Source organism: Rhodococcus rhodnii NBRC 100604 (genome assembly GCF_001894925.1).
In the GTDB taxonomy this organism is placed as follows: Bacteria; Actinomycetota; Actinomycetes; order Mycobacteriales; family Mycobacteriaceae; genus Rhodococcus_F; species Rhodococcus_F rhodnii.
Map to the genome: position 1 here is coordinate 115,190 of NZ_BCXD01000011.1, position 56,378 is coordinate 171,567.

General features: G+C 70.3%; 47 protein-coding genes and 2 pseudogenes (1 of these 49 cut by a window edge). 26 read left to right on the top strand and 23 right to left on the bottom strand.

Going from position 1 to position 56,378, the window contains the following annotated elements; all coding sequences use genetic code 11:
* Window positions 1-400, bottom strand: the beginning of a protein-coding gene (locus RR1_RS10215; protein ID WP_040772464.1) for a GIY-YIG nuclease family protein. Its footprint begins 692 nt before the window's first position; only the first 400 of its 1,092 coding nucleotides appear in the window; it begins with the start codon at window positions 398-400; its stop codon lies beyond the left edge, outside the window.
* Between the two features lie 158 nt (window positions 401-558).
* On the opposite strand from RR1_RS10215, the gene RR1_RS10220 reads away from it, so the two are divergent.
* Window positions 559-819, top strand: coding sequence for an ANTAR domain-containing protein (locus RR1_RS10220; protein WP_010837348.1), 261 nt, complete (start codon window positions 559-561; stop codon window positions 817-819).
* Window positions 820-843: 24 nt separating this feature from the next.
* On the opposite strand, the gene RR1_RS10225 is transcribed toward RR1_RS10220, so the two are convergent.
* The 3 genes from RR1_RS10225 to RR1_RS10235 form a co-directional block, all read right to left on the bottom strand.
* Window positions 844-2,796: an FAD-dependent monooxygenase gene (locus RR1_RS10225; RefSeq protein ID WP_010837349.1), complete on the bottom strand. Its 1,953-nt coding sequence runs from the start codon at window positions 2,794-2,796 to the stop codon at window positions 844-846.
* Window positions 2,797-2,822: 26 nt separating this feature from the next.
* A complete protein-coding gene (locus tag RR1_RS10230; RefSeq protein ID WP_040772483.1) occupies window positions 2,823-4,157 on the bottom strand; it encodes an MFS transporter in 1,335 nt (444 codons plus the stop codon).
* A 141-nt stretch (window positions 4,158-4,298) separates the two neighbouring features.
* Window positions 4,299-5,225, bottom strand: coding sequence for a LysR substrate-binding domain-containing protein (locus RR1_RS10235; protein ID WP_010837351.1), 927 nt, complete (start codon window positions 5,223-5,225; stop codon window positions 4,299-4,301).
* Between the two features lie 171 nt (window positions 5,226-5,396).
* On the opposite strand from RR1_RS10235, the gene RR1_RS10240 reads away from it, so the two are divergent.
* Window positions 5,397-6,344, top strand: a complete 948-nt coding sequence (locus tag RR1_RS10240; protein WP_040772465.1) for an aldo/keto reductase — start codon at window positions 5,397-5,399, stop codon at window positions 6,342-6,344.
* 33 nt (window positions 6,345-6,377) lie between these two features.
* Here RR1_RS10240 and RR1_RS10245 read toward each other — a convergent pair whose 3' ends face one another.
* A complete protein-coding gene (locus RR1_RS10245) occupies window positions 6,378-7,610 on the bottom strand; it encodes a hypothetical protein (RefSeq protein ID WP_040772466.1) in 1,233 nt (410 codons plus the stop codon).
* Between the two features lie 129 nt (window positions 7,611-7,739).
* Here RR1_RS10245 and RR1_RS10250 point away from each other — a divergent pair, with 129 nt between their 5' ends.
* The gene (locus tag RR1_RS10250) at window positions 7,740-8,501 is read left to right on the top strand and encodes a deoxyribonuclease IV (protein WP_010837354.1); all 762 of its coding nucleotides are present in this window, start codon (window positions 7,740-7,742) and stop codon (window positions 8,499-8,501) included.
* A gap of 25 nt (window positions 8,502-8,526) precedes the next feature.
* On the opposite strand, the gene RR1_RS10255 is transcribed toward RR1_RS10250, so the two are convergent.
* Complete coding sequence (locus tag RR1_RS10255) at window positions 8,527-10,269, bottom strand: AMP-dependent synthetase/ligase (RefSeq protein WP_040772467.1); 1,743 nt, start codon at window positions 10,267-10,269, stop codon at window positions 8,527-8,529.
* 163 nt (window positions 10,270-10,432) lie between these two features.
* Between RR1_RS10255 and RR1_RS10260 the strand changes: the two genes are divergently transcribed.
* Window positions 10,433-10,966 (top strand): GNAT family N-acetyltransferase, encoded by a 534-nt coding sequence (locus RR1_RS10260; protein ID WP_040772484.1) that lies wholly within the window; start codon window positions 10,433-10,435, stop codon window positions 10,964-10,966.
* Window positions 10,967-11,017: 51 nt separating this feature from the next.
* On the opposite strand, the gene RR1_RS10265 is transcribed toward RR1_RS10260, so the two are convergent.
* From RR1_RS10265 to RR1_RS10290, 5 genes are all read right to left on the bottom strand, one after another.
* The gene (locus RR1_RS10265; protein WP_010837357.1) at window positions 11,018-11,221 is read right to left on the bottom strand and encodes a hypothetical protein; all 204 of its coding nucleotides are present in this window, start codon (window positions 11,219-11,221) and stop codon (window positions 11,018-11,020) included.
* A gap of 195 nt (window positions 11,222-11,416) precedes the next feature.
* A complete protein-coding gene (locus RR1_RS10270) occupies window positions 11,417-12,571 on the bottom strand; it encodes an acyl-CoA dehydrogenase family protein (RefSeq protein WP_010837358.1) in 1,155 nt (384 codons plus the stop codon).
* Window positions 12,572-12,577: 6 nt separating this feature from the next.
* Complete coding sequence (locus RR1_RS10275; RefSeq protein ID WP_040772468.1) at window positions 12,578-13,750, bottom strand: acyl-CoA dehydrogenase family protein; 1,173 nt, start codon at window positions 13,748-13,750, stop codon at window positions 12,578-12,580.
* 242 nt (window positions 13,751-13,992) lie between these two features.
* Window positions 13,993-16,554: an ABC transporter permease gene (locus RR1_RS10285; protein WP_371836785.1), complete on the bottom strand. Its 2,562-nt coding sequence runs from the start codon at window positions 16,552-16,554 to the stop codon at window positions 13,993-13,995.
* A 5-nt stretch (window positions 16,555-16,559) separates the two neighbouring features.
* On the bottom strand, window positions 16,560-17,321 hold the full coding sequence (locus tag RR1_RS10290; protein ID WP_010837361.1) for an ABC transporter ATP-binding protein: 762 nt from the start codon (window positions 17,319-17,321) through the stop codon (window positions 16,560-16,562).
* A 135-nt stretch (window positions 17,322-17,456) separates the two neighbouring features.
* On the opposite strand from RR1_RS10290, the gene RR1_RS10295 reads away from it, so the two are divergent.
* From RR1_RS10295 to RR1_RS10305, 3 genes are all read left to right on the top strand, one after another.
* On the top strand, window positions 17,457-17,864 hold the full coding sequence (locus RR1_RS10295) for a YchJ family protein (RefSeq protein ID WP_040772470.1): 408 nt from the start codon (window positions 17,457-17,459) through the stop codon (window positions 17,862-17,864).
* 97 nt (window positions 17,865-17,961) lie between these two features.
* Window positions 17,962-18,573 carry an AMIN-like domain-containing (lipo)protein gene (locus RR1_RS10300; RefSeq protein ID WP_010837363.1) on the top strand — a complete coding sequence of 204 codons (612 nt, stop codon included), beginning with the start codon at window positions 17,962-17,964 and terminating at the stop codon, window positions 18,571-18,573.
* 117 nt (window positions 18,574-18,690) lie between these two features.
* Window positions 18,691-19,308, top strand: a complete 618-nt coding sequence (locus RR1_RS10305) for a hypothetical protein (protein WP_010837364.1) — start codon at window positions 18,691-18,693, stop codon at window positions 19,306-19,308.
* A gap of 54 nt (window positions 19,309-19,362) precedes the next feature.
* On the opposite strand, the gene RR1_RS10310 is transcribed toward RR1_RS10305, so the two are convergent.
* Window positions 19,363-21,105, bottom strand: a complete 1,743-nt coding sequence (locus RR1_RS10310; RefSeq protein WP_040772471.1) for a DEAD/DEAH box helicase — start codon at window positions 21,103-21,105, stop codon at window positions 19,363-19,365.
* Window positions 21,106-21,294: 189 nt separating this feature from the next.
* Between RR1_RS10310 and RR1_RS10315 the strand changes: the two genes are divergently transcribed.
* The 4 genes from RR1_RS10315 to RR1_RS10330 all read left to right on the top strand — a co-directional run bounded on the left by RR1_RS10315 (window position 21,295) and on the right by RR1_RS10330 (window position 25,406).
* Window positions 21,295-21,897: an HdeD family acid-resistance protein gene (locus RR1_RS10315; protein ID WP_010837366.1), complete on the top strand. Its 603-nt coding sequence runs from the start codon at window positions 21,295-21,297 to the stop codon at window positions 21,895-21,897.
* Between the two features lie 35 nt (window positions 21,898-21,932).
* Entirely contained in the window at window positions 21,933-22,739 is an 807-nt protein-coding gene (locus tag RR1_RS10320) for a carbon-nitrogen hydrolase family protein (protein ID WP_010837367.1), read from the top strand.
* A gap of 62 nt (window positions 22,740-22,801) precedes the next feature.
* Window positions 22,802-23,479 carry a phosphoribosyltransferase gene (locus RR1_RS10325; protein ID WP_010837368.1) on the top strand — a complete coding sequence of 226 codons (678 nt, stop codon included), beginning with the start codon at window positions 22,802-22,804 and terminating at the stop codon, window positions 23,477-23,479.
* 139 nt (window positions 23,480-23,618) lie between these two features.
* Entirely contained in the window at window positions 23,619-25,406 is a 1,788-nt protein-coding gene (locus tag RR1_RS10330) for an AMP-dependent synthetase/ligase (RefSeq protein ID WP_010837369.1), read from the top strand.
* Between the two features lie 78 nt (window positions 25,407-25,484).
* Here RR1_RS10330 and RR1_RS10335 read toward each other — a convergent pair whose 3' ends face one another.
* Complete coding sequence (locus RR1_RS10335) at window positions 25,485-26,690, bottom strand: amino acid deaminase/aldolase (RefSeq protein WP_010837370.1); 1,206 nt, start codon at window positions 26,688-26,690, stop codon at window positions 25,485-25,487.
* Window positions 26,691-26,885: 195 nt separating this feature from the next.
* The gene (locus RR1_RS10340; protein WP_010837372.1) at window positions 26,886-27,398 is read right to left on the bottom strand and encodes a TetR family transcriptional regulator; all 513 of its coding nucleotides are present in this window, start codon (window positions 27,396-27,398) and stop codon (window positions 26,886-26,888) included.
* A gap of 132 nt (window positions 27,399-27,530) precedes the next feature.
* Here RR1_RS10340 and RR1_RS10345 point away from each other — a divergent pair, with 132 nt between their 5' ends.
* Window positions 27,531-28,841: a D-arabinono-1,4-lactone oxidase gene (locus tag RR1_RS10345; protein WP_010837374.1), complete on the top strand. Its 1,311-nt coding sequence runs from the start codon at window positions 27,531-27,533 to the stop codon at window positions 28,839-28,841.
* A 10-nt stretch (window positions 28,842-28,851) separates the two neighbouring features.
* On the opposite strand, the gene RR1_RS10350 is transcribed toward RR1_RS10345, so the two are convergent.
* The 4 genes and pseudogenes from RR1_RS10350 to RR1_RS10365 all read right to left on the bottom strand — a co-directional run bounded on the left by RR1_RS10350 (window position 28,852) and on the right by RR1_RS10365 (window position 32,909).
* Window positions 28,852-29,823: an adenosine deaminase gene (locus RR1_RS10350; RefSeq protein ID WP_010837375.1), complete on the bottom strand. Its 972-nt coding sequence runs from the start codon at window positions 29,821-29,823 to the stop codon at window positions 28,852-28,854.
* A 90-nt stretch (window positions 29,824-29,913) separates the two neighbouring features.
* A complete protein-coding gene (locus RR1_RS10355) occupies window positions 29,914-30,714 on the bottom strand; it encodes an enoyl-CoA hydratase/isomerase family protein (RefSeq protein ID WP_010837376.1) in 801 nt (266 codons plus the stop codon).
* 23 nt (window positions 30,715-30,737) lie between these two features.
* Window positions 30,738-32,205, bottom strand: a pseudogene (locus RR1_RS10360) (MFS transporter).
* Window positions 32,202-32,909 (bottom strand): PadR family transcriptional regulator, encoded by a 708-nt coding sequence (locus RR1_RS10365; RefSeq protein WP_010837379.1) that lies wholly within the window; start codon window positions 32,907-32,909, stop codon window positions 32,202-32,204. The pseudogene RR1_RS10360 and the gene RR1_RS10365 overlap by 4 nt, the downstream one beginning before the upstream one ends.
* A 129-nt stretch (window positions 32,910-33,038) precedes the next feature.
* Between RR1_RS10365 and RR1_RS10370 the strand changes: the two genes are divergently transcribed.
* The 3 genes and pseudogenes from RR1_RS10370 to RR1_RS22880 form a co-directional block, all read left to right on the top strand.
* Window positions 33,039-33,794: a GNAT family N-acetyltransferase gene (locus tag RR1_RS10370; protein WP_010837380.1), complete on the top strand. Its 756-nt coding sequence runs from the start codon at window positions 33,039-33,041 to the stop codon at window positions 33,792-33,794.
* Window positions 33,791-34,843 (top strand): glutathione S-transferase family protein, encoded by a 1,053-nt coding sequence (locus tag RR1_RS10375; RefSeq protein ID WP_010837381.1) that lies wholly within the window; start codon window positions 33,791-33,793, stop codon window positions 34,841-34,843. The genes RR1_RS10370 and RR1_RS10375 overlap by 4 nt, the downstream gene beginning before the upstream one ends.
* A gap of 70 nt (window positions 34,844-34,913) precedes the next feature.
* A pseudogene (locus tag RR1_RS22880) lies at window positions 34,914-35,756 on the top strand (YihY/virulence factor BrkB family protein); the annotation flags it as partial.
* A 15-nt stretch (window positions 35,757-35,771) separates the two neighbouring features.
* Here the strand turns inward: RR1_RS22880 and RR1_RS10385 are convergent.
* The 3 genes from RR1_RS10385 to RR1_RS10395 are packed head-to-tail and all read right to left on the bottom strand — an operon-like array spanning window position 35,772 to window position 38,017.
* On the bottom strand, window positions 35,772-36,734 hold the full coding sequence (locus RR1_RS10385; protein WP_071990713.1) for an arsenic resistance protein: 963 nt from the start codon (window positions 36,732-36,734) through the stop codon (window positions 35,772-35,774).
* Between the two features lie 24 nt (window positions 36,735-36,758).
* Window positions 36,759-37,163 (bottom strand): VOC family protein, encoded by a 405-nt coding sequence (locus tag RR1_RS10390; protein ID WP_010837383.1) that lies wholly within the window; start codon window positions 37,161-37,163, stop codon window positions 36,759-36,761.
* Window positions 37,160-38,017 carry a helix-turn-helix domain-containing protein gene (locus tag RR1_RS10395; protein ID WP_040772475.1) on the bottom strand — a complete coding sequence of 286 codons (858 nt, stop codon included), beginning with the start codon at window positions 38,015-38,017 and terminating at the stop codon, window positions 37,160-37,162. Before RR1_RS10395 ends, RR1_RS10390 begins: the two co-directional genes overlap by 4 nt.
* A 111-nt stretch (window positions 38,018-38,128) precedes the next feature.
* On the opposite strand from RR1_RS10395, the gene RR1_RS10400 reads away from it, so the two are divergent.
* From RR1_RS10400 to RR1_RS10420, 5 genes are all read left to right on the top strand, one after another.
* Window positions 38,129-38,821 carry a hypothetical protein gene (locus tag RR1_RS10400; RefSeq protein WP_010837385.1) on the top strand — a complete coding sequence of 231 codons (693 nt, stop codon included), beginning with the start codon at window positions 38,129-38,131 and terminating at the stop codon, window positions 38,819-38,821.
* Entirely contained in the window at window positions 38,818-39,966 is a 1,149-nt protein-coding gene (locus tag RR1_RS10405; RefSeq protein ID WP_238558948.1) for an ATP-binding cassette domain-containing protein, read from the top strand. The genes RR1_RS10400 and RR1_RS10405 overlap by 4 nt, the downstream gene beginning before the upstream one ends.
* The gene (locus tag RR1_RS10410) at window positions 39,963-40,772 is read left to right on the top strand and encodes a hypothetical protein (protein ID WP_010837387.1); all 810 of its coding nucleotides are present in this window, start codon (window positions 39,963-39,965) and stop codon (window positions 40,770-40,772) included. Before RR1_RS10405 ends, RR1_RS10410 begins: the two co-directional genes overlap by 4 nt.
* Window positions 40,773-40,861: 89 nt before the next feature.
* Window positions 40,862-44,635: an ABC transporter ATP-binding protein gene (locus RR1_RS10415; protein ID WP_010837388.1), complete on the top strand. Its 3,774-nt coding sequence runs from the start codon at window positions 40,862-40,864 to the stop codon at window positions 44,633-44,635.
* A gap of 163 nt (window positions 44,636-44,798) precedes the next feature.
* Window positions 44,799-48,572: a multifunctional oxoglutarate decarboxylase/oxoglutarate dehydrogenase thiamine pyrophosphate-binding subunit/dihydrolipoyllysine-residue succinyltransferase subunit gene (locus tag RR1_RS10420; RefSeq protein ID WP_040772476.1), complete on the top strand. Its 3,774-nt coding sequence runs from the start codon at window positions 44,799-44,801 to the stop codon at window positions 48,570-48,572.
* 76 nt (window positions 48,573-48,648) lie between these two features.
* Here RR1_RS10420 and RR1_RS10425 read toward each other — a convergent pair whose 3' ends face one another.
* Window positions 48,649-49,314 (bottom strand): TetR/AcrR family transcriptional regulator, encoded by a 666-nt coding sequence (locus RR1_RS10425; protein ID WP_010837390.1) that lies wholly within the window; start codon window positions 49,312-49,314, stop codon window positions 48,649-48,651.
* 108 nt (window positions 49,315-49,422) lie between these two features.
* Between RR1_RS10425 and RR1_RS10430 the strand changes: the two genes are divergently transcribed.
* Both RR1_RS10430 and RR1_RS10435 read left to right on the top strand, forming a co-directional pair.
* The gene (locus tag RR1_RS10430; protein ID WP_051111087.1) at window positions 49,423-51,027 is read left to right on the top strand and encodes a flavin-containing monooxygenase; all 1,605 of its coding nucleotides are present in this window, start codon (window positions 49,423-49,425) and stop codon (window positions 51,025-51,027) included.
* Window positions 51,024-51,857, top strand: coding sequence for an SDR family NAD(P)-dependent oxidoreductase (locus RR1_RS10435; protein ID WP_010837392.1), 834 nt, complete (start codon window positions 51,024-51,026; stop codon window positions 51,855-51,857). Before RR1_RS10430 ends, RR1_RS10435 begins: the two co-directional genes overlap by 4 nt.
* Window positions 51,858-51,867: 10 nt before the next feature.
* On the opposite strand, the gene RR1_RS10440 is transcribed toward RR1_RS10435, so the two are convergent.
* Entirely contained in the window at window positions 51,868-52,689 is an 822-nt protein-coding gene (locus RR1_RS10440) for a glycine betaine ABC transporter substrate-binding protein (protein WP_010837393.1), read from the bottom strand.
* A gap of 169 nt (window positions 52,690-52,858) precedes the next feature.
* Here RR1_RS10440 and RR1_RS10445 point away from each other — a divergent pair, with 169 nt between their 5' ends.
* The 4 genes from RR1_RS10445 to RR1_RS10460 all read left to right on the top strand — a co-directional run.
* The gene (locus RR1_RS10445; RefSeq protein ID WP_010837394.1) at window positions 52,859-53,827 is read left to right on the top strand and encodes an ABC transporter substrate-binding protein; all 969 of its coding nucleotides are present in this window, start codon (window positions 52,859-52,861) and stop codon (window positions 53,825-53,827) included.
* A gap of 35 nt (window positions 53,828-53,862) precedes the next feature.
* Window positions 53,863-55,005 (top strand): ABC transporter ATP-binding protein, encoded by a 1,143-nt coding sequence (locus RR1_RS10450; protein ID WP_010837395.1) that lies wholly within the window; start codon window positions 53,863-53,865, stop codon window positions 55,003-55,005.
* 2 nt (window positions 55,006-55,007) lie between these two features.
* The gene (locus RR1_RS10455) at window positions 55,008-55,655 is read left to right on the top strand and encodes an ABC transporter permease (protein ID WP_010837396.1); all 648 of its coding nucleotides are present in this window, start codon (window positions 55,008-55,010) and stop codon (window positions 55,653-55,655) included.
* A partial coding sequence (locus tag RR1_RS10460) for an ABC transporter permease (protein WP_081634108.1) occupies window positions 55,652-56,378 on the top strand: 727 nt, incomplete at its 3' end. The genes RR1_RS10455 and RR1_RS10460, both read left to right, overlap by 4 nt.

Consider the following 56,378-nt stretch of genomic DNA (forward strand, 5'->3'; position numbering starts at 1 on the left):
CGCGGCCGGCGCCGACGTGGAAGACGGTGTCGCTGCGCGGATCGGTGAGCGCGTACACGTAGTTCCCGATCTCGTCGACGACGCGCTCCGGGACGGCGACCGGCGCCGGGGCCGTCTGATAGACCTCGCGCAGCACGAGCCGCAGCGATGCGAGCTTGAGCGCGACCGGCACGCCGCCCTCGACGTCGTCGAACAACGCGGAGGCGGCGGCCTGCACCGAATGGAACGTCCGCCCGACGCCGCGCTGCAGCGCCTTGGTGACGGCGACGAACTGCCCGATGCGCACGAGCGGATCCGCCGAGGCGTCGGGCAGATCGTTGGACGCGAGAAAACTCTGGACCTCGGCCGAATCGAGCCAGCGGTCGGTGATGTCGAGAGGGATCGTCCACACGGTAGCCATAGAGCGACCTTAGGTGACCGAACGACGGTCGACGGAAGACGACCACGCCGCCGTGGCGAGCCCTCACGCCTCGCAGCCACGCCGCACGCTCGCGTACGCTGGAACTCGATCCAGTGTCCTGGATCACAGCCCACGTCCGCTTCGTCCCTGGGGGTCCGATGACCGCACCACCGGCCGATTCGTCCCGTGCCTACTCGTCACGCACCGCACTCGACATCGCGATGGGCATCCTCATCGCGCATCGCGGGTGCACACTCGACGCAGCGCTCGACGAGCTCGCCACGGCCGCACACGCGAGCAAGATCTCGCTCGTGCGCGCGGCACGCGAACTCATCGAGTTCAGCCAGGCCTTCCACCACGAACTGCCCGCCCGCGATCTCGCGGCGGCCGCCGTCGCGTGGCGGCAGCCGGCGAGCTGATCGCCGGCCGCCGTCCACGCCTCGTCAGTCGGCGACGAGCTCGCCCGGGGTCTCCCCGAGCCGGCTCGGTGTCTCGGCGAGCTCGCCCGGCACCGGGTCCGACGCGAGCGCGATCGCCTCGTCGAATTCGCGCCTGCCCACCTGCGAGCCCAGCACGAGGGCGAGCCGCGTGAAGAAGCCCTCGCGATCGTCGGCGTCGACCTGATCGATCGCATCCGACAACCCGAGCCACACGTGCTCGCGATGCACCTCCGCGGGATCGCCGCCCGAGGGAACACCGGCACGTGCCGTCCTGCCCGATCCCGCGTCCACCGAGGCCACGCGGTCGGCGACGGCCACCAGATCGTCACGATCGAGCGTGCGGGTCAGCACGAGACCGTCCGGCCGGATCACGAAGACCTCGCCGCGCCGGGCACCCAGCGCGGACGCCGACCACCCCTGGGCGTCGTCGATCACCGCGAGTCCCTCACGGGGCAGGCACGCGCCGTCCGTGACGACGACCGCCGTGACGGATTCGGGAGCGAGCCGCGCCGCCAGATCTGCGGCCGACGCCACGAGCGCCGACGCCTCGGCATCACTCAGCCCGACACCGACGAGCGAGAACCCGCTGCCGCGTGCGTTGCCGAACGTCGACTCCACGTCACCGTGCGCCGTACGGACGACGACGCGACGATCGTCGACCGGGTCACCCGGCTGCAGGCCCGGCAGCACGTCGTCGAGTTCGACCGTGAGCGGCGAGAAGTGCGCGTGGGTGGCGCTCGACTGCCGCGGGTCGATGAGATGCGAGAACTCGGTGCGCGACGTCGCGAGCGCGAGGACGGCGTCGCGGGTCGCGCGGTAGCCGTCGGTGCCGGGTGACATCACGAGCGTCGACTTGCCGGCGTTCGCGACGTTCTGCTGCCACGACGCGTGCCGCTCGGCGGAGTACGCCGCGAGCAGTGTCGCGTCGGCGTTCCCGTGGACGACGGCCGAGAGCATCCAGACCAGCGTCTCGGCGTCCTCCATGCCCGAGTTGAACCCTCGCACTCCGAAGATCGGGACGAGGTGTGCGGCGTCGCCCGCGAACACGATGCGGCCGTGGACGAACTCGTCGAGCGCGAGCGCGCGAGCCCGGTAGAAGCCGTGCCACTCGAGCGTCCACGGAGTGTCGTCGCCGAGCCACTCGAGGTGACGCGCGATGCGCTCACGAATCCGCGGTTCCTGCGTCTCGAGGTCGGCGTCGTCCGACGGGTCGAGCTGGTAGTCGATGCGCCAGATGTCGCGCGGCTGCTGATGCATGATGATCGTCGATCCGGGATTGCTCGGCGGATCGAACCAGACCATGCGCTCCGCGGGAAGCTCCGACTCCCAATGGATGTCGGCGATGACGTAGCTGCCCGAGTAGCTCGTGCCCTGCATCCGCAGACCCGCGAGCTCCCGCATCCTGCTGCGCCCGCCGTCGGCCGCGACGACCCACTGCGCGCGCAGCCGCCGCGTCCCGAACTCCGTCGTGATCTCGACGGTGACGGAGTCGTCGTCGCGCATGAGGCCGGCGACCTCGGACTTCCAGTGCAGGGTCACGAGCGGATGCGCGAGCAGCTTGTCCGTCATGACCTGCTCGAACTCGGACTGCGAGACGTTGACCATCGGGCCGCGCACGTCGGTGTCTCCGCTGCGCATCGTGAACTCCATGACCTGATGGCGGCGGTAGAAGCTGCGCCCGCCGACCCACGGCAGCACGAGCTCTTCCAGTTCGTCACCGAAGCCGAGCCGCGAGGCGACTTCGAGGCTGTGCCTCGAGATGCAGATCGCGCGGCTGCCGAAGGACACCTGATCGGCCGCCTCGAGGACGGTGACGGGGATGCCGCGGTTCGCGAGGCCGAGCGCCACCGCCATCCCGACGGGGCCCGCCCCGACGACGACGACGGGCAGTGCCGAGTCGGTCACGGAATCGAAGTCGGCGGGCGTGTAGCTGCACGGCTGGTAATAGGTGGACACGTGAGGATCCGCTTTCTTCTCGAATGTCAGGAGGCGCGGCCGGCGTCGGCGCGGCGGGCATCGGTGTTCGTCTCGTGGAGCATGAGGATCGACCCGAGGCTCACGAGCGCGATGAGCACGAAGTAACCCGTGATCGCGTACGTCGTCCCGAACGTGCCGTAGAGGAAGGTCGCCATGAACGGGGCGAGGCCGCCGCCGAGGATCGCGCCGATCTGGTAACCGAGCGATGCGCCGCTGTAGCGGATGTGGGCCGGGAACAGCTCGGCGAACAGAGCCGACTGCGGGCCGGCGCAGCAACCGAGGACGAACGCGAGCACGATCATCGCGGTCTGCATGACGGCGATCGACGCGGTGTCGATCATCGGGAAGAACGCCGCGGACGTCACGAGCAGCGCGACCGACGCGATGATGTAGACGCGACGGCGTCCCCACGTGTCCGACTTGAAGGCCGAGAACGCCATGCCCGCCATCCACACCGGGCACGCGACGATGAGCATCGTCAGCATCGTCGACCGGTCGAAGCCGAGCTCCTCCGTGCCGTAGTTGAGCACGTAGACCATGAAGACGTAGGCGATGCCGTTGGTGGCGATGAACGTGCCGGCCGCGAGCAGCACCGAACGGTAGTTCTTGGTCAGCACCTCGACGATCGGCATCTTCGCGACCTGCTCGTTGCGCTGGACCTGCGTGAACTCCTCGCTCTCGTGGACGCCGAGGCGGATCCACATGGCGACGAAGACGAGGACGGCGCTGAAGAGGAACGGCAGACGCCAGCCCCACGACTGGAAGGCCTCTTCGGGCAGCAGCTGCGTCACGAGCAGGAAGACGAGGTTCGCCGCCAGCACACCTGCGGGAACGCCCATCTGCGGCGCGGCACCGTAGAGGCCGCGCTTGCCGGGGGGCGCGTTCTCGGTGGCGACGAGGACCGCGCCACCCCATTCGCCGCCGACGCCGATGCCCTGCAGGAACCGCAGCGCCACGAGCAGGATGGGCGCGAGCACGCCGATCGCCTCGTAGTTGGGCAGCAGACCGATTCCCACCGTCGCGACGCCCATGAGGACGAGCGACAGCACGAGCATGGACTTCCGGCCGATCTTGTCGCCGAAGTGCCCCATGACGACGCCGCCGATGGGGCGGGCGATGAATCCGACGGCGAACGTCGCGAAGGCCGCGAGTGTGCCCGCGAACGCCGACGCCGACGGGAAGAACTGCGGCCCGATGATGAGCGCGGCGGCAGTGCCGTAGATGAAGAAGTCGTACCACTCGATCGCGGTACCGACGAAGCTCGACGTGACGGCTCGCCTCGCCTGACGCTCGGACACCGCGGGTGCCCCGGTCCCGCTGGTCGCGTCTGCAACTGTCATCGACATCCCTTTCGCAATACTGTGCCGACATTCACGACACAAGATGACGATGACGTGTTCCACCTCACTTGAAAAGCGCGGAAACGTAACCTTGTTGAGCGGAATTCCCGAGGTATCGGGCATCATTCCAGTTCATCAAGGCTAACCGAAGCGATGAAGGTCCCTCGCAAATGTGACGAAGGCCCTCGAAACGCGGCTCAGAACGGCCTTCGCCGGCCACGCCACGACCACCGAGACCGCCGGAACGTCGCCCCCGCGGATGGGTCGCGGAGCCACCCCGCGCCCCTCGTAGGTGACGTCGAAGTGCGGCCGCTGGAGCAGAATCGTCCAGCCGAGCCCGCGCCCCACGAACGCGCGCGCCGTCTCGAAGTTGGCCGTCCGGTACACGACGTTCGGGGTGAAGCCCGCCTGCCGGCACAGCCCCAGCGCGTGATTGCTGCTCGGCGGTGCGTCGAGCAGGATCATCGGCTCGGCGACGAGATCCGCGAGCGCGACGGGCTCGCCGCTCGCCGCCAGCGGATGATCGGCGGCGAGCAACACCATCGGCTCGCGCCGCAACAGCGGTTCGAGCCGCCACGTGGGCGGCAGATCGAGGTCGTAGACGATCGCGACGTCGAGCTGGCCGGACTCGAGCGCACCGCGGAGCTGATTCTGGGTCTCCTCGCGGAACGCGACCGACGCCCGCGGATACATCGACGTGAAGCCGGCGATCATGGACGGCAGCAGGGTGGGCCCGAGGGCGGGATAGCACCCGATCGCGACGGGACCGACCACCGTGCCCGTCGACCCCGTCGCGTCGTCCTGGAGTTCGGTCGCCTGCTGCAGCAGGGTCCGCGCCCGCCCGAGCACGGCCTCGCCGGTCGGGGTCAGGGAGATGCCGTGTGCTCGCCGCCGCACGCACAGTTGCGCCCCGAGCGCGCGCTCGAGATCGGTCACCGCGGCGGACACCGCGGACTGCGACAGGTGCATCGTGTCGGCGGCGCCGCTGATCGTGCCGGTCTCGGCGACCGCGATGAAGGCGGCGAGCTGCCGCATCGTGTAGCCGGGGACTCCGTCGCCGCGCGTCATGGCGCAACCGTAACCCGCGGCGAACGGCCGGAACCCGCATACCGGCGCGGCGAGGGACGCCCGTCTTCCCTGCGACGCCGGGCGAATCGCCCGCGCCCACGGACCACCATGTGGTGCGATAGCGTTCGCCACGAACCGGACGATTTGCCAGAAGGAAACGGAGAACACGACGTGGTAGCCGTAGGCCACTCCGACCTGGAGATCTTCCCGCTCGCACTGGGCGGCAACACGTTCGGCTGGACGGCCGACGAGACGACGTCGTTCGACATCCTCGACTCGTTCGCCGAGGGCGGCGGCAACATGATCGACACCGCGGACTCCTACTCGGCGTTCGCTCCCGGGAACTCGGGCGGCGAGTCCGAGACGATCATCGGAAGATGGCTCGCGCACAACGGATTGCGCGAGCACGTCGTCGTCGCGACGAAGGTGAGCCGGCATCCGCAGTTCCGCGGGCTCGCGCCCGAGACCATCGCGGCGGCCTCGGCCGCATCGCTGGAGCGGCTGCAGACCGATCGCATCGACCTCTACTACGCGCATTACGACGATCCGGACGTCCCGCTCGAGGACAGCCTCGCGGCGTTCGACGAACTCGTCCGCAACGGCTCCGTCCGCTACCTCGGCATCTCGAACTACTCCCCCGAGCGGGTGCGCGAGTGGATGTCGATCGCCGACGCCCGCGGTTACGCTCGCCCGGTCGCGCTGCAGGTGCAGTACAACCTGGTCCATCACGCGACGTTCGAGCGCGACTACGCGCCACTCGCCGCCGAGTTCGGGCTCGCGGTGTTCCCGTACTACTCGCTCGCCGCGGGCTTCCTCGCCGGCAAGTACCGCACGATGGAGGATCTGCGGGGCGTGCCACGCGAGGCGACGGCCGCGAAGTACCTCACGCCCGCGGGCCTCGAGGTCGTCGACGCGCTGCACGAGATCGGTGCCGCGCACGACGTCGAGCCCGCCACCATCGCGCTCGCGTGGCTGCTCACCCGCCCTCGGATCACCGCACCGCTCGCGAGCGCGAGTCGGCTCGACCAGCTCTACAGCCTCATGGACGCGCCGTCGATCGTGCTGACCTCGTCCGAGATCCATCGGCTCGACACGCTCTCGCGCGCCGTCGCACAGTGACATGCCGCTCCGCAGACCGGCGGAGCGGGGCGCTCACCCGCGGTCGGTGAGTGCCGCGATGTCGCGGCCGAGGATCGCGCGATAGGCCTGAACCGTCTCGTCGATCCCGAGCTGGCGGCCCAGCGAGTCCATGTTGTCGACGGACAGCTCACGCGTCCCCGCGCGCGAGACGAGCCGATCGATGCGGCCGTCGATGTCGAGGACGCGGTCGACGGCGTCCTGCGTCGCGATGCGCGAATCGAGCCGCGACAGGACGTCCGAGATCCGGGCGAGCGCGACGACACGCTCGACGACCTGATTCCACACGGGCTCGAGGGCGCGGCGACGCGCGGCGACGCGATCGGCGCCGCGCCACGGATCGTCGCCGCGGTCCGCGACGGCCGCGATCGTGTCGAGATCCTCGGCGACCGACCTCAGCTCGACGGTGTCCACGGCGATCGACACGAGTTCGCCGGCGACGTCGAGCTGACCGCGGGGCACGAGCCCGTGCTCCGAACGCCAGAACCGGGATCGCACGACGCGATCGGCGTGCACACCGGCGAGGAAGAGGGCGCACTCGTAGCGATCGCGCATCGTCGCGGGGCGATCGTGGCCGCTGTCGTCCTGACGTGGGGGATTCGCCCAGTCGGGTGGCAGGTGATCGGTGACCGACTTCGGCATGTACTGCGCGAAGTCGCCGGCACGGCGGACGGCGCCCCCGAGAACCGCGCCGCCGAGCGCGGAGTCCACGGCCCGTCGCATCACGGTCGGCCGCTGCGGCGCCGGGGTGCGCAACAACGCCTCGAACAGCTGCTCGCGCTCGGCGGGATCGAGGTGCACGCCCTCGCGTCGATCACGCCGGATCGACCGCACGCCCGACGCGAACGCCCGCCCGGGACCCACCCACGCCGACCGCGCGGCACCGAGCCTGCGATCGAGATCGCCGATCCGCGCGTTCGCGAGCATCCGCACCGGCGCGGGCAGTCCGCTGCTGCGCTCCGCGATCTCGGTGCGTTCGTCGACGAGGCGCCGCAGCCGTGTGTAGCCGCCCGTGTCGGGCCAGGCGCGGCCCGCCCTGATCCGCGCGACGACGGCGGAGCGGGTCTGCTCGTCGACGGCACCCGCGGCCACCAGGAGCGCGGGCTCGTCGCCGAGCTCGACGTCGCCGAGGCCCGCCGCGGCGTCGATCCGCGCCTCGGCACACCAGCGGCGAACGTCGGCACCGATCCGCGCGGCGTCGTCCTCGGCGCTCGTACCCTCCACAGGCGCACCACCGTCGTCGTTCATCGAACGCTCCTCTCGTGCGCGTGGCCGTCCCACCGATCGTCCCCACCGGCGATTGTCCCAGAATCCGGCGAACCCGGCCGGAACCACCGAATCCGGCGACGCGGGGTGGGACCGTCGTAGGCTGGCGCCATGCGTCTCGGAGTGCACGTACGCGAGGACGACGATCCGATCGGGAGCGCCGACGCACTGGGCGCCGACATCGTGCAGGTGTTCGTCGCCGATCCCCAGAAGTGGCGCGCGCCGCAGCCCCACCCGCGCGCCGACGAGATCCGCGAGAGCCCCGTCGCCGTCGTCGTGCATTCGCCCTACGTCGTCAACGTCGCCAGTACCAACAATCGTGTGCGCATCCCTTCCCGCAAGCTCGTCGCCCAGCACGCCGAGGCGGCAGCCGAACTCGGCGCCGTCGGGCTCGTCGTCCATGGCGGCCACGTCGCCGACACCACCGAGGTCGACACCGGATTCGACAACTGGCGCAAGCTCTTCGAGCGCTCCGGCGGATTCCCCGTCCCCATCCTCGTCGAGAACACTGCGGGCGGCGATCACGCGATGGCACGCGAACTGGACGCGATCGCACGGCTGTGGGACGCGATCGGCGAGTTCGAGCCGGGGTTCTGCCTCGACACGTGTCACGCGTGGGCGGCGGGCCTCGATCTCGGCACCGTCGTCGACCGCGTCCGCGCGATCACCGGGCGGATCGACCTCGTGCATCTCAACAACTCCCGCGACGAGTTCGGTTCGGGCCGCGACCGCCACGACAACCTCACGGACGGGACGATCGACACCGCGGCGCTGCTCGACGTCGCGCGCAGCGCGAACGCCCCGGTCGTGCTCGAGACGCCCGGCATCGGGCTCGAGGACGACCTGGACCTCCTCCGCCGCGAACTCGGCTGAGCCCGGGTCGGGGTGACCGCGGGGGTCAGCCGACCGCGGCGCGCCCGTAGATGTCGGACACCAGTTCGGCGAAGTGATCGAGCACGACCGACCGCCGCACCTTCCCGGTCGGCGTCAGCTCGCCCTCGGACTCGCTGAGCGCCCGCGGCACGAGCCGCCACTGCCGGATCGACTCGGCCGTGGACACCGAGGCTTTCGCATGATCGACCGCGTCCTGGACGGCGGCACGGACGTCTCCGAGTCCGTCGGCGACGCCGGGATCGACGGTGACCAGCGCAGACACGAACGGCCGGCCGTCGCCCACGACGACGGCGTCCGCGACGACGGCGTGCGAGCGAAGCCGGTCCTCGAGCGGAGCAGGCGAGACGTTCTTGCCGCCCGCCGTCACCAGCACGTCCTTCGAGCGGCCCACGATGGTGAGGACGCCGTCGGCGTCCAGTTCGCCGAGATCGCCCGTCCGGAACCAGCCGTCGTCGAACGCGTCGGTCGTCGAACGGCGGTCGCGCCAGTACCCCGCGAACAGCGCGGGCCCGCGCAGCTGGATCTCACCGTCGTCGGAGATCCGCACGGCGTTGCCGCCCAGCGGCGGGCCGACGGTGCCGACACGACCCACGCCCGGCCCGCAGACCGTGTGGGCGGCACACGATTCGGTGAGCCCGTACCCCTCGTACACAGGAAGTCCCAGGCCACCGAAGAAGTGTCCGAGTTCGGGAGCGAGCGCCCCGCCGCCCGAGATCGCCCACCGGCAGTGGCCGCCGAACGCCGCACGGATGTCGCGGAAGACGAGGCGATCCGCGAGGGCGCGCCGCATCCGGAGCACCGGCCCGATCCGCCCTCGCTCCCCTGCACGGCCGACCGCGATCGCGGTGCGCTCGGCGAACCGGAACACCCCGGCCGCGAGACGTCCTCGTTCCGTCGCGCGTCGCGCCGCGGCTTCGTGCACCTTCTCGAAGACGCGAGGGACGCCGAGCACGGTGTCGGGCCGATGCGCCGTGAACTGCTCGGCGACCGTCCCGAAATCCGCCCAGTGCGCCTGCACCACCCCTGCCTCGAACATCGCGAGCGACACACTGCGGGCGAGAACGTGGGCGAGCGGCAGGAAGACGACGGCGCGGTGGCCGGGGGCCGCGATCTCCCCCACCGGCGCGGCGAGCAGAGCGCGCATCTCCGACAACAGATTCCGGTGCGTGAGCATGCACCCCTTGGGCCGCCCCGTCGTCCCCGACGTGTAGACGATCGTCGCGAGGTCGTCGGCACCCAACGCCAGCGCACGGCGGAAGACGATCTGATCCTCGAGGTCGCGGCCGCGGACGATGAGGGTGCCCACGGCGTCGTCGTCGAGCACGAGGACCTCCGGCGTGCCACGCGAACGCACGGCGTCGCGCTGGGCGTCGGTCTGCACCACCGCGACGCGCGATTCCGAATCCGAGGCGATGAACCGGATCTGCTCGGGCGACGACGACGGATACACCGGAACCGACACTGCGCCCGCAGCCCAGATCGCGTAGTCGAGCAGCGACCACTCGAAGCTCGTCGGCGCCAGCAGCAGCACGCGGTCACCCGGTTCGACGCCCGACGCGACGAGCCCCTTCGCGACACCGGTGACGAGTGCGGCGACGTCGCGCGCCACGACGTCGGTCCAGCCGTCCGCCTCCGGGCGGGAGAACAGCACGCGCTCGGGGGCGTGCTGGGCGTGCGCGAACACCGCCATGACGACGTTCTCGTGATCGGCCACCGCGTAGTCCACGGGCCGGCTCGTCTCGCGCACGGGCGCAGTAGTTTCGCGCACGCCGTCATCCTCCCCGTCTCGGCGCGAACGCAGGCGCGGTGGGCGTGACACTCCGGTCACGATTGGAGAACGTTCCCGGCACGTCGTCGCCGCAGCGACATCTCGTTGCGCCGTGCCGCTCGTTGCGGGCACACTCGGAATCGTGCTGGTACGACGCGAGACCTCCGCCGACGTCGGCTCGATCGCACGGGTCCACCGCAGCGCGTTCGCCGACATCGCAGCCGCCGAGGGGCTACCCGAACCGATCGAACCCGCGCTCGTCGACGAACTACGCGCGAACGAATCCTGGATCCCCGAGCTCTCGTTCGTCGCCGAATCCGACGGCGAGGTCGCGGGACACGTGTGCCTGACGCGGGCGAGCGTCTCGGGCGGCGCACGCGGCGGACCGATCGTGCAACTGGGCCCGATCGGCGTGGACGCACCGCTCTGGCGGCGCGGCGTGGGTTCGGCACTGATGCACGCAGCACTCGGCGCTGCGGATGCGATGGATTTCGGCGCCGTCGTGCTCGTCGGGCACCGCGACTACTACCCGAGATTCGGATTCGTGCCGGGCGACGACGTGGGGCTGAAGCCCGACGTCGCGGACTGGGCGCCGGCCTTCCAGGTCCGGCCACTCACGCGGTTCGCACCGGCGAACGCCACCGTGCGCGCACCGGAACCGTTCTATCGTTTCTGATCGCCGCCCTCGTCGATCAGGGCCGCGGGCAGGGTCGTTCCACTGCGGAGTTCAGCTCGTGCGCAGCCGGTCGACGTCCGGATGCGCGAGTTCCTGCGCGTGCGAACGGATTCGCAACAGGATCAGACCCGAGACGGACGCCGCGATCAGCGACGCGACACTGCCGTGCACATGAAGTTCCGAGAGCGCCACTGCGAATCCGACGAGACCCACGGCCAGGACGGACCACAGCAGGGCGAGCGCGAACGTTCTCATCCGATGCTCCTTCGATCGTCGTCACGGCGGCGCTGGTCCACCGCACGCGGCCCACGGTCCGAGTGGGCGCCACGACGGTAACCACACCCGCGGCGGCGAATCCGGTATCCGGACACGGCGAGCCGCAGACTATACGGAATTGCGACGATTCGGTGAGCGGGTGGAGACCCGAGACGAGTGAATCGAGACCTGCGGTCAGTGGATGGAGACGGTGTCGCGAACGGAGCCGCTGAGCAGTCGCACGTGATCGCGGGCGTCGCCGAGCGTGCGCGCGATCGCCGTGAGCCGCGCCGTGTAGTGACCGACCGGATACTCGTCGGTCATGCCGATCCCACCGTGCAGCTGGATCGCCTCCTGCCCGACCTGCCGGGCGGACCGGCAGATCTGCAGCTTCGCACGCGACGTCGCCGCCGACGCCTCGACGGGATCGACGTCCGGGGCGGCGAGCGACATCGTCGCGTAGAGGCTCATGCTCCGTGCGAGCTCGACCAGGACGTACATGTCGGCCGCGCGGTGGGTGAGCGCCTGGAAGTGCGCGAGCGGAACACCGAACTGCCGCCGCGTCTTCAGGTACTCCACGGTCGAGCGCAGCGCTTCGTCCATGGCACCGACCGCCTCGGCGCACAGCGCTGCCTGCGCGTGCGCCTGGGTGAGAACGACCGCGGGCCACGCGTCGTCGTCCGAGTCGCCGAGCCGCACCGCGGGAGCGTCGACGAAGTCGATACGCGCGGCACGCAGGCCGTCGTACGTGGGGTACGCGCTCGAGGTCACGCCCTCGGCGACGCCGTCGACGACGAACAACCCGAGCGCGCCGTCGTCGGTCACGGCGCTGACCACGAGGGTGTCCGCCGATCCGCCGTGCGGGACAGGGTTCTTGACGCCGGTGATCGCCCAGCCGTCGCCGTCGGCCCTCGCCCTGGTGCTCGCGACCCGCGCGGGCCAGCGCACGCCCGGCTCGTCGTGGGCGAACGCGAGCATCCGCTCTCCCCCGCCGACGGGCGGCAGGATCTCGTCGCGCTGCTCGGCCGTCCCGACCCTGGCGACGAGGCCGCCCGGCACGACCACGGCGTCCAGATAGGGCTCGGGCGCGAGCCTTCGGCCGATCTCCGTCATGACGATGCCGACCTCGACCGGACCGCCCAGCGCCTCCTCGCCGTCCTCGTCCCCGTCGCCGGTCGACAGCGCGAGTTCGAGCAGACCCGTCTGCGCGAACCGCTGCCAGACGTCGCGGTCGAATCCGCTGTCGGTCGCGACGATCCGGCGCCGCGACTCGGGATCGTAGGCACGAGAGAGCAACTCGCGCGTCGTGTCGCGAAGCAGGGTCTGTTCGTCACCGAGTTCGAAGTCCATGTCCGCTCACAATCCGAGAATCGACGAGGCGATGATGGTGCGCTGGACCTCGCTCGAGCCGCTGTAGATCGACACCTTGCGGGCGTTGAGATAGCGAGTCGCGGTGGCGGCGGCCCACTCCGGTGCGGGCGACCCGTCAGCCCCACCCGAGAGCGCGTCCGTGCCCGCGACGTCGAGCAGCAGTTCGGTCGCGGCCTGCTGCAACTCCGAGCCCCGCAGCTTGAGCAGCGACGACGCGGGATTCGGCTTGCCGTCGCGCGACGACGCCGCGACCCGCATCTGGGTGAGTTCGAGTGCGAGCAACTCGTTCTCGAGTTCGACGACGCGCGCCGCGAACAGCGGATCGTCGAGCAGCGTTCCGGCCCCGACGGCGATGTCGGCGGCGTGAGCCTTCGCCTCCGCGACCCGCGCCTTCGACCAGCCCAGCCGCGTGACGCCGGTGCGTTCGTTGCCGAGCAGGAACTTCGCGATCGACCAGCCGCCGTTCTCGTCGCCCACGAGATTCTCGGCCGGCACCCGCACGTCCTCGAAGAAGACCTCGTTGACCTCGTGGCCACCGTCGACGAGCTTGATCGGACGGACCGTGACACCGGGGGTGTTCATGTCGATGAGCAGGAAGGAGATCCCGGCCTGCCGTTTGGGCGCATCGGGATTCGTGCGCACGAGCGCGAAGATCCAGTCCGCGTACTGCGCGAGCGTCGTCCACGTCTTCTGCCCGTTCACGATGTACGAGTCGCCGTCGCGGACGGCGCGCGTCTTCAGCGAGGCGAGGTCGGAGCCGGCCTCGGGCTCCGAGAAGCCCTGGCACCACCAGATGTCGAGCCGCGCCGTCGGCGGCAGGAACCGCTCCTTCTGTTCCTGCGTACCGAACGTCGCGACGACGGGGCCGAGCATGTTCGCGTTGAACGCCAGTGGTTCCGGTACCGACGCGGCCTGCATCTCGCCGCGCCAGATCTCGAGTTGCAGTGGAGTCCAGTCGCGGCCACCCCATTCGGCGGGCCAGCGCGGTACGGCGAGCCCGTTCTCGTGCAACAGTTGCTGCGTCGTGACGAAGTCGTCCCGCGACAGATCCTCGCCGAGCGCGGCGCGACGACGGATCTCCTCGGGGATCCGCGTCGTGAAGAACTGCCGCATCCGGTCGCGGAACGCGAGGTCGTCGGCACCGAGCGCCAGTTCCATCACGGCTCCCATCACGGTCGGTCACCGGCCGCTCGACACGACGCGAGCGACCGGCACGGCTGAGCCGACGTTACCGCTCCGCCGTGCGCCGACGAGCGGTTTCGGAGCCGGCGCGCAGATCCCACCGAACCCGCCGGCCGCTGCCCCCGACTCGTGGATCCGGGTGCCCGGGACCGCCGGCAGGATTCCGGACGACCGGCGGGGAGAACGGGGAGCGCCGAATCCCGTTCGTCCGCCGCCCGTCACGACTCCGAGATCGCGTCCAGCGGATCGGTGCGCGCGGCACGGACCGCCGGCCACAGCGCCGCGAGGACACCGACGACGCCCGAACCGACGAGCATCGCGACGATCTGCTCCCACGGCACCTGGAAGGTCCCGAGTCCCTGATCGCGGAGCGTGCTCACGAACGCCCAGCCGAACGCCACGCCGAGGACGATGCCGACAACCGCCCCGAACACCGCGATGAGCATCGACTCGAGGTAGATCGTCCGCCGCACCTGCGAACGCTGCGTTCCGACCGCACGCAGCATCCCGATCTCGCGCGTCCGTTCCACGACCGACAGCGCGAGCGTGTTGACGATGCCGAGGATCGCGATGACGACGGCGAGCGCGAGCAGGCCGTAGAGAATCGCCAGCAGTGTGTCGATCTGGGCGGCCTGAGCGCCCTTGAACTCGTCGCGATCCTGCACCTGGACGACGATGAAGCGCGACGTCGACTGCTCGAGATCGGCGCGCAGCGTGTCGGCGTCCGCCCCGGGCGTCGCCTCGATCAGCACGAGGATGGCGGGGAGCCCGACGGCCGGACTGGTCGCGCGGTACACGTCGTCGGAGACGACGAGATCGCCGAACAGCTGGTTCGACACGAACACACCACCGACCGTCGCACGCGTCTGCTTACCGTCCGCCCCGGTCACGGTGACCGGTGATCCGACGTCCCAGCCCCGTTCGGCGGCCTTCGTGTCGGAGACGATGATCTCGCCGGGTCCGGGATCGCCGCTGCCGCGCACGACGTCGAGATTCACGAGTCCTTCGGTCGATCCGTCGAGCGAGCCACCGGTCTCGCGTTCGCCGTCGACCTCGGCCGAGAACAGGTGCAGCGATGCGGCTCTCGCGACGTCCGGAAGTTCCGAGACGGCGCCCTCGACACCTTCGGGCACCCCGATCTGGTTCGGGCCGCTGAGGATCCAGTCGGCCGTGATGCCGTTGTCGACCAGTTCGTCGACGCTCGCCTTCGCCGAGGCGCCGAAGACGCCGATGACCGAGACGAGCATGAGTCCGAGGGTGAGCGCGAACGCCGTCGCGGACGTGCGCCGCGGGTTGCGGACGGCGTTGGTGCGCGCGAGCTTGCCCACCGCACCGAACGGCCGCGTCGCCAGCCCCAGCGTGCGCACGACGGGACGCGAGAGCGCGGGCGCGACGAGGAACACTCCGACGATCGTCGCGAGCGCACCGAGCCCGACCGTCGCGGCGGCGGGCTCGCCCGTACCGCGCGAGCCGATCACGAGGGCGACGACGCCGGCGACGGTGAACACGGCACCGACCCACGTGCGCACCGTCAGCGATTCGGCGCCACCCGACGCCTCCTCGCGCATCGCCGCCACCGGCGCGACCCGCGACGCCCGCCGCGCGGGTGCGTACGCACTGATCACCGTGACGAGGACGCCGACACCGATCGAGACCGCGAACGTGCGCGGCGAGAGCACGAGCGGGCCCTCGGGCAGCCCCAGATCGAAGGCGTTGAGCAGCGCGCGCAGCACGTAGGCGAGCCCGATACCCGCGGCGGTGCCCGCGATCGCGCCGAGAATGCCCACGACGAGCGCCTCGAGCGTGACCGACCGGCCGATCTGCCCCTGCGAGGCACCGATCGCGCGCAGCAGCGCGAGTTCGCGCAACCGCTGCGCGACGATCATCGAGAACGTGTTGTAGATGATGAACGTGCCGACGAGCAGCGCGATCGCACCGAACGCCAGCAGGAAGTAGTTGACGAAGTCGAGGGCCTGCGAGACCTGCGCCTCGGTCTCCGCGCGCACCTCGTCGCCGGTCTGCACCTTCATGTCCGGCAACGCCTGCTGCACGTCGGCCTGCAACTGCTCGGGAGTGCGCGAGCCGTCGCCGGCGACGTCGACGTACGCGGCGTGCCGACCGTCGGTGAACAGCTCCACCGCCTGCTGTTGCGTGAACTGCACGCCGATGAAGCCGCCCGTGTCGGTCCCGGGATCGTAGAGACCAGAGATCGTGACGTCGACGATGCCGTGCGCCGGCACGAGCACCCGGGCGTCGTCGCCGACCGCGAGGTTCGCGCGTTCCGCGGCGCTCGGGTTGATGCCGACCTCGCCCGGGGCCGACGGCGGTGCACCCGCGACGTACGGATCGGGCTCCTCGACGGCCTGCTCGGCAGGTACGTAGCTCGTACCGATACTGGGCGCGCCGCCCGTCTGCACGGCGGAGCCGTCGGGCCCGATCAGCACGACCTGGCCGCTCTCGGCGGGGGCGACCGCGCGCACTCCCGGCAGCGACGACACCGTCTCGGCGTCCGCGAGCGGAACGCCGTCGGTGCCCTGCTCCTCGGGCGAGACCCGGACGTCGACGCCCGTGGCGGTGTCGTCGAAGATCGAGTCGAAGGTGCGCTGCAGCGTGTCGGTGAAGACGAACGATCCCGCCACGAAGGCCGTCCCGAGGACGACCGAGAGGACCGTCAGGGCGAGGCGCACCTTGTGCGCCGCCAGATTGCGGAGCGACACCCTGCGCATCGGCGCGCCGGACCCACGACCACCCGTGTGGTGATCGGCACTCGTCGAGCTCATCGCGGTCACGCCTTTCCGTCGCCGGGCGCGGCAGCAGCGGGAGCTTCGAGATCCTTCATGCGGTCGAGGACGGTCTCGGCGGTCGGCCCGGCCATCTCGTCGACGATGCGGCCGTCCGCGAGGAAGACGGCGCGGTCGGCGTAGCCGGCGGCACGCGGATCGTGCGTGACGATCACGACGGTCTGGTCGAACTCGTCGACGGCCGCACGCAGAATCGACAGCACCTCGGTACCCGAGCGGGAATCGAGATTGCCGGTCGGCTCGTCGGCGAAGATGATCGCGGGCCTGCCCGCGAGAGCACGCGCACACGCGACGCGCTGCTGCTGGCCGCCCGAGAGCTCGCTCGGGCGATGCCCGAGCCGGTCCCGCAATCCCAGCCGGTCGACGATCGTGTCGAGCCACTCCTGGTCGGCGCTGCGTCCCGCGATGTCGAGCGGCAGCGTGATGTTCTCGAGCGCCGTGAGCGTGGGGACGAGGTTGAACGACTGGAACACGAAGCCGATCCGGTCGCGGCGCAACCGTGTCATCTGCTTGTCCGAGAGCCCCGTCAGGTCGACGTCACCGATGCGGACGGTGCCCGAGGTGGCGGCGTCCAGACCCGCGAGGGTGTGCATGAGCGTGCTCTTGCCCGACCCGGAGGGGCCCATGATCGCGGTGAACTGGCCGCGTGCGAAGTCGATCGACACCCCGTCCAGGGCCGTGACCCGGGTGTCCCCGCTCCCGTACGTCTTGACCAGATCGGTCGCGCTGGCTGCGTGCTCGGTCATCGTTGCGTCCTCGAAGTCGGATCGGTCATGGAAGTCCCCGTGCCCGCGTGCCAGTCTTCCCGTTCCGCCATCGCGCCGCCATCAGGGGTCACCCCGAACCGACCCCGGCACGTGTCGGGGGGAGATACTGCCGACGTGGCCACCACCGACCGACCCGCCCCCGAGCCCGACCGCGCACCGTGCCCGTGCGGCCGCGGCGACTCCTACGGCGACTGCTGCGGCCCGCTGCACCGCGGCGAGCGGCGCGCCCCGAGCGCCGAGGCCCTCATGCGCTCGCGCTACACCGCCTTCGCGATCGGCGACGCCGGTCACCTGGTCCGGTCGTGGCATCCGTCGACGGCGCCGGAGCACGTCGACCTCGATCCCGAGGAGCAGTGGGACCGGCTCGAGATCGTCGCGACGACCGGTGGCGGACCGTTCGACTCCGAGGGAACCGTGACCTTCCGCGCCCACCACCACCGCGGCGGCCGGGCCGGTGTCCTCGCCGAACACTCGCGCTTCGTCCGCGAGGACGGCCGGTGGCTGTACCTCGACGGCAGCTGAGCACCCCGACCGACTCCGGGCCCGCGCCGACCCGCGCGACGCGCGGAGACCGTCTCGTACCCCGCGGTATCGGCTTTTCTTCCTACGATCGGACACCATGAACCCGCGCGCCCGCATCGCTCTCGTGTCCTCCTGTGCCGTCCTCGCACTCGGTCTCGTGTCGTGCTCGACCGACGGCGACAGCGAGCCCACCGCCGTGACGACGTCGATCGGCCCGACCTCCACCGACCCCACCACGACGGCGGAGGCGGAGCCCGAGTCGGTGCCCGAGAGCGCCACCGTGCAGACCGCCGAGGCGTCCGACGGCGCGCGGCTCACCGTCACCGACATCCGTGTGGGCCGCCACGAGGGGTTCGACCGGATCGTCTACGAGATGGACGGCACGGGGACGCCGGGCTGGCGGGTCGGTTACGTCGACAGCGCCGTCCAGGACGGCAGCGGACGCGAACTCGACGTCGACGGCGCCGGCATCCTGCAGGTCCTCATCGACGGCTCGGCATACCCGTTCGACTCGGGTGTCGCCGAGTACTCCGGTCCCGTCCCGGTTCCGGGAACGGGAGACGGCGGCTCGGTGACGGAGGTGCAGGGTGCGCTCGTGTTCGAGGGAGTGACGCAGTCGTTCGTCGGGACGGCGCAGCCCGATGCCGCCTTCGCCGTCACGGGACTCGAGAATCCCACGCGCGTCGTCGTGGACGTCGCACACGAGTGACCGTCGCCCGGACGTGACCGACGCCCGCGCGGGCCGGTCTGCCGAACCCGGCGCACTGCGGTAAGTTCACTGCCCGGATCGCGGATCGGGGCCGCGGCCTGCACGAAGGAGAGCACTGTGTCCGGGTTCGGAATTCTACGGTCCGTCGCCACCAGCGCGGCGGTCCTCGCCGCGGCCGCGTTCGCGGCGCCCGTCGCGGGGGCCCAGCCCGCCGCAGGCGCGTCCGAGCCCGCTGCCGTCACGGAACTGCGCGAGTCCGCGGATCTGCCGCAGGAGAAGGACGCCGTCGAGGCGCTCACCCGATTCGCAGGGCTCTCCGACGTCGCCGGCACGCTCACGCCGTTCTTCTACACCGCGCCGACGATCGGGTGCGGCACGTTCGCCCCCGTCACCATGACGCTCGCATCCGCGCAGACCGGCCCGGCCGCGGGCATCGGCGTCCGCGAAGTGAACTTCCAGGCGCTCTCCGCGTACCCGGGTGTCGTGCAGGGATCGGGGCTGAGCGTCGCATGGCTCAACACCGCGACCGGCGCGAGCGGGATCGAACCGCTCGACGGCACGACCGAAGGCGGATACCCGTCGCTGTCGAAGCTCGTACACACCGGGTCGGGCACGGTCGTCGCCGCGATCTTCGGCTCCGTCGCCTACTCGAACGCGACGTGCCACGTACTGCCGACCGTCGGCTCGTTCTTCGTACCCGACGAGGGCCCGATGCCCTCCGAGGCCACCGGATAGTCCGGCGCTCGTCGGGCACCGAGCCCTCGGGTTCGGTCGCTCGCAGCGCTCTCGTCAGTAGCGCTTCTTGCCGCCACCGCCGCCACTGCGGCGCTGGTGATTCGGCGGGCCCTGGTCGGGCTGCAGGTGGATCAGCTGACCCGAGATGCGGGTGCGGCTGAGCGCGTCGAGCGTCTCCTTCGGCAGCGTCGCCGGAAGCTCCACGAGGCTGTGATCCGGCCGGATGCTGATGTGACCGAAATCGCTCCGGCGGAGGCCGCCCTCGTTGGCGATCGCACCGACGATCGCACCCGGCACGACGCGGTGCCGCTTGCCGACGGCGATCCGGTAGGTCGCCATCTCCTGACCGTCGCGGGTGAACTTCGGTCCCGAATCACGATCGAACTTGCGCGGCTTGCCGTCGCGCTCGCGCGGCTCGCGGGCCTCACGGGTGCGCTTCGGAGCCGGGGGCTCGGGCTTCATGAGGAACGAGTCGTCCCCCTGCGACAGCACGGCGAGTGCCGCGGCGATGTCGACGAGCGGGACGTCGTGCTCGCTCTCGTACTTCTCGATCATCGACCGGAACAATTCGAGATTGTCGGACGCGAGCGCCTCGGTGATCGAATCGCCGAACTTCTCGACACGCTGCGCGTTGACGTCGTCGACCGTCGGCAGCGCCATCTCCGCGAGGGGCTGGCGCGTCGCCTTCTCGATCGACCGCAGCAGGTGACGCTCACGCGGAGCGACGAACAGCAGCGCCTGACCGGCACGGCCCGCGCGGCCCGTGCGGCCGATGCGGTGGACGTACGACTCGGTGTCGTGCGGGATGTCGTAGTTCACGACGTGCGAGATCCGCTCGACGTCGAGGCCGCGGGCGGCGACGTCCGTCGCGACGAGGATATCGAGCGCGCCGCTCTTGAGCTGACCGATGGTCCGCTCACGCTGCGCCTGCACGATGTCGCCGTTGATCGCCGCTGCCGAGAACCCGCGCGCGCGAAGCCGTTCGGCGAGCTCCTCCGTCGCCTGCTTCGTGCGGACGAAGATGATCATCGCCTCGAACTGCTCGACCTCGAGGATGCGGGTCAGCGCGTCGAGCTTGCGGGGATTGGCGACCTGGACGTACCGCTGCGTGATGCTCGACGACGTCGTCGTCTTCGACTTCACCGTAATCTCGACGGGGTCGTGCAGGTACTGCTTCGAGATCTTGCGGATCGCACCGGGCATGGTCGCCGAGAACAGCGCGACCTGCTTGTACTCCGGAGTGTCGGAGAGGATGCGCTCGACGTCCTCCTGGAAGCCCATCTTGAGCATCTCGTCCGCCTCGTCGAGCACGAGGTACTGGAGCTTCGTGAGGTCCAGCGTGCCCTTCTCGAGGTGGTCGATGACGCGACCGGGCGTGCCGACGACGACGTGCGCACCGCGCCGCAGCCCCGACAGCTGGACGCCGTAGCTCTGTCCACCGTAGATCGGCAGCACGTGCACGCCGGGCATCCGCGACGAGTAGCGGCCGAACGCCTCGGCGACCTGGAGCGCGAGCTCACGGGTCGGCGCGAGGACGAGCGCCTGCGGCTCCTTCTGGGACAGATCGAGCCGCGACAGGATCGGAACCGCGAACGCCGCGGTCTTTCCGGTACCGGTCTGGGCGAGACCGACGACGTCGTTGCCTTCGAGCAACGGCGGGATCGTCGCCGCTTGAATCGGCGACGGGGTTTCGTAGCCCACATCCGAGAGGGCCTGGCGCACACGTTCGTCTATATCGAGATCGGCGAAAGTGGGGGTGCCGGCGTCACGCTCCGGCTCGCGATCGTTTTCATCCATTGACGTCGATTTTATCGCATGTTCGGGGGTGTCCTCGCCGCTCATCGGCATTCTCGGTCGCGTCGGTCGAGGTGACACGACCTGCGAGTGACCGGACAGACACATGTGACGATTCGGTCCCCCTCTCCGGGCACCGGTCCTACGCTGTTGCCAGCGAGCGACAGTCGTGACCGACGTGAGGAGACGACCATGGTGGCTCCAGGTTCGACCGGCGGCGCTCAGGCGCCCGGCAACGTTCTCGCGGACGTCACGGCGGCGGCCTGGAAGATCGGTGTCGTCCGCGGCGTGCTCGCCGTTCTGTTCGGCATCGTCGCGCTCGTCTGGCCGGGGATCACCGTGCTGGCACTGGTGTTCGTCTTCGGTGTCTACGCGATCGTGGACGGCGTCGTCGCGATCGCGCGGTCGGTCTCCGCGCGCGGCCGCAGCGGCTCAGGCTGGGGCTGGTGGGTCGCGCTCGGCGTCGTCTCGGTGATCGCCGGCGTCATCGCACTGGTGTGGCCGGGCGTCACGGCCGTCGTCCTGCTCTACATCATCGCGATCTACGCGATGATCTTCGGCATCCTCGGGGCGGTCGGCGCGGTGCGGCTGCGCCACGTTCCGGGCTCGGGCTGGGGCTGGCTGCTCGCGGCGTCGGTGCTCGCGGTGCTGTTCGGCATCGTGCTCACGATCGCGCCCGGCGCCGGCATCCTCGGGTTCGTCGTTCTGATGGGCGTCTACGCGATCGCCTTCGGCGTCCTGCTGGTCGTCGGGTCGCTGTCGCTGCGGAGCGCGGCACGGTCGACAGCCGAGTGACGTCCACCGGCGGGCTTCGGCGATAGGTTGGAGTCATGGTCGAGATCGCTGTTGCCCAATTCGCGCCCGGCGTCGACAAGGACGAGAACCTGCGGTCGGTCCGTGCGCTCGTGGCCGACGCCGCCGCACGCGGCGCGCACGTCGTCGTGACCCCGGAGTACACGAGTTTCACCGCTCCCCGCACGGACGAGCGCATCGTCGCGGCCGGTGAGCCGCTCGACGGTCCCTTCGTGACGGGACTCGCCGGCATCGCCGCGGAGCACGACGTCACGCTCGTGACGGGCGTCGCCGAGTCGATCGAGGGCGAGGAGCGGGTGCACAACACGCTCGTCGCGATCTCCCCCGGCGGCGAGATCGTCGCGCGGTATCGCAAGCTCCACCTGTACGACGCGTTCGGCCGCACCGAGTCGACGGTGATCGCGCCCGGCCCCGTGACGCCACCCGAGACCTTCGCCGTCGACGGCCTGACCTTCGGGATGCAGACCTGCTACGACCTGCGCTTCCCCGAGGTGACCCGGCTGCTCGTCGACGCCGGCGCCGACGTCGTGTGCCTGCCGGCGCAGTGGGTCCCCGGGCCGCTCAAGGAGGACCACTGGACGACGCTCGTGCGCGCTCGCGCGATCGAGAACACGGTGTACGTCGCGGCGGCCGACCAGGGCCCGCGCACCGGCGCCGGGCACAGCATGATCGTCGATCCGTACGGCATCGTCGTCACCGCGCTGGGCGAGCAGACGGGGACGGCTGTCGCGACCGTCACCCGCTCGCGGCTCGACTCGGTCCGCACCGAGAACCCCGCACTGGAGCTGCGCAGGTTCGCCGTGACCGTCCGCCCCGGCGAGTAGCCTGGCCCACACGACCGACCGACGGGGGTACACACGTCGCCACGCCGTGGCGGAGGTGAACGATGCGGTACGCGAATCGCGCCGACGCCGGCCGGAATCTGGCCGGAGCGGTGACGGATCTCCGGAGCGCCGACGAGCGGCGCGGACGCCCATGGGTCGCGCCGCTGGTACTCGCCCTCCCCCGCGGCGGCATTCCGGTCGCCGCCGAGGTCGCCCGCGCGCTCGGTGCACCGCTCGACATCGCACTCGTCCGCAAACTCGGTGTTCCCGGGCAGCCGGAACTCGCGATGGGGGCGATCGGCGAACGCGGCGCGATCGTCACCAACGACGACGTCGTGGCACGCTCCCGGATCGACGACGGCGCGTGGGCGGCCGTTCTCGACGCCGAACGGGGTGAACTCGCACGCCGCTCCGAACTGTTGCGCGGCGACCGGCCCGCGCTCGACCCGCGCGGGCGCCCCGTCGTTCTCGTCGACGACGGCGCGGCGACCGGCGCCACCGCGATCGCCGCGATCACCGATCTCGAGTACGCCGGGGCCGACCGCGTCGTCGTCGCGCTTCCCGTCGCGACGGGGTCGGCCGCGCGACGGCTCGCCCGCGCGGCGACCGTCGTGTCGCCGTACGTGTCCGACGCCCTCGGTGGTGTGGGCGAGGCGTACCGCGATTTCCACCAGCTGTCCGACGACGAAGCGCGCAGTGCGCTCGGTCACGGACACCAGCAGGGGATTCCCGGCATGTGAGACGTACGGTACTCGAAGTAACACAAAACGCGCTGGTCAGAGCACGAAGTAGGCATAACGGACACATGCGCTGATGCAAAAAGGGCGACGATGTGATCGAATGCACACCATCCGATCGATCTGCTCTTGGAGGGTCACAGTGCGTGAATACTCGGTGCCACAGTCCTTCGTCGTGCCGGAGGACGCGTCGATGGCGGATTCCGTCTTCCGGTACGCCGAGGAGGATCCCACCTTCGTGCCGTTCAAGCGGCCGTCGAACGGCGGCTGGGTCGACGTCACCGCCGCAGAGTTCGCGAAGCAGGTACGCGGCGTCGCGAAGGGCCTGATCGCCGCCGGCATCGAGTCCGGCGACCGTGTCGCGATCCTCTCGGGCACCCGCTACGAGTGGGTCGTCCTCGACTACGCGATCTGGACCGCGGGTGGCTGCACCGTCGCGATCTACGAGACGTCCTCCCCCGACCAGGCGAAGTGGATCCTCGAGGACTCCGCCACGAAGCTGCTCGTCGTCGAGAAGGCAGCGCACGCGGATGCACTGAAGGAGGTCACCGACTCCGCCGAGGCACTCGCCGAGGTCCTCCAGATCGAGGCCGGTGCGATCGACGAGCTGACGCGCCGCGGCGCCGACGTCACCGACGAGCAGGTCGAGGAGCGCCGCCACTCGGTGCGGGCGGAGTCCCCCGCGACGCTGATCTACACGTCCGGCACGACCGGCCGCCCCAAGGGCGTGCAGCTGACCCACGCGAACTTCCACGCCGAGTCGGCGGCCGTGAAGATCGCGATGGCCGACGCGATGTACGCGGGCCGCCGCACCCTGATGTTCCTCCCGCTCGCGCACGTGTTCGCCCGCGCCATCTCGTTCGGCGCCTTCGACGCGAAGGTCACGGTCGGCCACACCTCCGACACGACGACTCTCGTCGAGCAGTTCGGCGTCTTCAAGCCCCACTTCGTGCTCTCGGTGCCGCGCGTCTTCGAGAAGGTCTACAACTCCGCGAAGCAGAAGGCGTACGACGGCGGCAAGGGCTCGATCTTCGAGAAGGCCTCCGACACCGCCATCGAGTTCAGCAAGGCGAGCGAGGCCGGCAAGGTCCCGCTCGGCCTGAAGATCAAGCACGCCGTGTTCGACAAGCTGGTGTACGGCAAGATCAAGGCCGCGCTGGGCGGCGAGTGCGATCGTGCCGTCTCGGGCGGCGCCGCTCTCGGTGCACGCCTCGGCCACTTCTTCAACGGCGTCGGCGTCCCGGTCTACGAGGGCTACGGCCTGACCGAGACCAGCGCGGCGATCACCGTCAACACGACCTCGGCGCAGCGGATCGGCACCGTCGGCCGCCCGCTCGACGGCCATTCCGCGAAGATCGCCGAGGACGGCGAGCTGCTCGTCAAGGGCCCGGTCGTCTTCGGCGGCTACTGGCACAACGAGGAAGCCAGCAAGGAAGCGATCGTCGACGGCTGGTTCCACACGGGCGATCTCGGCTCGATCGATCAGGACGGCTTCGTCTCGATCGTCGGCCGCAAGAAGGAGATCATCGTGACGGCGGGCGGCAAGAACGTCGCACCCGCGACTCTCGAGGATGCCCTGCGCGCTCACCCGCTCGTGAGCCAGTGCCTCGTCGTCGGTGACGGCAAGCCGTTCATCGGTGCGCTGATCACGCTCGACGCCGAGACCCTGCCGGGCTGGCGCGAGCGCAACGACGTCCCCGAGGGCACCCCGGTCTCGGCACTGCTCGAGCACGTCGACCTCATCGCCGAGATCGACGCCGCGGTCGCCGACGCCAACAGCAAGGTGTCCAAGGCCGAGCAGATCAAGAAGTACAAGCTCGTCGAGTCGGACTTCACGATCGAGAGCGGCGAGCTCACCCCGACGATGAAGCTCAAGCGCAACATCATCCACAAGGAGCGCGGCGCGGTCATCGAGTCGATCTACGTCTAGAACTCGCACACGCGAGACACGGGCGACGCCCGCACTGCCGATCAGGCGGTGCGGGCGTCGCCCGTGTCGCACGCGGTCTCAGCCGAAGCAGCGGCCCTCACCGCGGTAGGTGGGCAGCGGCGCCACGGTGCCGTCGTGCTCGACGGCGTGCACGTGCGTGAACCGCTCGCACAACTCCCCCGCTTTGGCGTGACGCAGCCACACCCGATCGCCCGGACGCAGCGACTCCGCGGCCGCGCCCGTCAGCGGCGTCTGCACCTCACCGGCCCCTTCGCTGCGCAGCAATTTCAGCCCCGCGGGCCGGACGGGCCGCGGCACCCGGGACGTGCCGGGCGGCCCCGAGGCGATGTAGCCGCCGCCGAAGGCCGTCACGATCCGCCGTGCCGGACGGCGCACGACGGGCAGTGCGAAGTACAGCGACGGCTTCGGCTCGAACGCGCGATAGTCGTCGAAGAGGGTCGGCGTGTAGAGGCCGGAGCCCGCCGTCACCTCGTTCACCACCGGGTCCGACGAGGTGAGTTCGAGCGATCCGGTTCCGCCGCCGTTGACGATCTCGAGGGGTCCGACGGCCGAGGTCACGGCGTCGACGACGACGGACCTCCGGCCGGCGAGTTCGCGTGCCGACAGCGCCTTGACGGCGCGGATCGCGGCGCTGCGGTCGGGCATGCCGGCGATCTGCGCCTCGTAGAACATGACACCGACGACGTCGAAGCCGCGGGCCGCCGCGCGCCGCGCGAGGCCGGCAGCGTGCTCCGGTGTCCGGATCGGCGAGCGCCGAACCCCGAGGTGCAGTGGGCCGATCCGCAGCGAGGCGTCCACGTCGATGCACACGCGCAACCGCTGCGACCCCGCCGCGGCGCGGAGCAGGTCGAGTTGCTCGTCGGAGTCGATCATGAGCGTGATCGACGAGCGCAACTCGTCGTCGGAAGCTAGGCGCTCGATCGCGCGGGTGTCGGCGGTGGGGTATCCCATGAGCACGTCGCGCGCGCCGTGCCCGGCGAGCCAGATGGCTTCGGGCAGTGCGTAGGACATGATGCCGCGGAACCCGGCGTTCGCGGTGAGGCCGTCGCCCAGCACCTCGGCGAGCACGGCGCGGCAGCGCACCGACTTGCTCGCGACGCGCACCGGAGTCCCGCCCGCGCGACGAACCAGCTCGGCGGCGTTGGCGCGCAACGTGTCCAGGTCGAGCACGGCGAGCGGCCCGGGTTCTGATGCGGTCGCGGCGTCGAGCCGGTCGAGGACCGGCCGTGCCGTGCTGTCGTGGTGCGCGAGGCTCGTGGTCACACTCGACAGTCAAACACTCCCGAGCAGCCGCGTCCACGTACCTGGACGATCGTCCAGGTGATCAGGGTGTGCGGGCGACGGCGCTCGACGCGACGTTGCGGGCCAGATCGTCGAGCGCTGCGAGCGTGGCGTCGGTGTCGCGGTCGACGAGCCACCGCAACACGATTCCGTCGATGAAAGCGAGCGCCGAGCGCGCTACCTCCGCCAGCGGAACTGTGAACCGGACGCCCGCGAGCTCCTCGCACTCGTCGAGGAAGGCGATGGCCTCGCGGTCCATCGCCGAGTACTGCCGCTCGGCGATCCCCCCGCGCGGCCGCCCGTCGTCGCACGCTGACGGAGCGCGAGCGCGGTGATCTCGTACGTCAGGAGCTGACTACCCGGAGTGGCCTCGACGAACGGCCACATTCCGCTCAACCCGATGTGGATCAGAGTCCGCAGACCATCGACACCTGTGACCTCCGGGGCCTTTCTGACCTCGGCGAATCCTTCGCGAAGCGACATGCTCAACTGCTCGACGAGAGTCTCGCCCGTCGCGGCGACGAGTTCCTCCTTGGAGTCGAAGCAGTAGTACACGACTCCGAGCGAGACGCCGGCCTCCTCCGCCACAGCACGGACCGTCACCGCTGCGACGCCCGAGCGTTCCGCGATCGCGAGGGCGGCACCGATGAGTTGCCGGCGGCGCTCGTCCGCGGGAAGCCTGTTGAGCATGACCGAAATCCTAGTGGCCCACGCCACCGAACACGGGGCGCCACACGTCCGGGACGGTCACGAATCGGCAAATCACGGCCGGATTCGGGAGGGTCGGTTGCCTGGACAATCGTCCAGGTTCATGATGGCGCAATGCAACGCGAAACATGGACGAACTGGGCGCGCACCGAGACCGCACATCCTCGGCGGATCGCGACGCCCGCCTCGGTCACCGAGCTGGCCGCGCTCGTCGCGGATGCGGCCGCGAACGGACTGCGCGTCAAGGCCGTCGGATCGGGGCATTCGTTCACCGGCGCCGCCGTCACCGACGGCATCCTCGTGTCCCTCGATCGCCTGACGGGTATCGACGCCGTCACCCCCACCGACGACGGCGCCCACGTGACCGTCTGGGCCGGAACGCGTTTGCGGGCGCTGAACGAGGCACTGTGGGAGCGCGGCTACGCGATGCGCAACCTCGGCGACATCGACGCCCAGTCGATCGCGGGCGCGATCGCAACCGGAACACACGGCACCGGAGCACGTTTCGGCGGGCTCGCGACGATGGTCGCCGGACTCGAGATGGTCCTGCCCGATGGCGCGGTCGTGTGGTGCTCGCCGACCGAGCGGCCGGAGTTGTTCGAGGCGGCCCGGATCGGGCTCGGCGCGCTCGGCGTCGTCACCCGCGTCGTCCTCGACTGCACCGCGGCCTACGCGATGCACGCCGCGGAGACGTCGGATTCGCTCGACGCCACGCTCGAACGGCTCGACGAGGACCGCACCGGGGTGGATCACTTCGAGTTCTACTGGTTCCCGCACACCCGCCGCGTGCTCACCAAACGCAACACGCGCCTGCCCGTCGACACCCCGCTCGCCCCCGTTCCCACGGTCTCGGGCTACATCTCGGACGAACTGCTCTCCAACGTCCTGTTCGAGGGCATCAATCGCTTCACCACCGCACTGCCGCAGACGATTCCGGCCGTCAACTCGGTGACGGCGCGCGTGCTCGGGTCGCGAGAGTTCACCGACCGCAGCTACCGCGTCTTCGCGTCCTCACGGCGCGTGCGCTTCCGCGAGATGGAGTACGCGGTTCCCGCCGAGACACTCACCGACGTACTGGCCGAGATCGAAGGGTGGATCGGCCGAACCGACTATCGCGTCGCCTTCCCCGTCGAGGTGCGGTTCGCGGCCGCCGACGACGTGTGGCTGTCCACCGCCCACGGCCGCGAGACCGCGTACGTGGCCGTGCACCAGTACCACCGGCGCGATCACACCAGCTACTTCCGCGCGGTCGAGGACATCGCGCGTGCCGTCGACGGGCGGCCGCACTGGGGCAAGCTGCACGGCCGCACCCGCGACGACCTGCGCACCACGTATCCGCGCTTCGACGACGTCGTCGCGGTCCGCGACGACGTCGATCCGCAGCGGACGTTCGGCAACGAGTACCTGGAGCGCGTGCTGGGGTGACCGCCCGGCGTCAGGGCCGCGGCGCGTCCAGCAGTTCGCGCTTGCGGCCCTCGCCGAGGAACGACGCGCGAATCGAGTTGCGGGCGAGCCGATCGCATTCGTCGTCGGTGAAATCCAGTGTGGTGCGCAGCTGTTCGAAGTTCTCGTCGACGTAGCCGCCGAAGTAGGCGGGATCGTCGGAGTTGACCGTCACGAGCAGCCCGGCGTCGAGCATCGTCCGGAGCGGATGGTGCGCGAGCGAGTCGACGACCTCGAGCCGCACGTTCGACAGCGGGCACACCGTCAGCGGAATCTCCTCGTCGACGAGTCGCTGCACGAGCGCCGGATCCTCGAGGGCACGGATGCCGTGATCGATGCGCTCGGCGCCCAGCAGATCGAGCGCCTGCCACACGTATTCGGGCGGGCCCTCCTCGCCGGCGTGCGCGACGACGTGCAGGCCCTCGGCGCGAGCGCGCGCGAAGACGCCCTCGAACAGCGACGGCGGGTATCCCACCTCGGCCGAGTCGAGCCCGATGCCGAGCAGCGGGACCTCGAGTCGCAGCAGTTCGCCGAGCACCTCGTCCGCTTCGGGAACCGGCCGGTCGCGGAGGACGCACGCGATGATGCCGCTGGACAGTCCGTACTCGCGTTCGCTCGCGGCGACGGCGTCGGCGACGCCCTCGAACACGACGCGAGCCGGGACACCGCGCGCGATGTGCGCCTGCGGATCGACGAACAGCTCGGTGTGCACGACACCGGCCGCCGCGAGCCGCGCGAAGTACGCGCGCGTGAGATCGGCGAAGTCCTGTTCGGTCTGCAGGACCGCCATGTTCTCGTAGTACAGGTCCAGGAAGGACTGCAGATCGGTGAACTCGTAACGCGCGCGGAGCGCGTCGAGGTCCTCGTGCGGCAGCGCGATCCGGTTGCGCTCGGCGAGCTCGAAGATGAGCTCGGGCTCGAGCGCACCTTCGAGGTGCATGTGCAGTTCGGCGACGGGCCCCATCACGGCGCGTTCAGTCCCTTCCGCGACAGCCCACGCTGCCGTGCGATCGACACGCGACCTGCCCGGTTCGACCGGCCACGACCTGCCAGACTACCGGCCGGTGTAGGTCGCCTTGCCCGGGCCGACGTCGAGGAAGCTGCGGACGGCACCGCGCAGGTCGTCCGTCTCGAACAGGGCGCCCGAGACCCCGGACGTGATCGCGTCGGCGTGCGCGATGCCGCCGGAACGCCACGCCTCGACGATCCGCTTCGTCGCGGTGTGTGCCCGCGTCGGGCCGTCGGCCAGCCGCTCGGTGAGCGAGTACGCGGCTGCGTCGACGTCGTCGTGCACCGCGTTGACCACGCCCCAGGCATGGAGCGTCTGCGCGTCGTAGAGGTCGCCCGTCATGACGAGTTCGCGGGCGCGTCCCGAGCCCGCCCGCTCGGCGAGCCGCTGCGGGCCGCCCATCGACGGGGTCAGGCCCACGACCGTCTCGACGAGCCCGAACTTCGCGCGCGGCGACGCGAGCACGATGTCGCAGGCGAGCGCGATCTCGAACGCGGCCGTGAGGGTGAGGGCGTGCGCGCTGTAGACGACGGGGCACGGCAGCGCTTCGAGCGGATGCACGATCGATGCGAACAACCGCTCCCACAGTTCCTGTCCCTGCTGCGCGGTGAGTCCGTCGAACAGGTGCACGTCGACGCCGCCCGAGACGACCTTGCCCTCCGCCCGCAGCAGCACCGCACGCGGCGGGTTCTCCGATAGCGCGGCGACATCGGCGATCAGGGAGTCGAACATCGCCCGATCGAAGAGATTGAGTTCGCCGTGCGCGACGGTGAGCACGGCGTACTCGCCGCCGCTGCCGGTGGTGCGACGTTCGACTGTCGTGGGCGACGCGGGATTCGAAGGCATGCGCACACTGTGTCAGACACGCTCTAGCGGCGTCGGCGGACCGGGCGGGCGAACGCGATCGACGCGACGACACCGACGACCAGCACCGCGGCCGGCAGCCAGATGGACTGCGCCATCGCCGTCGCGAACGGTTCGTGCACCTGCTCGGGCAGGTGCGAGATGCCTGCCGCCTCACCGCCGCCGCCCTCGCCGCCGAGCCCCTGGGCGGCGAGCCCGGGCAGTGATGAGCGCACCCATCGCTGCGCTGCCGAGCACGGCCCCGACCTGCCGGGTCGTGTTGTAGACCCCGGCTCCCGCGCCCGCGCGTGCGGGCGGAAGGTTGTGCGTCGCCGTCGCCGCGAGCGGCGACCAGATGAACGCGTTCGCGAGACCGACGAAGCCGAGCGGGATCAGCAACTGCCATGTCGGCGAGTCGGGCGTCATCACGGCGCCGAGCCAGAACAGCGAGATCGCGAAGAGTGTGAATCCCGTTCCTGCGATGTACCGCGGGTGTGTGCGGTCCACGAGGCGGCCGACGAACGGCGCGCACACGCCCGTCACGACGGCCATCGGGACCATGAGCAGCGCGGCGCCCGTGGGCGAGAGGCCGCGCACACCCTGTGCGTAGAACATCAGCGGCAGCACCATCGAGGTGACCGCGAAGCCCATGGTCGTGATCGCGACGTTCGCGAGCGAGAAGTTGCGGTCGCGGAACAACGAGAGCGGGACGAGCGGCTCCCCCTTGGTGCGCGACTGGTTCCACACGAACACCGCGAGCACGAGCAGGCCCGCGGCGATGAGCCCGACGATCCGGCCGTCCCAGTCCCACGTGCTGCCCTCCTGGATACCGAAGACGAGCAGGAACATGCCGACACCGCTGAGCAGGACACCGGGGATGTCGAAGCGATGCGTCGAGGTGGGCAGGGCGGGCACGAGCCGCCACGCGAGGACGAGGGCGACGATGCCGACCGGGACGTTGACGAAGAAGATCCACTCCCAGCCGAGCGCGTCGACGAGGATGCCGCCCGCGAGCGGACCGACGAGCGTCGCGACACCCGCGACGGCGCCCCACAGGCCCATCGCGACGCCGCGGCGGTCCGGCGGGAACGTCCGGGTGATGACGGCCATCGTCTGGGGCGTCATGAGTGCGGCGCCGAGGCCCTGCACGGCGCGGGCGACGATGAGCATCTCGATGTCGCCCGCGCGGCCGCACCACAGCGACGACGCCGTGAAGATCACGAGGCCGATCATGTAGATGTTCTTGGGGCCGAAGCGATCTCCGAGCCGGCCCGTCACGAGCAGCGGGACGGCGTAGGTGAGCAGGTAGGCGCTCGTCACCCATACGACGCGGTTCACGTCGGCGCCGAGGTCCGCCATGATCGCGGGATTCGCGACGGCGACGATGGTCGAGTCGACGAGGATCATGAAGAAGCCGATGACGAGGGCCCACAGCGCGGGCCACGGACTGCGCTCGGAGCCGTCGGGCCGGGTGGCTTCCGTGGGGGTCGTCATGCCGGGTCCTCTGCTTCGTTCTCGGTGAGTGCTGACGCGTTCTCGGTGGGTGCTGATGCGTTCTCGGTGGGTGCTGATGCGTTCTCGGCGGGTGCGGTGGGGTCGTCGGCGCCGCCGCCGATCGCGTCCTGGACCGCGGGCGAGTCGAGCCACGGCAGGTCACCGGATTCGATGCGGCCCGCGAGCGTGTGCAGCCATCGTGCCTCGGCCGCGAGGACGACACGCCGGTGCTCGCTGCCGAGGCGGAAGAGTTCGGGGACGCCGGCACGCACGGCGCCCGCGGCGGCGACGTCGAGTTCGGCGAGGGTCGCCTCGAGCGCCGCGATCCTGCGGCGCACGAGTGCCGCGGCCTCGTCCTTCGGCAGATTGTGTGCTTCCGCGAGCCCGAGCGGGAACTGTGGGAACTCGTCGGCGGGCGTCTCGAGGATCGCGGCGACGCGCTCGAGGAACGCCGTGCGGCCGGCGTCGGTGATCTCGTAGACGGTTCGCTCGGGGCGGTTGCCCGAGCGATCCGTCCCCACCGCGCGAACGAATCCGTCACCCTCGAGCCGCCCCACCGAGTGATAGAGCGTGCCCGGGCTGACCTTGACGAGAGTGCCGCGCCGCGTCCGCGCGAGCTGCGTCATCTCGTACGGGTGCATGGGGCGCTCGGCGAGCAGGCCGAGCACCGTCAGCGCCAGTGGGCTCGACGTCACGGCGGGCATGGGCGCTCCAATGTTCGATGCAGAATAGTCGACGTGGACTATACAGGCGGCTGCGCCGCTCGTGCGTGATTCTCCGGTTCCTGGACCGGCAACTCACGCACGAGCCGCAGGCCTCGGTACGGTTGAAAGGTGGACGATCACCCGCTCGACATCGTGCGCCTGGCGTGGGCGCGGGAACTCGGGCTCGACGACGACGCGCTCGCCGTGGGCGGACACGTGGACTGCGCCGACGAACACACCTCGACGGTGCGGTTCGTCTGGATCGCCGACGCGTCGGCGCTCGTCGGCCCGCAGTGGTTGCTCGACCGCGCCCAGGACCACACCCGCCGCGAACTGACCGAGGCCGGCACGCTGCTCGGGCTCACGCTCGATCACTCCGGCCGCTGTCCCGGCCCACGCACCCTCGCGTACTCGACCGAGTACTCCGCCTCGCCGCCCGAGCCGCCGCCACTCGTCTCGCACGATCGCGCCGACGCCCGCGCGCTCGAGGCCGCGTGCCCACCCGACGACGTCGAGAACGCCCGGCTCACGCAGCGAAGCCACTGGTTCACCATCGTCGAGGACGAGCACTCCGGCGACGACGCGCACCGCCCCGTCGCCGGCGCCGCCTACGACGAGATGCAGGGCCTCATCGGCGAACTCGGCGTCCTGACCGATCCCGTGGCTCGTCGTCGTGGGCTCGGAGCGACGGCGCTGTCGATCGCGACGGACGAACTGCTCGACGACGGTCTCGTCGCCGGGCTGCGCTGGCATCGGGAGAACACGGCCGCCGAAGCGCTCGCCCGGGCGCGCGGCTACGACCCCGTCGGAACGTACATCGAGGTGTCGATCGGCCCGGCGCGCTCGCCGTCCGGTCACGAAGCGGAAGAGGAGAGATCCGAATGACCAGTGACGGCCGGACCACCGGTGAGGACGGCGCACGCGACGGAAAGTACGTCGAGCCCGGTAAGGCGTACGACCGCGACATGCGGTACATCGCGGATCGGATCACCGTCGACGGCCGCGACGGCTGGCCCGTCGAGGCGGGCAGGTACCGGCTGATCGCGGCGCGCGCGTGCCCGTGGGCGAATCGCACCCTCATCGTGCGCCGGTTGCTCGGACTCGAGGACGCGATCTCGGTCGGCATGCCCGGCCCCACGCACGACCAGCGGAGCTGGACCTTCGACCTCGATCCGGGCGGGGTCGATCCCGTCCTCGAGATTCCTCGGCTGCAGGACGCGTACTTCGCGCGCTACCCCGACTATCCGCGCGGCATCACCGTCCCCGCGATCGTGGACATCCCGACCGGCGGCGTCGTGACCAACGACTTCAACCGGATCACCCTCGATTTCGAGACGGAGTGGACGCAGTTCCACCGCGACGGCGCACCCGACCTCTACCCCGAGCGGCTGCGCGACGAGATCGACACCGTCGCGCGCCGCGTCTTCCGGGAGGTCAACAACGGGGTGTATCTCTGCGGCTTCGCCGGATCGCAGCAGGCGTACGACGACGCGTACGGGACGCTGTTCACCGCACTCGACTGGTTGACCGAGCGGCTGAGCACGCAGCGTTATCTGGTGGGCGACACCATCACCGAAGCCGACGTGCGGCTCTTCACGACGCTCGCCCGCTTCGACCCGGTCTACCACGGCCACTTCAAGTGCAATCGGCAGAAGCTGAGCGAGATGCCCGTGCTGTGGGCCTATGCGCGAGATCTGTTCCAGACGCCGGGATTCGGCGACACGATCGACTTCGTGCAGATCAAGGAGCACTACTACATCGTCCACTCGGACATCAATCCGAGCCGGATCGTCCCCGACGGACCGGACCTGCAGAACTGGCTCACCCCGCACGGGCGTGAAGAGCTAGGCGGCAGGCCCTTCGGCGGCGGAACGCCGCCGCCTCCCCCGCGGCCGCACGACACCGTCGCCGCCGGACACAACCCGATGACCTGACGCGGTGCCAGACGCCGCGACACCGTCGCGCACCCCGGTGCGCGCGACGGCAGCCGTACTCGTGAGGACCGTGCGGCGCGCGATCGACGTCCGCGTCACCGGGCTCGCCGCCGAGATGGCGTACTACGCACTCATCTCGCTGATCCCGCTCGCGACGGCGGTGGGCGCCGCGCTCGGTTCGCTCGAACGGATCATCGGGACCGAGGAGGTCGACCGGATCGAGGGCGCCGTCGTGGACGGGCTGTCGACGGTGTTCCAGGAGCAGATCACCTCGGACGTGCTCGCGCCGCTCGTGCGGGGACTGCTCCGTGAGGAGCGCACCGGCATCGCGATCGGCAGCGTCGCCGTCGCACTGTGGCTCGCGAGCAGGGTCTTCCGTGCCGCGATCCGCACCCTCGACGCCGCGTACGGGGCGCCGGAACGTCGGGGCATCGTGGCGCAGGGAGTGCTCGGGCTCGGGTTCGCCGCCGCCGCCGTCGTGACGCTGGTGATCCTCGTCGGCACCCTCGTCGTCGGGCCGCTGCTCGGCGGCGGCAGAGTGGTGGCCGAGGCGCTGGGTCTCACGAACGGCTTCCAGGCCGTGTGGGACGTCGGGCGCTGGCCCGTGGTCTTCCTCGTCGTCGTGGCGTTCCTCGTCGTGCTGTACCGGTTCGCTCCGAACGTCGATCACACGTGGCGCGACTGCGTGCCCGCGGCGTGCGCGGGTGCGGCCCTCGTCGTCGCCGTTGCGTTCGCGTTCGGCCTCTACCTGCGCATGTCGACGCCGGTCTCGGCGGCGGCGGCACCCGACACTCCCGATCAGGCGGTCCTCGCGGCCGCACAGGTGGTCGGAACACTGCTGTCGGCGGTGCTGTGGTTGTGGCTCACGAGCATCGCGGTGCTCTCGGCCGGTGTCCTCGGCGCGGAGATCGAGGCGTATCGGGGACGGTCAGCGGCGGGCGGGGATCAGCCGGGGGACGACGCGGACGTAGACGACCATGCCGACGAGTTCGACGAGGGTCTGCGTGACGACGACGAGCGGGACGAGGGCGAGTTCGGCGGGCAAGGCCAGCGCGAGCGGCAGGACGACGAGCGAGTTGCGTGTCGCGGAGCCGAAGACGAGGGCCCGCCCGCGCGGAGCGTCCAGTCGCGTCGCGCGGGCGAGCACGCCGCCGAGCGGCGCCATGATCACGAGGAACGCCACGGAGAGGGGAATCACCGCGACGAGTGAGGTCGCGGCGTCGCCGATTCGCGCGGCCTGCGATGCCACGACGATCGCGAGCGTCGCGATCATGAGCGGCACCATCGCCGTGTCGCCCGCCGACTCGAGCACGCGGGCGGGCCGCCACCGCCGTGCCGCGAACTGGGTCGCGATCGCCGCCGCGAGCGGGATCGCGAGCATCACGACGAACGCGCGCGCGAACGGCCCTGGGTCGATCGCCTCCGCGATGTCACCGCCCACGAACAGCCCGAGAAACAGCGGGAGCGCGAGCATCTGGGCCAGCAGGAGGATCGGTGCGGCGGCGAGCAAGCGGTCGTGGGCGCCGCCCGCGAGCGCCGTGAACACGATGACGTAGTCGACGCACGGCGCGAGCAGCACGAGGAGCACGCCGACGACGAGCGCACGATCGTGGGTGACGAAGCGGGAGAGTCCGAACGCGACGATCGGGACGATCACGAAGTTCGCGGCCAGCAGCACGCCGAGGAATCGGCCGTCCCGCAGCGCCGTCCGCACCCGGGTGAACGGCACCGCGAGGAAGGTCGCGTACAGCAGCACGGCGATGACGGGCGAGGTGCCGGCCTCGAGGACACGCGCCCCGGGAATCGCCGATCCGGCCGCGAAGGCGACCGCGATCGTCGCGACGTAGAGCCACGCCTGGTGCCGAGTCGCCCACGCGCCGAGAGTCTGCACGCGAGCACAGTAACGACCGAGCGGTCAGGCCTCGCCGCCGTACGTCCCGAAGCTCCACAGCACGCCCTCGGGGTCGGTGCACGTGAAGCCGCGCGAGCCGTAGTCCTCGTCGACGAGGCCACGCACGATCGTCGCTCCGGCGGCCCGTGCGCGTTCGTACAGCGCATCGGGGTCCGGCACGACGACGTACACGCTGCCGGTGCCCGCGGGAAGTGCGGAGATGGCGGAGTCGTCGCGATCCGACCCGAGCATGATGCCGCCGCTCGCCGGAAGGGCGAGTTGGGCGTGCATGACGAGGCCGTCGTCCTCGTACACCGCGATCTTCTCGAATCCGAAAGCGCGTCCGAGGAAGTCGATCGCGGCGTGTGCGTCGCGATACCGCAGGGCCGGCCAGACGGTCTGGGTGGTGGTGATCCGTGTTTCGCTCATGACTCGAAGTCTCGCTCGACGTGGTGGTCGTCGTCTTGGACGAATGGGAAGACCTCGTCGCGGCGCCAGCGGGTCGGCGAGACACCGGCGAGATCGCGCCACTCCCGATCGAGATGCGCCTGGTCGGCGTACCCGCAGCGGACCGCGATCTCGGCGAGCGGCGCCTCACCGCGCGCCAGCCGGTGCGAGCGGGCGAACCGGGCGAGCCGTGACGCCGTCTTCGGCGTCACGGCGAACTCCGCCGTGAACCGGCTCGACAGCGTGCGGCGACTCCACCCGACACGACCGGCGACGTCGCCGACGCGAGCGCGGGGATTCGTGACGAGCGCACGCCACGCCTCCCGAAGCTCGGGTGCGACGTCGACCGGGCGCAGCCGGCGGACGAGGACGTCGTCGAGCACCGCGAAGCGCTCCGGCCAGGTCGCGGCGGCCGCGGCACGATCGCGCAGCTCCCGAGCGTCGGCGCCGAGCACCTCTCCCAGGTCGACGAGCCACGGGCCGAGCGCACCGGCCGGGATCCCGAACAGTGCCCGCGCGCCCCACGGCGTGAAGGTCAGCTGCATGCCGTACTGCGTTCCGTCGTGCACGATCTCGACGGGTGCCTCGGCGATACCGCTCGCGAGCGCCGCGAACCGGCTGCCGGCCTGGGCCGGGACGGGCGTCCCCGCGAATCCGATGTCGGGGCCGAGCGTGACGACGACGGTCAGCTGCGGCGACGGCATCCCGAGGTGCACACCCGGTGCGAATCCCTCGTAGCGGTAGCCGTGATAGTCGGCGACGAGGCCGCGCAGCACCGGCGCGGGCGTGGCGCGCGCCGTGTCCTGGAGTGGCGATCCCGACCGTCCACCGGCCATGCACCCGAGGCTAGTACCCGCTCGGCGACGGCGTCACGCATCCGCCGTACGCCTCGCTCGCCTCGGCGACGGCCCGCCGCGGCTACGCTCGCAGGTGAGGAGAGGAGCACTGTGGCCGACAATTCGGGGCGGATCGAGAAGTTGGTGAACTCCGCGCTCGACGGCGCGTGCCGCGTGCAGGCGCCGACCGTGCGCAAGCAGGTGTGGCGGCTGCGCCGAGCGCATCCGGACGAGACGCCCGAGCAGATCATCGAACGGATGCGGTCGATGTTCCTGACCGCCGTCACGGGAAGTGGCGGCGCGGTGGGAGCGACGGCCGCGGTTCCCGGCGTCGGCACCGTCGCCTCGCTCGCCGCGGTGGGGGCGGAGTCGGCGTTCTTCCTCGAAGCCGCCGCGCTGTACACGCTCGGCGTCGCGACGGTCCACGGCATCCGCATCGACGACGACGACAAACGCCGTGCCCTCGTGCTCTCCGTCGTCCTCGGCGAAGCGGGGATGGAGATCGTGCAGCGCACGACGGGGTCGAAGTCGCGGTACTGGGCCCGCGCCCTCGAGGGCCGCATCCCCGCGCCCGTCATGAAGACACTCGACAACAGCCTCGTCCGCAAGTTCGCGACGAGCTTCGCGGCCAAGCGAGGCGCCCTGGTGTTCGGGAAGGTGCTGCCCGCGGGCATCGGTGCAGCGATCGGCAGCGTCGGCAACCGCGCCCTCGGGCATCGCGTCGTGAAGAACGCGCACGACGCGTTCGGCCCGCCGCCCGCACAGTGGACGGATACGCCCGGCGACCCGGCGCCGACGTCGTGACCCAGCCCCCCGTCGTGACGCAGCCCTCCGTCGTGGCTCAGCCCGCTGTCGAGGTTCGCGGCGCGAGCAAGACCTTCGGTCACACCGACGCCGTCACCGATCTGTCGATGACGGTCCGGCCCGGCCGCATCACGGGGTTCCTCGGACCCAACGGCTCCGGCAAGTCGACGACGCTGCGGATGATCCTCGGGCTCGTGACGCCCACCGCGGGCGAGTGCCTGATCGAGGGAGTGCCGGCACGTGCGCTGCGCGAGCCCGCGACGGTCGTCGGAGCCGTCCTCGATTCGCAGCGGCTGCATCCCCGGCGCACCGCACGCGCGCACCTGCTCGTGCACGCGGCCGCGGCCGGCGTGCCCGACTCGCGCGCCGACGAGGTGCTCGCCGAGGTCGGTCTGTCCTCCGTCGCACGCACCCGCATCGGGACGTTCTCGCTCGGCATGCGTGGCCGGCTCGCACTCGCGACAGCGCTGCTCGGCCGCCCTCGCATCCTCGTGCTCGACGAACCCGCGAACGGCCTCGATCCCCAGGGGATCGCGTGGCTCCGTTCGTATCTCACCGGCTTCGCGCGGTCCGGCGGGACCGTGCTCATCTCGTCGCACATCCTCGGCGAGGTCGCGCAGATCGTGGACGACGTCGTGATCGTCAGCGGGGGCTCGGCCGTCTACCGGGGCACCGTCGAGGAGTTGCGGCGCGCTCAGCACCGCCGGCTGCTCGTCGCGGCGGCCGATCCCGCCGGGCTCGCCCGCGCGCTGGCGGCCGACGGCGTGAGCGACGTCCGATCGCTGCGGGACGGCCGGATCGGCGTCGTCGGCGCGGCCGAGGACCGGCTCCGTGAGATCGCGAACGCCGCGGGGATCGCGGTGTTCGGCGTCGTCGCCGAGGAGGTCGACCTCGAACAGCTCTTCCTCGCGATGACGGCGCCGCACTACGTCGCGGGCGCGACGGCCCTCGCCCCGGGCGGCTACGGCCCGCCGACGCCGCCGTACTCGGGGCCTCCCCCGCCGGCCGGGCCGTATCCGCCGCAATACCCGCAGCAGACCCGGTATCCGCACCAGCAGCAGTACCCGCAGCCCGGCCAGTACCCGCCACAGCAGCAGTACCCGCCCCATCCCCCACAGCCGACGAACCCGGGAGGACCGCGATGACCGCCGTACCGCCCACGATGCGCGCGTCGCTGTCCGCGCCGGTCGCGGCGCTGCGCGGTGAGGCGCGCAGCCTGCTGTCGCTGCGGGTGTGGTGGATCCTCGTCATTCCGCCCGTCGTCGTCGCGGTGTGCACGGCCGCGGTGACCGTTCCCGGGATGCGCAGCCTGTCCGACATGGTGCAGACGGGTCCGGCCGACGGTGTCGCGGTCGCCGCGCTCGTCGGTGCGGGGGTGAGCGTGTTCGTCGCGGCTCTCTTCGCGGCACTGTGCGCAGCGACGTACACGGGAACCGGATTCCGCTACGGCACGCTCACGACGACGTTCGCGATCACGCCGCGCCGCGATCGCGTGCTCGGAGCGCAGTTCGTCGTCGCGGTCGCCGTCGGCATCGGCTACGTGCTCGTCACCGAACTCGTCGCCGTCGCGTCGCTCGCCGTCTTCGGCGGTGCCGACTTCGTGTTCGACACGACCCTGCTCTCGGTCCTCGCGCTCGGCGTCGTCATCGCGGCGGCATGGGCCGCCATCGGCGCGGGACTCGTCCTCGCGACGGCCGCGCCGGTCGCCGCGACCGTCGGCATCGTGGTGTGGTGCCTGCTGGGCGAACTCGTCGCCGGTGCGATTCTCGGCAGCGCGATCTCGCAGTTCCTCCCCGTCGGCGCCACGATGGGCGCGCTCGTGAACCTCGCGAGCGACACCGCCGCGGACTCGCTCGCGCCGTGGCCCGCCGCAACGGTAGCGCTCCTGGTGTGGGCGGCGATCGCGGTCGCGTCCGGATGGCTGATCACCCGCGCCCGCGACATCACATGAGTGGCATCGCTCGTGCGCGACTCTCCGGTCCCCACACCGGAAAGTCACGCACGCGCGAAGCCTGGATTCGCCGGCTGTGGGCGCAGTGCATGCAGCATCCCCGCGTCGCGATCGGCGCGCTCGCCGTCACGGTCGTCGCCGCCGCGATCGACATCTCGTTTCCGCTCCTCACCAAGCAGGCCGTGGACGCCGCGATGAACGGCGAACCGCTGTCGGTGATCGGATCGGTCGCGGCGATCATCGCCCTGCTCGCGTGCGTGCGGTTCGCGTGCCAGTACGGCCGCCGCATCCTCGCGGGCAAGCTCTCGATCGACGTCCAGCACGATCTGCGGCTCGCACTGCTCATCGCCCTGCAGAGACTCGACGGCCGAGGCCAGGACCGCGTGAGCACGGGCCAGGTCGTCTCCCGGTCGATCACCGACCTCCAGCTCGTTCAGGGACTGCTCGCGATGGTCCCGCTCTCGGCGGGCGCGCTGCTCCAGTTCGTTCTCGCGATCGGCATCATGCTGTGGCTCTCGCCGCTGCTCACCGTCGCAGCGCTCGCCGTCGTCCCGCTCGTGTGGCTCGTCGTGCGCACGATGCGGCCGCGATTGTTCGCCGCGACGTGGTCGGCGCAGCAGCGGGCCGCCGATCTCGCCCAGCACGTCGAGGAGTCGGTGACGGGCGTGCGCGTCGTCAAGGGATTCGGCCAGGAACGGCGCGCCGTCGACATCCTCGAGGACCACAGCCGGCGGCTCTACGGCGAGCGGTTGCGGTCGGCGCGGCTGAACTCGCGGTTCGCACCCACGATGTCGGCGCTCCCCCAGTTGGGTCTCGTCGCCGTCATCGTGCTCGGCGGATACCTGGCGCTGCACGGGCAGATCACCATCGGAACGTTCATCGCGTTCGCGACGTACGTGACGACGATGGCCGCCCTCACCCGGACACTGACGCAGGTCGTCGTCATGGCGCAGCTCTCGCGGGCCGCCGTCGAGCGCGTGTACGACGTCGTCGACACCGAACCCGACATCGCCGATCCCGCCGATCCCGCCGCGCTTCCCGACGGCCCGCTCGGCCTCGACTTCCGCGACGTCCGCTTCGGTTTCGAGCCGGGCCGCGACGTGCTGTCCGGTCTCGATCTCGCGATCGCGCCGGGCGAGAGCGTCGCCGTCGTCGGCGCACCCGGCTCGGGCAAGACCGCGCTCTCGCTGCTCGCCGGACGGTTCTACGCGCCCGACTCGGGCGCCGTGCTGCTCACCTCCGATCGCGGCGACGTGGACCTCGCGGCGGCGCGCGCGTCGGATGTGCGGTCGGCGGTCACGCTCGTCTTCGACGATCCGTTCCTCTTCTCCGACACGATCGCGGCGAACATCGCGCTCGGTCGGCCGGACGCGACGATCGACGAGATCCGTGACGCCGCGCACCGCGCCGCTGCCGACGAGTTCGTCTCGGCGCTGCCGGACGGCTACGACACCGTCGTCGGGGAACGCGGGCTGACGCTCTCGGGCGGGCAGCGCCAGCGCATCGCACTCGCCCGCGCGCTGCTCGTCGACTCACGGGTGCTCGTACTCGACGACGCGACCTCGGCCGTCGACGCCGCGACCGAGGCGACGATCTACGCCGCACTGCGCGCCGATCGCCGCAACACCGCGCTCGTGCTGGCGCATCGCCGGTCCACGCTCGCGCTCGCCGATCGGGTCGCCGTGCTCGACGACGGCCGGGTCACCGACATCGGGACCGTCGCGGAACTCGAGGCGCGGTCGCCACGGTTTCGCGCGCTCTTCCAGTCCCCGGACGCGGGCGAGGTGCGTTACGACGCCGATCCGGGCGCCGGGAGCGAGGACACGGGACCGGTGAACGCCGACGCGGAGCCCGCCGAGACCGCGATCGTCGGCGAACTGTGGCCGCGGGGCGACGACACCGCCGACACCGCCGAGCCGAGCGGGCGCACGACGCTCGCGCGGCCCGTCGCGGGCGGTGGGCCCGGTGGAGGCGGCGGCGCGATGAGCGCGATCGCCGTGACCCCCGAACTCGAACGGGAGGTCGCACGGCTGCCACCCGCCTCGGACCGCCCGCGCGGCGAGAGCACCGCGCTGCGACGACCCGATCCGCAGTTCCGGTTCCTGCGCACGCTGCGGCCCGTCCGGTGGATTCTCGCGGCTGTCGTCGCGTGCCTCGCGTTCGACTCGCTCACCAACATCGCCTTCCCGTCGCTCGTGCGCGTCGCGATCGACCGCGGCGTCGACGCTGGCGAGCAGTCGGCGTTGTGGTGGGCCAGCGCCGCGGGCGCAGCGCTCGTCGTCACCGACTGGATCGTCGTCGCCGTCATGACGGTGCTCACCGCGAAGGCCGGCGAGACCGTGCTGTTCGGGCTCCGCATCCGGAGTTTCGCGCATCTGCAGCGCCTCGGCCTCGACTACTACGAGCGTGAACTCTCGGGCCGCATCATGACGCGCATGACGACCGACGTGGACGCGTTGTCGTCGTTCATCCAGACGGGGATGTCGACGGCGGTCGTCGCCGTCGTGACGCTCGGCGGCATCACCGTGGCACTGATCGCGACCGATGCGACGCTCGCCGCCGTCGCGCTCGCCGCGCTCGCCCCGCTCGTCGTCGCGACGCTGATCTTCCGCCGTGTGTCGTCGGCCGCGTACGCGACGTCGCGTGAACGGATCTCGACGGTCAACGCGGACTTCCAGGAGAACATCGCCGGCCTGCGCGCGGCGCAGGCGTACCGGCGCGAAGCGGTCTCGGCGGCGCGGTTCACCGATCGTGCCGACGCCTACCGCCGGTCGCGGATGCGGTCGCAGCAGGCGATCTCGGTGTACTTCCCGTTCATCGCGTTCCTGTCCGATCTCGCGCTGGCCGCCGTCGTCCTCGTCGGTGCGCGCGGCGTCGCGACGGGCACGACCTCTCCGGGTGTCCTCGCGGCGTTCGTCCTCTATCTCGGGCTGCTGTTCGTGCCCGTCCAGCAGCTCTCGCAGGTGTTCGACGGGTACCAGCAGGCGCGGGTGGGCCTGCGGCGGATCGGTGAGCTGCTGCGGACACCGAGTTCGATCGAGTCCGCGGCGTCGGCGCATCCGATTCCGATCTCGGGGCATCTGCGCGGCGAGGTACGGCTGGACGACGTGGGCTTCCGCTACTCGGGCGCCGAGTCGGACGCGCTGCGTGACGTCGATCTGCAGATCCCGGCGGGCACGACGGTCGCCCTCGTCGGCCGGACAGGCGCGGGCAAGTCCACGATCGTCAAGCTGCTCGCGCGGTTCTACGATCCGACGACCGGCGCCGTCCGCGTCGACCTGCGCGAGTACGCGCTGTCGTCCTACCGGCATCGGCTCGGCGTGGTCCCGCAGGAGGCGCACCTGTTCACCGGCACTGTCGCGAGCAACATCGCGTTCGGGCGGCCGGACGCCTCGCGCGCCGAGATCGAGGCCGCCGCCGACGCCGTCGGGGCGCTCGGCACGATCGCGTCGCTGCGCGGCGGCATGCTCCACCCCATCGGCGAGCGCGGCCGCGGCCTCTCGGCGGGGCAGCGTCAGCTGGTGGCGCTCGCGCGCGCCGAACTCGTGGACCCCGATCTGCTGCTGCTCGACGAGGCGACGGCGACGCTCGATCCCGCGACGGAACGGATGGTGCTCGACGCGAGCCGGCGCGTCACGCGAGCGCGGACGTCGGTGGTCGTCGCGCACCGGCTCGCGACCGCGGCGCGCGCGGATCTGGTCGTCGTGGTGGACGACGGCGCCGTCGTCGAGCGCGGACCTCACGCCGAATTGCGGCACGCGGGAGGTCACTACTCACGTTTGTGGGATGCGGCGGGCGAACAAGAAGGGAATAATCACGGGTCGGACACCGTCCCAGATGGTGAACCCATCGCACGCACGTGAGCCACATCACAAACGCGGGAGGGGAAAAATGCGCCTCACACTCGCAGGTTAGGCTCACGACCAGGCGCTCTGACCGGGTACCAGAACAGAAATGAGGCGAACACCTGCCGTGAGCAGCAGCTCGACATCCCAGTTCGGACAAAATCAGTGGCTGGTCGACGAAATGTACCAGCGATTCCAGAAGGATCCATCATCCGTCGACGAAAGTTGGCACGAGTTCCTCGCCGACTACTCTCCCGAAGCCGCCTCGGAAGGCGCCACCAACGGCGCCTCGGGTAACGGCCGCGAGAACGGCTCGGTCACCACCACGACGCGATCCACGACCGGCGGGTCACGCAACGGCAACGGCAACGGCAACGGTGCATCCGCCTCCACCACGGCAGCGAAGCCCGCTGCCGCGAAGCCCGCCGCTGCGAAGCCTCAGCCCGAGAAGACCCAGCCCTCGAAGTCCGAGCAGGTCAAGCCGAGCGCCGCCTCCGCATCGGCGAAGCCCGCGAAGGACGCCGCGCCCGCGAAGGGCGGCAAGCCCTCCGCGACCGCGAAGAGCGCCGAGTCCTCGAAGGACGAAGCTCCCGCGAAGGCGGAGAAGAAGGTTCTGCGCGGTGCGGCTGCTGCCATCGCGAAGAACATGGACGCCTCCCTCGAGATCCCGACCGCCACGAGCGTGCGCGCGATCCCGGCCAAGCTCATGTTCGACAACCGCATCGTGGTGAACAACCACCTCGCGCGCACGCGCGGCGGCAAGGTCTCCTTCACGCACGTGCTCGGCTACGCGATCGTCCAGGCGGTCGCGAAGTTCCCGAACATGAATCGCCACTACGAGATCGTCGACGGCAAGCCGAACGCCGTGACCCCGCCGCACGTGAACCTCGGTCTCGCGATCGACCTCGCAGGTAAGGACGGCAGCCGATCGCTCGTCGTCGCCGCGATCAAGAACACCGAGACGATGAGCTTCACGCAGTTCGTCGCGGCGTACGAGGACATCGTCCGGCGTGCCCGCGACGGCAAGCTCACCGCCGACGACTTCTCGGGCGTCACCATCTCGCTCACGAACCCGGGCGGCCTCGGCACGGTGCATTCCGTGCCCCGCCTGACCAAGGGCCAGGGCGCGATCATCGGTGCCGGCGCGATGGAGTACCCCGCCGAGTTCCAGGGTGCGAGCGACGAGAAGATCGCCGAGATGGGCGTCGGCAAGCTCATGACGCTCACGTCGACCTACGACCACCGCATCATCCAGGGTGCGGAGTCCGGCGACTTCCTGCGGACCATCCATCACCTCCTGCTCAGCGACGAGTTCTACGACGAGATCTTCCACTCGCTCGAGATCCCGTACGAGCCGGTCCGCTGGCGCAAGGACGTCCCCGAGGGCGCGATCGACAAGAGCACCCGCGTGCTCGAGCTCATCGCCGCGTACCGCAACCGCGGTCACCTCATGGCGGACACCGACCCGCTGCAGTTCGTCAAGGACAAGTTCAAGAGCCACCCGGATCTCGACGTCACGACGCACGATCTGACGCTGTGGGACCTCGACCGCGAGTTCAAGGTCGGCGGGTTCCAGGGCCGCGAGAAGATGAAGCTCCGCGACGTCCTCGCGGTGCTGCGGGACGCGTACTGCCGCCACGTCGGTGTCGAGTACACGCACATCCTCGAGCCCGAGCAGCAGCAGTGGATCCAGGAGCACGTCGAGGCTCCGCACGTCAAGCCGACGGTCGCGCAGCAGAAGTACATCCTGAGCAAGCTCAACGCCGCCGAGGCGTTCGAGACGTTCCTGCAGACCAAGTACGTCGGGCAGAAGCGCTTCTCGCTCGAAGGCTCCGAGTCCGTCATCCCGATGATGGACTCCGTGATCGACCAGGCCGCCGAGCACGGGCTCGACGAGGTCGTCATCGGCATGCCGCACCGTGGCCGGCTCAACGTTCTCGCGAACATCGTCGGCAAGCCCTACTCGAAGATCTTCACCGAGTTCGAGGGCAACATGAACCCGGCGGCCGCCCACGGCTCCGGCGACGTGAAGTACCACCTCGGCGCCGACGGCACCTACATCCAGATGTTCGGCGACAACGACATCAAGGTGTCGCTCACGGCGAACCCGTCTCACCTCGAGGCAGTGGATCCCGTGCTCGAGGGCCTCGTGCGCGCGAAGCAGGACATCCTCGACAAGGGTGAGGACGGCTTCACCGTCCTGCCGCTCATGCTCCACGGCGACGCCGCGTTCGCCGGTCAGGGCGTGGTCGCCGAGACCCTCAACCTCGCGCTGCTGCGCGGCTACCGCACCGGCGGCACCGTGCACATCGTCGTCAACAACCAGGTCGGCTTCACGACGGCGCCCGAGCACTCACGCTCCTCGGAGTACTCGACCGACGTCGCGAAGATGATCGGCGCACCGATCTTCCACGTGAACGGCGACGACCCCGAGGCCTGTGTGTGGGTCGCGCAGCTCGCCGTCGACTTCCGCGAGAAGTTCGGCAAGGACGTCGTCATCGACATGATCTGCTACCGCCGTCGTGGCCACAACGAGGGCGACGATCCGTCGATGACGCAGCCGCTGATGTACGACATCATCGACACCAAGCGCAGCGTCCGGAAGAGCTACACCGAGGCCCTCATCGGCCGCGGCGACATCTCGATGAAGGAGGCCGAGGACGCCCTGCGCGACTATCAGGGCCAGCTCGAGCGTGTCTTCAACGAGGTGCGCGAGCTCGAGAAGTACCAGCCCGAGCCGTCGCCGTCCGTCGAGATGGATCAGCCGCTGCCGACCAAGCTCACGACGGCCGTCGACAAGTCGGTCCTCGAGAAGATCGGCGACGCGTTCGTCAACGTCCCCGAGGGCTTCACGATCCACCCGCGTGTCAAGCCGGTCGTCGAGAAGCGCCACGAGATGTCGCGCGAGGGCAAGATCGACTGGGCGTTCGCGGAGCTGCTGGCGTTCGGGTCGCTCGTCGACGAGGGGCGCACCGTCCGCCTGTCCGGTCAGGACTCGCGACGTGGCACCTTCACCCAGCGTCACTCGGTGCTCATCGACCGCAAGACGGGCGAGGAGTACACGCCGCTGCAGAGCCTCGGCGAGGACCAGGGCAAGTTCATGGTCTACGACTCCGCGCTCTCCGAGTTCGCGGCCGTCGGCTTCGAGTACGGCTACTCCGTCGGCAACCCCGACGCGCTGGTCCTGTGGGAGGCGCAGTTCGGCGACTTCGTCAACGGCGCGCAGTCGATCATCGACGAGTTCATCAGCTCGGGTGAGGCGAAGTGGGGCCAGCTCTCCGACGTCGTGCTGCTGCTGCCGCACGGCCACGAGGGCCAGGGCCCGGACCACACGTCGGGACGTATCGAGCGCTGGCTGCAGCTGTGCGCCGAGGGCTCGATGACGGTCGCCGTGCCGTCGACGCCCGCGAGCTACTTCCACCTGCTGCGTCGGCATTCGCTCGACGGCGTGCGGCGCCCACTCGTGGTGTTCACGCCCAAGTCGATGCTGCGCAACAAGGCGGCGGTCAGCGACGTCGAGGACTTCACGACCGGCAAGTTCCGTTCGGTGTTCGAGGAGCCCGCGTACGAGAAGAACGAGGGCGACCGCGACAAGGTCCGGCGTGTGCTGCTCGTGAGCGGCAAGCTCTACTGGGAGCTCGCAGCCCGCAAGGCGAAGGAGGGTCGTGAGGACATCGCGATCGTCCGCGTCGAGCAGCTGTACCCGGTGCCGAGCCGTCGTCTCAAGGAGACGCTCGATCGCTACCCGAACGCGAACGAGTTCTGCTGGGTCCAGGAGGAGCCGGCGAACCAGGGTGCGTGGCCGTTCTTCGGTCTCGCACTGCCGGAGCTCGTCCCCGACCCGCTGAAGAACGTCAAGCGGATCTCGCGCCGGTCGATGTCGGCGCCGTCCTCGGGCTCGAGCAAGGTTCACGCCGTCGAGCAGCAGGAGATCATCGACGAGGCGTTCGGCTGACCGACGCCTCGCAGTACGACCCACTCGGGCCGCTTCCCTTCGGGGAGGCGGCCCGAGTCGCGTTCGGGGGGGGCGGTCAGCCGCCGCCGGGCAGCGACGCCGCGGCGAGTTCGAGCGCGACGTCGGGAGCGACGGCCATGAGCAGGCCCGGGAGGGCCGCGACCTCGAGCGTGACGAGTTCGTCGCGGGTGATGCGCGGTTCGCGCAGCCACGTGATCGTCGCTTCCTCGACGAAGGCGATCCAGCCGCGCACAGCGAGTTCGAGGGCGGGCGGCACCGCGTCCGGCGTGACGGAGTAGCCGCTGGGGAGGCGGGCGAGAGCCTGCCGCACCATCGCCGAGCGTGTCTCCTCGAACAGCGCCGCCATCGCGGGATCGCCGCTGGCCTTGCCGCGCAGCAGGGACACGTAGATCCAGCGGTTCTCCGTCGCGTAGTCGACGTACGAGTCGATGACGGCACGCAGCACGCCGGCGAGGTCGTCGCCGCCCTCGGCGGGCGCCACCCGGTCGGGGTCGGTTCGCGCGAGGAGCGCCGCACTCGCTTCGCTCACGACCGCGAGGCGAAGATCGTCCGCCGACGCGAAATAGTGGAAGACGAGGGCGCGTGAGACCCCCGCGCGTTCTGCGATGCCTTCGACTGTCACGCCGTCGAGCCCCTGCTCGGCGAGTATGCGAACGCCCTGGTCGAGAAGCTGCGCGCGACGTTGCTCGGGATCGAGACGTGTGCGTTTGCCGACCTCCATGCCCCGACCCTAGCGAAACCGCCCACTGTTGACCATCTATCAACAACCTACTGACAGAATGTCAACAAGCTATTGACTGGGTCACACTCGGCGCTTATGGTGGCTTACATGAGTCCGCAAGTCACAGATACTTCCGCCGTAGCCGAGGGCACGCGCGAAGTCGGAATCGTCGTCATCGGCAGCGGGTTCGCCGGTCTGGGAGCGGCCATCCGGCTGAGCCAGGCGGGCCGAACCGACTTCGTCGTGCTCGAGCGCGGCGACGACGTGGGCGGCACGTGGCGCGACAACACGTACCCGGGTGCCGCGTGCGACGTCCCGTCGCAGCTGTACTCCTACTCCTTCGCTCCCAACAAGCAGTGGAGCCGCTCGTTCTCGCCACAGCCCGAGATCCAGCGCTACATCCAGTCTGTCGCCGACAAGTACAAGATCCGCGACAAGCACGTCTTCGGCTGCGACGTCCAGTCGGTCCGCTGGGACGAGTCCGCGCACCGCTGGAAGATCCAGACGAGCAAGGGCGACTTCTCGGCCCGCTTCGTCGTCAGTGCCGTCGGCGCGCTCTGCGAACCAGCACTGCCGGACATCAAGGGCATCGGCTCGTTCGAGGGCCAGATCTTCCACTCGGCGCGCTGGGACCACGACTCCGACCTCGCCGGCAAGCGCGTCGCCGTGATCGGCACCGGTGCCTCCGCCATCCAGATCGTGCCGCAGGTCGCGAAGATCGCGAGCCGGCTCGACGTCTACCAGCGGACCGCGCCGTGGGTCCTCCCCCGCGTCGACCGCGAGTACACCGCCGCCGAGCGCTTCGCGTACAAGAACGTCCCGGGCTTCCAGAAGCTCGCCCGCCTCGGTGTCTACGCGACGCGCGAGACCCAGGTCGTCGGCCTCGCGAAGGCCCCGGTGTTCATGAAGCCGATCGAATGGCTCGCGAAGGCCCATCTGCGCCGGCAGATCTCCGATCCGGTGCTGCGCGGCAAGGTCACGCCGAACTTCCGGATCGGCTGCAAGCGCATGCTGATCTCGAACAACTACTTCCCTGCCCTGTCGCAGCCGAACGTCGACGTCGTGACCGACGGCATCGACGAGGTCACCGCGAACGCCGTCGTCGCCAAGGACGGCACGCGCCGCGAGGTCGACGCGATCATCGTCGCGACCGGCTTCCACGTCACCGACTCGCCGACGTTCGAGCACATCTACGGTCGCGACGGCGTTCCGCTGTCGGAGACGTTCGCGAAGATCGGCCAGCAGGGATACAAGGGAACCACCGTTTCGGGCTACCCGAACATGTTCTTCCTCGTCGGACCGAACACCGGCCTCGGCCACAGCTCGATGGTCTACATGATCGAGTCGCAGATCAACTACGTCGTCGACGCGATGCGCGCGATCGACCGCTACGACATCGGCACCGTCGAGGTTCGCCGCGACGTGCAGGACCGCTACAACGCCGACCTCCAGTCCGCGCTGTCGTCGAGTGTGTGGATGAACGGCGGATGCGCGAGTTGGTACCTCGACGAGCACGGCAACAACACCACGCTGTGGCCGGGCTTCACCTTCCAGTTCCGCGACGAGACCAAGAAGTTCGACCTCATCGCGTACGACACGGTCTCCCGCAAGGAACTGGCTGCGGCTCCCGCAGCGAAGGCGACCGCCACGAAGGCGAAGGCGAAGCCCGCGGCGAACGCCGCTGCCGGCGACGAGAAGGCGGCGGCACGATGAGCGAGTTCGCGGGCCGCGTCGCGGTCGTCACGGGAGCCGGTTCCGGTATCGGCCGCGCTCTCGCGCTCGACCTGGCCCGGCGCGGCGCGAAACTCGCGCTGTCCGACATGAACACCGTCGGGCTCGCCGAGACCGTCGCGCAGGTCGAGGCGCTGGGCGCCGAGGTGCGCTCCGATCATCTCGACGTCACGCAGCGCGAGGCGGTGCTCGAGTACGCCAAGACGATCGCCGAGCACTTCGGCAAGGTCAACCAGGTCTACAACAACGCCGGCATCGCGTACCACGGGTCGTTCGAGAAGGCGGAGTTCAAGGACTTCGAGCGCGTGGTCGACGTCGACTTCTACGGCGTCGTCAACGGCACGAAGGCCTTCCTGCCGTACGTCATCGCGTCGGGCGACGGGCACATCGTCAACACGTCGAGCCTGTTCGGCCTGCTCGCGATCCCCGGGCAGAGTGCCTACAACGCAGCGAAGTTCGCCGTTCGGGGCTTCACCGAGGCGCTGCGGCAGGAGATGCTCGTCGCGAAGCACCCGGTGCGGGTCTCGTGCGTCCATCCCGGCGGGATCAAGACGGCCATCGCCCGCAACGCGGTGACCGGACCCGACGAGGACCTCGCCTCGATCGCCGAGTTCTTCGACAAGCGGCTCGCCCGCACGTCGGCCGAGGACGCCGCGCGCACCATCACGAACGGCGTGCGAAAGAACAAGGCGCGCATCCTCATCGGGGCGGACGCGCGGTTCCTCGATGCATGGGTGCGACTCGTCGGGTCGTCCTACCAGCGCGTCGTCGCGACCGTCGTGCCGCGCTTCATGCCCAAGTCGCAGCGCTGAGGCTCTGCACTCAACGCTGCCCGTCGATCCACGCACGTGCGATCTCGCCGGGATCGGCACCGCCGCGGACCTGGCCGACCATGTCGGCCAGGTCCGTCGTCGTCAACTCTCCCGCGACGACGTCGAGACCGCGTGTCGCCGTTCGTGAGAGCGACTGCGAGCGGTAGAGCGCGACGGGATTCTGCGCCGCGAAGACGTGCTCGGGATCGGCGAGCGACGCTGCCGAATCGGCTGCGAGCGTGGTGCTTCCGGTGACGGCGGGAAGCGCGGGATCGACGCCGAACACGCAGCCTGCCTCACCGAGTGCGTCGGGTCCCGGCGCGTTCTCCCATGCCGCGTCGGGGTCGAGACGCACGCCCGCACACTGCGGCGCGAAATCCTCGATCGTCTCGGCACCCGGCTCCCCCACCACGAGGACGCGACGGTTCTCCGCCGCCGTCGCGACGTCGCCGGGCGCGATCCCGGCGGGCAGAGCGCGGCTGAGCGCGTCGAAGACGTCGTCCGCCGACCGCGCCTCGGAGCGAGGGGCCACCCGCGCGAGCAGCGAACCCGAGAATCCGGCCGCGATGTCGACCTCGCCCGCGAGCAGCGCGTCGACCGCGGCGACGTCGAGATCGCCGACGACGGTGACATCGGCGTGGGCATCGCGCAGTGCCGCCCCGTACAGGTGCGCGAGCACTGCGCCCTCGGGGGTGTCGTCGACGCCGATCGTCACCGTGACGGCCTCCGCGTCGGCGGGGCCGAGGTTCGCGGCGGGCGCGCCGCATCCGGCGACGACACCGACCGTCGCGATCGCAGCGGCGACGGCGCGGGCGGGACGCAGTGAGATCACGGGTTCGCCTCCTTCAGCCTTCCGTGGCCGCCCTCGTCCCCGGGGTTCGAATCGTGTGTGTTCGAAACCCCGGAGGCAGCGCTTCTATCGTTACACTGATCGATCGACGGCAACGAACCGCACCGCCTCTCGGAGCCGCACTACCCTCTTCCGGTGGAAGGACGCGTCCATGCGCACGACCCACTCTCCTGTCTCTCGCCGCTCACGCCGCTCGCTCGCGGTCGTTGCGGGCGTCGTCGCTGCGGCGGCTCTCGCGGCCTGCGGCGGCGGCGATCCGCTGACGGGTGGCGGTGAGGGCTCGGGCGACGACGCGAACGCCGTGATCGTCGGATCGGCGAACTTCCCCGAGTCCGAGACGGTCGCGAACATCTATGCCGAGGCCTTGCGCGCCAACGGTTTCGACGTCACGACCCGGCTCAACATCGGTTCGCGCGAGGCCTACGTCCCCGCGCTGCGCGACGGCTCGATCGACGTCGTCCCGGACTACACCGGCAATCTGCTGCGCTACCTCGACCCGTCGGCGACGGCGACCGCCGCCACGGACGTCGATGCCGCGCTGCCTGCCGCTCTGGGCGACGAGCTCGTCACGGCGGCTCCCGCGCCGGCGGAGAACAAGGACGCCGTCGTGGTGACGCGCGAGACCGCCGAACGCTGGAATCTCACGACGATCGCCGACCTCGCACCGCATTCCGACGACGTGACCTTCGGTGCGCCCGCGGAGTTCGCGGAACGTCCTGTGGGGCTGCCCGGCCTCGAGGAGAAGTACGGCCTCGTCGTCTCGCCCGACAACTTCGTGCCCATCGGCGACGGCGGCGGACCTGCCACCGTCGAAGCGCTGCGCTCGGGCCAGGTCCTCGCCGCGAACATCTTCACGACGTCTCCCGCGATCGCCGCGAACGACTTCGTCGTGCTCGAGGATCCGGAGAACAACTTCCCCGCGCAGAACGTGATTCCCGTGATCCGCGCCGCGAAGGACTCGGACGAACTCGAGGAGGTCCTCGACGCCGTGTCGGCGAAGCTCACGACGGAGGAACTCACCGAACTGGGCGACGAGGTCTCGGGCGACGCGAAGGTCGAGCCCGAGGCCGCCGCGCGGCAGTGGGTCGCGGACCAGGGACTCGACCAGCCGGTGTCGTGACGCGCGACGAACGGACGGAGCCGTCCGGAGCAGCGATGATCTCGTTCGAGCACGCCACCAAGGAGTTCGACGGCGGCGTCGTGGCCGTCGACGACCTCACGCTCGACATTCCCGCCGAGTCGTTCACGGTGTTCGTCGGCCCGTCCGGCGGTGGCAAGACGACGGCGATGCGAATGATCAACCGCATGGTGACGCCGACCTCGGGCACGGTCCGGGTCGACGGCCGCGACGTCGCCGGACTCGATGCGACACGACTGCGCCTCGGCATGGGATACGTCATCCAGAACGGCGGCCTGCTGCCCCACCGCACCGTGCTCGACAACGTCGCGACCGTCCCTGTCCTGAGCGGGGATTCGCGACGCAGTGCCCGCCGCACGGCGCTGGGGGTACTCGAGCGCGTCGGCCTCGGCGCGTCGCTCGCGAATCGCTATCCGGCGCAGCTCTCGGGCGGTCAGCAGCAGCGCGTCGGCGTCGCACGCGCGCTCGCGGCGGACCCGCCGATCCTGCTCATGGACGAGCCGTTCAGCGCCGTCGATCCCGTGGTCCGCGAGGAACTCCAGACCGAGATGCGGCGGCTGCAGAGCGAACTGCGCAAGACGATCGTGTTCGTGACGCACGACATCGACGAGGCCGTCACTCTCGGTGATCGCATCGCGGTTTTCGGCCCCGGTGGCCGGTTGCGCCAGTACGACGCACCGGATGTCGTGCTGGCCTCGCCCGCAGACGATTTCGTGGCGGAGTTCGTCGGCCGCGATCGCGGCTATCGCGGGCTGTCGTTCCGGTCGGCCTCCGACGTCCCGATCCACGAGATCCGCACCGTGACCACCGAGTCGGTGGGCGAAGCGACGCTCGGCGAGAGCGGCTGGGCGCTCGTCGTGAGCGACGACGGACGTCCGCTGGGCTGGGTCGACGCCGCGGGTGTCGCGAAGGTGCGTGGCGGCAGCGCGGTGTCGGCCGCGATCGCCGCGGGAGGGTCGCTCTTCCCGCTCGGCGCCGATCTGCGGCAGGCACTGGACGCGGCCATCTCGTCGCCGTCGGGCATCGGTGTCGCGGTGGACGCGGACGGCGTGGTGCGCGGCGGGGTCCTGGGGACGGAGGTGCTCGCGGGCCTCTCGGACCAACGGCGGTCCGAGGACGCCACGCGCGAGCGCACCGAGTTCGGCGAAGCGGAGCGCTGACCGTGCGCTGGCCCATCGACAACTTCGACGAGGTCGTCTCGCTGACGCGCACGCATCTGTATCTCTCGCTCGTGCCCCTGCTCGTCGGTCTCGTCCTGTCGATCCCCGTCGGCGCGCTGATCCGCGGGACATCGTGGCTGCGGCGCGGCACGTTCGTGCTCGCGGGGATCGCGTTCACGATCCCCTCGCTCGCGCTGTTCGTGACGATCCCGTCGATCGTCGGACTCGAGATCCTCGATCCGCTCAACGTCGTGATCGCGCTGTCGGTGTATTCGACGGCGCTGCTCGTGCGCGCCGTCCCGGAAGCGCTCGATTCCGTTCCCGCGCAGGTCGTCGACTCGGCGAACGCGATGGGTTACTCGTGGTTGCGCAGGGTGCTCACGGTCGATCTGCCGCTCGCGCTTCCGGTGCTCTCGGCGAACGTCCGCGTCGTCGCCGTCACGAACATCTCCCTCGTCTCGGTCGGGTCGCTCATCGGGATCGGGGGCCTCGGCGTCCTGTTCACGCGGGGCTACCAGCGCGACTATCCCGATCAGATTCTCGCCGGCATCATCGCGATCGTCGTGCTGGCGCTCGCGATCGACGCACTTCTGTATCTGCTGACACGTGTCCTGACGCCGTGGCGCCGCGCGGAAGGGGCACGCACATGAGCATCTTCTCGCAGGCCTGGGCGTACCTCACCGATCCCGCGAACTGGTCGGGTTCGGCAGGGATCGGGGCGCGCATCGTCGAGCACCTCTGGTACAGCACGCTCACCGTCGTGGTGGCCGCCGCGATCGCGATTCCGCTCGGCCTGCTCGTGGGGCATCGCCGCCGCGGCGAGGTCGTCGTGGTCGGCATCGTCAACGCGATGCGCTCGCTGCCCACCCTCGGTCTGCTGACCTTCCTCGTCCTGCTCATGGGGCTCGGTCTCACGGCTCCCGTTCTCGCGCTCGTGATCCTGGCGATACCGCCGATCCTCGCCGGCACGTACGCTGGCGTCGCAAACGTCGACGCGCAGGTGGTCGACGCGGCCCGGGCGATGGGGATGACCGAGCGGCAGGTGCTCACCCGTGTCGAGATCCCGAACTCGCTCCCGCTCGTCCTCGGCGGACTCCGCAACGCCTTCCTGCAGGTGATCGCGACCGCGACCGTCGCCGCCTACGTGAATCTCGGCGGCCTGGGCCGCTACATCTTCGACGGCCTCGCGCTCTACAGCTACGACCGCGTCCTGGTGGGCGCGATCCTCGTCGCGGCGCTCGCGCTCGTCGTCGACGGCCTGCTCGCGCTCGCGGTGTGGGCGTCGATTCCCGGGACGGGCCGGCTGCGGCGGAGGGCCGACGTCGCGGCGCTCGCCGCGGCGCCGACCCTCTCGCCCGAAGCCGGTGGGGGTT

Bases quoted from the DNA above. Each gene is read 5' to 3' on its own strand.
- RR1_RS10275 (WP_040772468.1), bottom strand. From the start codon at position 13,750: ATGGAACTGGCGCTCGGTGCCGACGACCTCGCGTTCCGCGACCGGATG.
- RR1_RS10235 (WP_010837351.1), bottom strand. From the start codon at position 5,225: ATGACGCGCGGCGACGGAGTCCCCGGCTACACGATGCGGCAGCTCGCC.
- RR1_RS10300 (WP_010837363.1), top strand. From the start codon at position 17,962: ATGAACCCGCGCGCCCGCATCGCTCTCGTGTCCTCCTGTGCCGTCCTC.
- RR1_RS10450 (WP_010837395.1), top strand. From the start codon at position 53,863: ATGATCTCGTTCGAGCACGCCACCAAGGAGTTCGACGGCGGCGTCGTG.
- RR1_RS10410 (WP_010837387.1), top strand. From the start codon at position 39,963: ATGACCGCCGTACCGCCCACGATGCGCGCGTCGCTGTCCGCGCCGGTC.
- RR1_RS10415 (WP_010837388.1), top strand. From the start codon at position 40,862: ATGCAGCATCCCCGCGTCGCGATCGGCGCGCTCGCCGTCACGGTCGTC.
- RR1_RS10395 (WP_040772475.1), bottom strand. From the start codon at position 38,017: ATGGCCGGTGGACGGTCGGGATCGCCACTCCAGGACACGGCGCGCGCC.
- RR1_RS10220 (WP_010837348.1), top strand. From the start codon at position 559: ATGACCGCACCACCGGCCGATTCGTCCCGTGCCTACTCGTCACGCACC.
- RR1_RS10285 (WP_371836785.1), bottom strand. From the start codon at position 16,554: ATGAGCTCGACGAGTGCCGATCACCACACGGGTGGTCGTGGGTCCGGC.
- RR1_RS10435 (WP_010837392.1), top strand. From the start codon at position 51,024: ATGAGCGAGTTCGCGGGCCGCGTCGCGGTCGTCACGGGAGCCGGTTCC.
- RR1_RS10290 (WP_010837361.1), bottom strand. From the start codon at position 17,321: ATGACCGAGCACGCAGCCAGCGCGACCGATCTGGTCAAGACGTACGGG.
- RR1_RS10320 (WP_010837367.1), top strand. From the start codon at position 21,933: ATGGTCGAGATCGCTGTTGCCCAATTCGCGCCCGGCGTCGACAAGGAC.
- RR1_RS10350 (WP_010837375.1), bottom strand. From the start codon at position 29,823: ATGGGGCCCGTCGCCGAACTGCACATGCACCTCGAAGGTGCGCTCGAG.
- RR1_RS10445 (WP_010837394.1), top strand. From the start codon at position 52,859: ATGCGCACGACCCACTCTCCTGTCTCTCGCCGCTCACGCCGCTCGCTC.
- RR1_RS10365 (WP_010837379.1), bottom strand. From the start codon at position 32,909: ATGCCCGCCGTGACGTCGAGCCCACTGGCGCTGACGGTGCTCGGCCTG.
- RR1_RS10265 (WP_010837357.1), bottom strand. From the start codon at position 11,221: ATGAGAACGTTCGCGCTCGCCCTGCTGTGGTCCGTCCTGGCCGTGGGT.
- RR1_RS10315 (WP_010837366.1), top strand. From the start codon at position 21,295: ATGGTGGCTCCAGGTTCGACCGGCGGCGCTCAGGCGCCCGGCAACGTT.
- RR1_RS10390 (WP_010837383.1), bottom strand. From the start codon at position 37,163: ATGAGCGAAACACGGATCACCACCACCCAGACCGTCTGGCCGGCCCTG.
- RR1_RS10230 (WP_040772483.1), bottom strand. From the start codon at position 4,157: ATGACAGTTGCAGACGCGACCAGCGGGACCGGGGCACCCGCGGTGTCC.
- RR1_RS10345 (WP_010837374.1), top strand. From the start codon at position 27,531: ATGCAACGCGAAACATGGACGAACTGGGCGCGCACCGAGACCGCACAT.
- RR1_RS10355 (WP_010837376.1), bottom strand. From the start codon at position 30,714: ATGCCTTCGAATCCCGCGTCGCCCACGACAGTCGAACGTCGCACCACC.
- RR1_RS10245 (WP_040772466.1), bottom strand. From the start codon at position 7,610: ATGAACGACGACGGTGGTGCGCCTGTGGAGGGTACGAGCGCCGAGGAC.
- RR1_RS10250 (WP_010837354.1), top strand. From the start codon at position 7,740: ATGCGTCTCGGAGTGCACGTACGCGAGGACGACGATCCGATCGGGAGC.
- RR1_RS10340 (WP_010837372.1), bottom strand. From the start codon at position 27,398: ATGCTCAACAGGCTTCCCGCGGACGAGCGCCGCCGGCAACTCATCGGT.
- RR1_RS10375 (WP_010837381.1), top strand. From the start codon at position 33,791: ATGACCAGTGACGGCCGGACCACCGGTGAGGACGGCGCACGCGACGGA.
- RR1_RS10425 (WP_010837390.1), bottom strand. From the start codon at position 49,314: ATGGAGGTCGGCAAACGCACACGTCTCGATCCCGAGCAACGTCGCGCG.
- RR1_RS10430 (WP_051111087.1), top strand. From the start codon at position 49,423: ATGAGTCCGCAAGTCACAGATACTTCCGCCGTAGCCGAGGGCACGCGC.
- RR1_RS10310 (WP_040772471.1), bottom strand. From the start codon at position 21,105: ATGGATGAAAACGATCGCGAGCCGGAGCGTGACGCCGGCACCCCCACT.
- RR1_RS10420 (WP_040772476.1), top strand. From the start codon at position 44,799: ATGTACCAGCGATTCCAGAAGGATCCATCATCCGTCGACGAAAGTTGG.
- RR1_RS10325 (WP_010837368.1), top strand. From the start codon at position 22,802: ATGCGGTACGCGAATCGCGCCGACGCCGGCCGGAATCTGGCCGGAGCG.
- RR1_RS10270 (WP_010837358.1), bottom strand. From the start codon at position 12,571: ATGGACTTCGAACTCGGTGACGAACAGACCCTGCTTCGCGACACGACG.